This window comes from Limnobacter olei, from assembly GCF_029087225.1.
Classification (GTDB): Bacteria; Pseudomonadota; Gammaproteobacteria; order Burkholderiales; family Burkholderiaceae_B; genus Limnobacter; species Limnobacter olei.
In genome coordinates this window covers 1-55636 of sequence record NZ_JARFJD010000026.1, presented here as the reverse complement: position 1 = coordinate 55636, position 55636 = coordinate 1, and the positions used below count along the sequence as shown (strand labels likewise).

General features: G+C 52.4%; 59 protein-coding genes (1 of these 59 cut by a window edge). 28 read left to right on the top strand and 31 right to left on the bottom strand.

The genetic code is table 11. The features are described from left to right. The 6 genes from PY990_RS13995 to PY990_RS13970 all read right to left on the bottom strand — a co-directional run. Positions 1–406: the beginning of a UDP-glucose dehydrogenase family protein gene (locus PY990_RS13995; protein ID WP_275272128.1), read on the bottom strand. The gene continues 1013 nt to the left of window position 1, outside the view; 406 of the gene's 1419 nt are visible here — the first part of the coding sequence; the start codon lies at positions 404–406; the stop codon falls past the left edge of the window. 164 nt (positions 407–570) lie between these two features. After that, the gene (locus PY990_RS13990; RefSeq protein ID WP_275272127.1) at positions 571–795 is read right to left on the bottom strand and encodes a hypothetical protein; all 225 of its coding nucleotides are present in this window, start codon (positions 793–795) and stop codon (positions 571–573) included. 168 nt (positions 796–963) lie between these two features. Beyond that, the gene (locus PY990_RS13985; RefSeq protein WP_275272126.1) at positions 964–2712 is read right to left on the bottom strand and encodes a CHASE domain-containing protein; all 1749 of its coding nucleotides are present in this window, start codon (positions 2710–2712) and stop codon (positions 964–966) included. Between the two features lie 10 nt (positions 2713–2722). Further along, entirely contained in the window at positions 2723–5155 is a 2433-nt protein-coding gene (locus PY990_RS13980; protein WP_275272125.1) for an ATP-binding protein, read from the bottom strand. A 110-nt stretch (positions 5156–5265) separates the two neighbouring features. Next, the gene (locus PY990_RS13975) at positions 5266–6045 is read right to left on the bottom strand and encodes a hypothetical protein (protein WP_275272124.1); all 780 of its coding nucleotides are present in this window, start codon (positions 6043–6045) and stop codon (positions 5266–5268) included. 3 nt (positions 6046–6048) lie between these two features. Next, entirely contained in the window at positions 6049–6261 is a 213-nt protein-coding gene (locus PY990_RS13970; RefSeq protein ID WP_008253293.1) for a hypothetical protein, read from the bottom strand. A 146-nt stretch (positions 6262–6407) separates the two neighbouring features. On the opposite strand from PY990_RS13970, the gene PY990_RS13965 reads away from it, so the two are divergent. Together PY990_RS13965 and PY990_RS13960 are read left to right on the top strand one after the other, a co-directional pair. Beyond that, positions 6408–7340 (top strand): alpha/beta fold hydrolase, encoded by a 933-nt coding sequence (locus tag PY990_RS13965; protein WP_275272123.1) that lies wholly within the window; start codon positions 6408–6410, stop codon positions 7338–7340. Positions 7341–7539: 199 nt separating this feature from the next. Beyond that, entirely contained in the window at positions 7540–7914 is a 375-nt protein-coding gene (locus PY990_RS13960; protein ID WP_275272122.1) for a 5-carboxymethyl-2-hydroxymuconate Delta-isomerase, read from the top strand. Between the two features lie 13 nt (positions 7915–7927). On the opposite strand, the gene PY990_RS13955 is transcribed toward PY990_RS13960, so the two are convergent. Beyond that, the gene (locus tag PY990_RS13955; protein ID WP_275272121.1) at positions 7928–8698 is read right to left on the bottom strand and encodes an esterase/lipase family protein; all 771 of its coding nucleotides are present in this window, start codon (positions 8696–8698) and stop codon (positions 7928–7930) included. Positions 8699–8947: 249 nt separating this feature from the next. On the opposite strand from PY990_RS13955, the gene PY990_RS13950 reads away from it, so the two are divergent. After that, positions 8948–9568 carry a DUF2799 domain-containing protein gene (locus tag PY990_RS13950; protein ID WP_275272120.1) on the top strand — a complete coding sequence of 207 codons (621 nt, stop codon included), beginning with the start codon at positions 8948–8950 and terminating at the stop codon, positions 9566–9568. 18 nt (positions 9569–9586) lie between these two features. On the opposite strand, the gene PY990_RS13945 is transcribed toward PY990_RS13950, so the two are convergent. Then, entirely contained in the window at positions 9587–10861 is a 1275-nt protein-coding gene (locus PY990_RS13945) for an NAD(P)/FAD-dependent oxidoreductase (protein ID WP_275272119.1), read from the bottom strand. Positions 10862–10871: 10 nt separating this feature from the next. Further along, the gene (locus PY990_RS13940) at positions 10872–11219 is read right to left on the bottom strand and encodes a c-type cytochrome (RefSeq protein ID WP_275272118.1); all 348 of its coding nucleotides are present in this window, start codon (positions 11217–11219) and stop codon (positions 10872–10874) included. Between the two features lie 182 nt (positions 11220–11401). Between PY990_RS13940 and PY990_RS13935 the strand changes: the two genes are divergently transcribed. The 16 genes from PY990_RS13935 to PY990_RS13860 all read left to right on the top strand — a co-directional run bounded on the left by PY990_RS13935 (position 11402) and on the right by PY990_RS13860 (position 28466). Beyond that, complete coding sequence (locus PY990_RS13935; protein WP_275272117.1) at positions 11402–14452, top strand: parallel beta-helix domain-containing protein; 3051 nt, start codon at positions 11402–11404, stop codon at positions 14450–14452. A gap of 4 nt (positions 14453–14456) precedes the next feature. Beyond that, entirely contained in the window at positions 14457–15272 is an 816-nt protein-coding gene (locus PY990_RS13930; protein ID WP_275272116.1) for a mechanosensitive ion channel family protein, read from the top strand. A gap of 81 nt (positions 15273–15353) precedes the next feature. Next, positions 15354–15971 (top strand): DUF2796 domain-containing protein, encoded by a 618-nt coding sequence (locus PY990_RS13925; RefSeq protein ID WP_275272115.1) that lies wholly within the window; start codon positions 15354–15356, stop codon positions 15969–15971. Further along, positions 15968–16651 (top strand): ABC transporter ATP-binding protein, encoded by a 684-nt coding sequence (locus PY990_RS13920; RefSeq protein ID WP_275272114.1) that lies wholly within the window; start codon positions 15968–15970, stop codon positions 16649–16651. Before PY990_RS13925 ends, PY990_RS13920 begins: the two co-directional genes overlap by 4 nt. Then, entirely contained in the window at positions 16648–17946 is a 1299-nt protein-coding gene (locus tag PY990_RS13915; RefSeq protein WP_275272113.1) for an ABC transporter permease, read from the top strand. Before PY990_RS13920 ends, PY990_RS13915 begins: the two co-directional genes overlap by 4 nt. A gap of 33 nt (positions 17947–17979) precedes the next feature. Further along, positions 17980–18675, top strand: coding sequence for a DUF3299 domain-containing protein (locus tag PY990_RS13910; RefSeq protein WP_275272112.1), 696 nt, complete (start codon positions 17980–17982; stop codon positions 18673–18675). Between the two features lie 135 nt (positions 18676–18810). Then, positions 18811–19797, top strand: coding sequence for an alpha/beta fold hydrolase (locus tag PY990_RS13905; RefSeq protein ID WP_275272111.1), 987 nt, complete (start codon positions 18811–18813; stop codon positions 19795–19797). A 21-nt stretch (positions 19798–19818) separates the two neighbouring features. Then, positions 19819–20112 carry a hypothetical protein gene (locus PY990_RS13900; protein ID WP_171098198.1) on the top strand — a complete coding sequence of 98 codons (294 nt, stop codon included), beginning with the start codon at positions 19819–19821 and terminating at the stop codon, positions 20110–20112. Between the two features lie 224 nt (positions 20113–20336). After that, on the top strand, positions 20337–20525 hold the full coding sequence (locus PY990_RS13895) for a hypothetical protein (protein ID WP_275272110.1): 189 nt from the start codon (positions 20337–20339) through the stop codon (positions 20523–20525). After that, positions 20509–21705: a methyl-accepting chemotaxis protein gene (locus PY990_RS13890; RefSeq protein ID WP_275272109.1), complete on the top strand. Its 1197-nt coding sequence runs from the start codon at positions 20509–20511 to the stop codon at positions 21703–21705. Before PY990_RS13895 ends, PY990_RS13890 begins: the two co-directional genes overlap by 17 nt. 22 nt (positions 21706–21727) lie before the next feature. Next, positions 21728–22093, top strand: a complete 366-nt coding sequence (locus PY990_RS13885; protein WP_105028561.1) for a response regulator — start codon at positions 21728–21730, stop codon at positions 22091–22093. A 19-nt stretch (positions 22094–22112) separates the two neighbouring features. Beyond that, the gene (locus PY990_RS13880; protein WP_275272108.1) at positions 22113–22457 is read left to right on the top strand and encodes an STAS domain-containing protein; all 345 of its coding nucleotides are present in this window, start codon (positions 22113–22115) and stop codon (positions 22455–22457) included. Between the two features lie 3 nt (positions 22458–22460). Further along, the gene (locus PY990_RS13875) at positions 22461–24569 is read left to right on the top strand and encodes a chemotaxis protein CheA (protein ID WP_275272107.1); all 2109 of its coding nucleotides are present in this window, start codon (positions 22461–22463) and stop codon (positions 24567–24569) included. 20 nt (positions 24570–24589) lie between these two features. Next, positions 24590–26788, top strand: coding sequence for a methyl-accepting chemotaxis protein (locus PY990_RS13870; protein ID WP_275272106.1), 2199 nt, complete (start codon positions 24590–24592; stop codon positions 26786–26788). Positions 26789–26802: 14 nt separating this feature from the next. Beyond that, positions 26803–27327, top strand: a complete 525-nt coding sequence (locus tag PY990_RS13865; protein ID WP_275272105.1) for a chemotaxis protein CheW — start codon at positions 26803–26805, stop codon at positions 27325–27327. 107 nt (positions 27328–27434) lie between these two features. Next, positions 27435–28466 carry a GGDEF domain-containing protein gene (locus PY990_RS13860; protein WP_275272104.1) on the top strand — a complete coding sequence of 344 codons (1032 nt, stop codon included), beginning with the start codon at positions 27435–27437 and terminating at the stop codon, positions 28464–28466. A gap of 10 nt (positions 28467–28476) precedes the next feature. On the opposite strand, the gene PY990_RS13855 is transcribed toward PY990_RS13860, so the two are convergent. Continuing rightward, positions 28477–28704 carry a hypothetical protein gene (locus PY990_RS13855; protein WP_275272103.1) on the bottom strand — a complete coding sequence of 76 codons (228 nt, stop codon included), beginning with the start codon at positions 28702–28704 and terminating at the stop codon, positions 28477–28479. A 102-nt stretch (positions 28705–28806) separates the two neighbouring features. Then, complete coding sequence (locus tag PY990_RS13850; RefSeq protein ID WP_275272102.1) at positions 28807–29289, bottom strand: MarR family winged helix-turn-helix transcriptional regulator; 483 nt, start codon at positions 29287–29289, stop codon at positions 28807–28809. Positions 29290–29583: 294 nt separating this feature from the next. Here PY990_RS13850 and ectA point away from each other — a divergent pair, with 294 nt between their 5' ends. The 7 genes from ectA to PY990_RS13815 all read left to right on the top strand — a co-directional run bounded on the left by ectA (position 29584) and on the right by PY990_RS13815 (position 36800). Continuing rightward, positions 29584–30111 carry a diaminobutyrate acetyltransferase gene (ectA, locus tag PY990_RS13845; RefSeq protein WP_275272101.1) on the top strand — a complete coding sequence of 176 codons (528 nt, stop codon included), beginning with the start codon at positions 29584–29586 and terminating at the stop codon, positions 30109–30111. Continuing rightward, positions 30108–31442, top strand: a complete 1335-nt coding sequence (gene ectB, locus PY990_RS13840; RefSeq protein ID WP_275272100.1) for a diaminobutyrate--2-oxoglutarate transaminase — start codon at positions 30108–30110, stop codon at positions 31440–31442. The genes ectA and ectB overlap by 4 nt, the downstream gene beginning before the upstream one ends. After that, positions 31439–31828: an ectoine synthase gene (locus PY990_RS13835; protein ID WP_008252477.1), complete on the top strand. Its 390-nt coding sequence runs from the start codon at positions 31439–31441 to the stop codon at positions 31826–31828. Before ectB ends, PY990_RS13835 begins: the two co-directional genes overlap by 4 nt. A gap of 22 nt (positions 31829–31850) precedes the next feature. Next, positions 31851–32765 carry a phytanoyl-CoA dioxygenase family protein gene (locus PY990_RS13830; RefSeq protein ID WP_275272099.1) on the top strand — a complete coding sequence of 305 codons (915 nt, stop codon included), beginning with the start codon at positions 31851–31853 and terminating at the stop codon, positions 32763–32765. A 1-nt stretch (position 32766) separates the two neighbouring features. After that, complete coding sequence (locus tag PY990_RS13825) at positions 32767–34176, top strand: sodium/proline symporter (RefSeq protein WP_275272098.1); 1410 nt, start codon at positions 32767–32769, stop codon at positions 34174–34176. A gap of 135 nt (positions 34177–34311) precedes the next feature. After that, positions 34312–36363 (top strand): histidine kinase dimerization/phospho-acceptor domain-containing protein, encoded by a 2052-nt coding sequence (locus tag PY990_RS13820; protein ID WP_275272097.1) that lies wholly within the window; start codon positions 34312–34314, stop codon positions 36361–36363. Beyond that, on the top strand, positions 36348–36800 hold the full coding sequence (locus tag PY990_RS13815; RefSeq protein ID WP_275272096.1) for a response regulator: 453 nt from the start codon (positions 36348–36350) through the stop codon (positions 36798–36800). Before PY990_RS13820 ends, PY990_RS13815 begins: the two co-directional genes overlap by 16 nt. Here the strand turns inward: PY990_RS13815 and fliR are convergent, their stop codons facing one another. The 13 genes from fliR to fliF form a co-directional block, all read right to left on the bottom strand. Next, positions 36801–37565: a flagellar biosynthetic protein FliR gene (gene fliR / locus PY990_RS13810; protein ID WP_275272095.1), complete on the bottom strand. Its 765-nt coding sequence runs from the start codon at positions 37563–37565 to the stop codon at positions 36801–36803. 2 nt (positions 37566–37567) lie between these two features. After that, on the bottom strand, positions 37568–37837 hold the full coding sequence (gene fliQ, locus PY990_RS13805; protein WP_275272094.1) for a flagellar biosynthesis protein FliQ: 270 nt from the start codon (positions 37835–37837) through the stop codon (positions 37568–37570). A gap of 35 nt (positions 37838–37872) precedes the next feature. Then, the gene (gene fliP, locus PY990_RS13800; protein WP_275272093.1) at positions 37873–38643 is read right to left on the bottom strand and encodes a flagellar type III secretion system pore protein FliP; all 771 of its coding nucleotides are present in this window, start codon (positions 38641–38643) and stop codon (positions 37873–37875) included. Further along, on the bottom strand, positions 38640–38978 hold the full coding sequence (fliO, locus tag PY990_RS13795; RefSeq protein WP_171098226.1) for a flagellar biosynthetic protein FliO: 339 nt from the start codon (positions 38976–38978) through the stop codon (positions 38640–38642). Before fliO ends, fliP begins: the two co-directional genes overlap by 4 nt. 63 nt (positions 38979–39041) lie before the next feature. Further along, positions 39042–39491 (bottom strand): flagellar motor switch protein FliN, encoded by a 450-nt coding sequence (gene fliN / locus PY990_RS13790; RefSeq protein ID WP_008252492.1) that lies wholly within the window; start codon positions 39489–39491, stop codon positions 39042–39044. Between the two features lie 22 nt (positions 39492–39513). After that, positions 39514–40560 carry a flagellar motor switch protein FliM gene (gene fliM / locus PY990_RS13785; protein ID WP_275272092.1) on the bottom strand — a complete coding sequence of 349 codons (1047 nt, stop codon included), beginning with the start codon at positions 40558–40560 and terminating at the stop codon, positions 39514–39516. Between the two features lie 16 nt (positions 40561–40576). Further along, on the bottom strand, positions 40577–41095 hold the full coding sequence (locus PY990_RS13780; protein WP_275272091.1) for a flagellar basal body-associated FliL family protein: 519 nt from the start codon (positions 41093–41095) through the stop codon (positions 40577–40579). A 127-nt stretch (positions 41096–41222) separates the two neighbouring features. Then, positions 41223–42695 (bottom strand): flagellar hook-length control protein FliK, encoded by a 1473-nt coding sequence (locus tag PY990_RS13775; RefSeq protein ID WP_275272090.1) that lies wholly within the window; start codon positions 42693–42695, stop codon positions 41223–41225. After that, a complete protein-coding gene (gene fliJ, locus PY990_RS13770) occupies positions 42692–43141 on the bottom strand; it encodes a flagellar export protein FliJ (protein WP_168426925.1) in 450 nt (149 codons plus the stop codon). Before fliJ ends, PY990_RS13775 begins: the two co-directional genes overlap by 4 nt. A 15-nt stretch (positions 43142–43156) precedes the next feature. Next, complete coding sequence (gene fliI, locus PY990_RS13765; protein ID WP_275272089.1) at positions 43157–44563, bottom strand: flagellar protein export ATPase FliI; 1407 nt, start codon at positions 44561–44563, stop codon at positions 43157–43159. Continuing rightward, positions 44564–45301, bottom strand: coding sequence for a FliH/SctL family protein (locus PY990_RS13760; protein WP_275272088.1), 738 nt, complete (start codon positions 45299–45301; stop codon positions 44564–44566). It lies immediately after the preceding gene. Beyond that, positions 45288–46289: a flagellar motor switch protein FliG gene (gene fliG / locus PY990_RS13755; RefSeq protein WP_171098241.1), complete on the bottom strand. Its 1002-nt coding sequence runs from the start codon at positions 46287–46289 to the stop codon at positions 45288–45290. The genes PY990_RS13760 and fliG overlap by 14 nt, the downstream gene beginning before the upstream one ends. A 36-nt stretch (positions 46290–46325) precedes the next feature. Further along, entirely contained in the window at positions 46326–48053 is a 1728-nt protein-coding gene (gene fliF, locus PY990_RS13750; RefSeq protein ID WP_275272087.1) for a flagellar basal-body MS-ring/collar protein FliF, read from the bottom strand. Positions 48054–48277: 224 nt separating this feature from the next. Between fliF and PY990_RS13745 the strand changes: the two genes are divergently transcribed. Beyond that, positions 48278–48601, top strand: coding sequence for a flagellar hook-basal body complex protein FliE (locus PY990_RS13745; protein ID WP_008252509.1), 324 nt, complete (start codon positions 48278–48280; stop codon positions 48599–48601). Positions 48602–48683: 82 nt separating this feature from the next. After that, positions 48684–50222, top strand: a complete 1539-nt coding sequence (locus tag PY990_RS13740; protein ID WP_275272086.1) for a helicase HerA-like domain-containing protein — start codon at positions 48684–48686, stop codon at positions 50220–50222. A gap of 10 nt (positions 50223–50232) precedes the next feature. Here PY990_RS13740 and PY990_RS13735 read toward each other — a convergent pair whose 3' ends face one another. The 7 genes from PY990_RS13735 to PY990_RS13705 form a co-directional block, all read right to left on the bottom strand. Continuing rightward, complete coding sequence (locus tag PY990_RS13735; RefSeq protein ID WP_275272085.1) at positions 50233–50988, bottom strand: flagellar brake protein; 756 nt, start codon at positions 50986–50988, stop codon at positions 50233–50235. Further along, on the bottom strand, positions 50985–51272 hold the full coding sequence (locus PY990_RS13730) for an EscU/YscU/HrcU family type III secretion system export apparatus switch protein (protein WP_008252515.1): 288 nt from the start codon (positions 51270–51272) through the stop codon (positions 50985–50987). The genes PY990_RS13735 and PY990_RS13730 overlap by 4 nt, the downstream gene beginning before the upstream one ends. Then, complete coding sequence (gene fliK, locus PY990_RS13725) at positions 51262–52527, bottom strand: flagellar hook-length control protein FliK (RefSeq protein ID WP_275272084.1); 1266 nt, start codon at positions 52525–52527, stop codon at positions 51262–51264. Before fliK ends, PY990_RS13730 begins: the two co-directional genes overlap by 11 nt. 30 nt (positions 52528–52557) lie before the next feature. Beyond that, positions 52558–52905, bottom strand: coding sequence for a flagellar protein FliT (locus PY990_RS13720; RefSeq protein WP_168426926.1), 348 nt, complete (start codon positions 52903–52905; stop codon positions 52558–52560). Positions 52906–52931: 26 nt separating this feature from the next. Continuing rightward, positions 52932–53324 carry a flagellar export chaperone FliS gene (gene fliS, locus PY990_RS13715; RefSeq protein WP_275272083.1) on the bottom strand — a complete coding sequence of 131 codons (393 nt, stop codon included), beginning with the start codon at positions 53322–53324 and terminating at the stop codon, positions 52932–52934. A gap of 98 nt (positions 53325–53422) precedes the next feature. After that, complete coding sequence (fliD, locus tag PY990_RS13710; RefSeq protein WP_275272082.1) at positions 53423–55072, bottom strand: flagellar filament capping protein FliD; 1650 nt, start codon at positions 55070–55072, stop codon at positions 53423–53425. A gap of 22 nt (positions 55073–55094) precedes the next feature. Further along, the gene (locus PY990_RS13705) at positions 55095–55439 is read right to left on the bottom strand and encodes a flagellar protein FlaG (protein WP_275272081.1); all 345 of its coding nucleotides are present in this window, start codon (positions 55437–55439) and stop codon (positions 55095–55097) included. Positions 55440–55636 lie beyond the last annotated feature (197 nt).

Here is a 55636-nt window from a genome sequence, read left to right as displayed (position 1 = left end):
GGCGCACTTCATCGGCCACTCGCTCGCCAGTGCCCACAGGCACAGTCGATTTGTTGATGATGACTTTAAAGCCGTTCATGTGTGTGGCAATTTGCTGGGCCACTTTAACCACGTGGCGCAAATCAGCGCTGCCATCCTCGCGAGGCGGCGTGCCCACGCAAATAAAAATCAGTTCGGCGTGGTTTACCGCGTCTTCAATTCGGGTGGTGAAATCCAAGCGTTGCTCGCGAATGTTGCGTTCGAGCAATTCATCCAGACCAGGTTCGTAAATCGGGCTTTGCCCATTCTGAAGCTGAGTGATCTTGGCGGCGTCGATGTCGCAACACAGAATTTTGTTGCCCACTTCGGCCAAACAGGCGGCTGTAACCAAACCAACATATCCACTGCCAATGATAGAGACGCGCATGTGCTTTGCTTTGATGAGTGATCAATGCGAGCAGTGTGTTGCGGCAGTGTTGCCTGCGTTTGACAGATTTAAGACTGGATTGTGACAGCGAGAGAGGAAACTGCGGGGTAAGTAAGATTGTTGTGGCGAAGGCGGCAGGGCTTGCCGCCTTTCTAGCCACTGCATTATTGCAAAGTCAGTTTGTTGTCTTGACCGAAGCGGCGCATTTGCTGAACCACTACCAAGGCAAGCTGACCTACCACCAGGCAGCCTGCAGCCAACAAATTCGGGCCTTCAAGGTTTGTGCCATTGATGTACTGCACGCCAGCATTAACCATGAAGCCAGATGTCAATACAGACATGAACAAAATGCCAGGAGTGCGAATTACTGAGTCGATGAAGTTTTTCATTTTGATATCCCTTTTACTTTGGATGCGAAATCGGGGCTTTCGCTTTAACCCAGCAAACTGTGTTGTGTTTGCATGGTTAGTATTGTGTACAGTTGTACACTTAAAATCAATAAATAAAGTTAGAGTTATATTTCTATATTATTAAGTTATTGATTTAATTAGTATAAATTAATTTAACTGTGTGTACGATTTGTTGCTTTTTTCTAAACGTAATGCCCAAACCGATTCGCCAAGGTCTGGGTAGTTCAAAACAAATCCCCTGAAAAGCAGCGGTGTTTGTTCAATGTGCCCGGGAACCGGCCAGTTGAACAACACCTCAACTTTTCTATTCTTGTAAAGGGGGTGCAGTACTTCCTGTTCAAACTCAACCAACACGTTGGGTGCCAGCAAATCGGTAATTTTTTGTCCAGTCAGGGTTGATTTCACATTCATTCCCTGCAACAACAACAGGGCTGCCGGGTTGGCCAGTTTTATCCGGCGTGATTCATCCAGTGTAATGACGCCATCGGGCGCGTGCGTGATCAGCTCTTCCAGTGAGTGCATGTCTTTCCAGAGCATGCGCGCTTCAGTCTCATCGCGGAATGACTTGGTGAAACCAATCAACTGTCTATCCCTGCTGTAGATCGGCGACAAATTCATGCGCAGGTGGATCCGTTGCGCAGAATCATTCGTTCGCAGGGTTTGAATGTTTTTAAGTGTCTCCCCCTGCGCTGCGCGTTGGTGGAGTCGTTTTTCGGAGGATCGCAGTTCTTCCGGCACTGTCAGGTTTTGTTCTTGATCGTAGAGAACACTGGCCTGGTCCAGTCCGAATAACTCCTCTGCAGCCCGGTTCCACACCAAAATTCTTCCAAGAGTGTCCTCGGCAATCAGGGCTTCGGATGAGTTGTTTACCATGTGTTGATGTAAGGTCAGGGTGTTGTGAGTATCCATGGCCTTTTTCAGTTTGAATGCAGCAAAAACACTGAGTGAAATACCGAGCAAAATCCAGGCAAGGTAAATTGGATTGTGTCCGCTGCTTTTTGCCGGATTTACAGGCCAGTACTCCAGTCGCCAACTGCGGTTACCCAGTTGTACATCTCGCGTTGCTGCCGTGTGTGGAAACAGGGAGACATTTTTTGGTTCAACATTGTCGAAAAAAAGCATCGGCTTGTCGGCTTCTTCGAGTACAAAAATTCGCACTTGTAAATCGGGTTGCTGTGTCATCCAGGGTTTCAGGAAGCGGTCGATTGAAATTGGAAAAGACACCCAACCCAACAATTCCTTGTAGCGCACACCAAGATCACTTGATGGTATGGGTTTGTTGAACACTGGCATCAGCATCGTGAACCCCATACGCCCAACATCGGCGTTTTGAATCATGGTAATGGGCTTTGATACGGCCAGTCCGGCCCTTGAAAAGGCACTGAGGCAGTTTTCTCGACGAATGTTTTCGGAGCCCAAATCGAGACCCTGTGCCGAGTAGTTTTCCTTGGCTGGTTCAATGTACTGCATCACGAAACGGTCTTGCGAAGAGGGGCTGATAAAACGGATCTGAAAATCTTGCAGTCCTTTTGCCTGCATTTCCCGAAGAAATGCGGGCTCCTCTTTGAGGGGTACTTTCCGGGCAAATCCCAGACCAAGTGCGCCTGGAAAGTTTTGCTTTAGTTTCAGGCCAGTGACGTATTCGCTAAATCGCGATGGCGTCAATTCTTCCTGGCCAAAGGCGGTGATGAATGTGGCGGTGTTCAAAAGGCTCAGCTTGTATTCATTCACGGTTCGCTGAAGTTCGTCCGTTCGCCTGTCCAGCAAGTGTTCAAAAGCAATACGCTGGTTTTCAAGGGCGTTGTTTTGCAGCGTAATGCCGATTGCAGTGCTAAGGCCTGCGCCGAGCACACACACCACAACCGCGTAAACCCAGTTCCCGGAAAATTGTTTCATGTTTTGTATCTCAATGTGATCGGCCTGATTCTTTCAATCGGGCGCGAATGTCGTCGATCAACATGTCCGGATCAAATGGTTTGGTAATGAAATTGGTGAAACCAATGTTGAGGCATTCGTTTCTCATACTGCTGCTGACATGGCCTGAAACCGCGTAGACCAGCAGCCCTTGCAGTTCTTCATGCCGGCGGATCAGTCGTGTTGCTTCCAGACCGTCCATGACCGGCATTTGCAGATCCATCAGCACAGCATCAAAATGTGCGTTTCCGCTGGTGAGCAAGGCCAGGGCGTCAGCCCCGTTGTATACGCAGGTCACCGTAACATCCCGATTCTCCAGCAGTTTCTTGAAAACCTTGGCATTCAACGCATTGTCCTCGGCCAACAGCAGGCGAAGTGGCGTCGCACCTGTATGCTCAGGAAAAGACGTTTGTTCTTCCCTCTCATTTTCATAGACACGGCTCAAACGTTTTCGTGTCAACGGTTTCATCAACTGGCGAATATTGTGTTTCTGGGCGATCGCTGGCAAATCTTTGCCAAGCCACACGATGTGTTGGGTCAAATGTTGTTGTCTGTCCAGGAACTGGCTTAGCCAGTTCATTTTGTCTGCACCCAGCGGTTCGGGTATGTCCAGCAATACGCGGGCATTGTCGTGTATGGGCAAAACTTTTTCGGTGGTAATGTCGCGGTGGAGAAAACGGACTTGCCAGTCTGGTTCAAGTGTTATCGCAAGTTGCGGGTCCAAAGCCATGTCCCCTACGTGAAGCAACATCCGGCTGGCAGCAAGGGTCTCAGAATCTGTTTGGTCTTGCTTCAGCGCTCCATGTGTAAGTGGCAAGCGAAACTCAAATTGAGTACCAAGATTGGGTTTGCTGCGAACCTGTATGGTTCCTCCCATCACCTCGATAATTTGTCGGCAGATTGCAAGGCCTAGCCCGGCGCCGTTGTAGCGCTTTTGAAGTGATGAATCAACTTGGTAAAACGCATCAAATATCCGCTCCATGTCGCTTTGCGGAATGCCCACACCTGTGTCGGATACTTCAACAACAAGTTGGTCCCGTTCCCGGCTTTCTGTCACAACCTGGAATCGTACCGTCACACTGCCAAACATCGTGAACTTGAATGCATTGGAAATCAGGTTCTGCACCACCTGTTCAATTCGGCCTCTGTCACCCAGATAAGTGGTTCGGCTGGACGGTGGTTCAAGAAGAATCGGCTCTACACCTGGTTTCTGAAGCCATTGCTGTTGCAGCATGTTTGCCGTGTTGTCGATCAGGGTGGCCAGCTGAAAATTGCTGTCGTTGAGTCGAAAGTATCCCTGCCGAATTTTGGAGAGATCCAGAAGATCATTCACAATCACATTGACCGCTTCACTGGATTGTTTAATGGCCTTGCCCAAGTCTTGCACTTCGGTGGAGTACGTTGGCACATCCAGCATCATTGCAATGCTGTTGATCGAGGTCAGCGGAGTTCGTATTTCATGCGACACATTGGCAATCAGTCTGTCTTTTAATTCATTGGCCGATTTTGCCGATTCATAGGCAGCTTGCATGGCTTTGCGTGAGTTGTATTCATGCAAGGACATCCAGACCACAATGGCCATGGTGATCACAGCAAGCAGAACAAGAAACGGGTGAATGCCTACCGTGGGGCTCCACCCTTGTTTTGGCGCCACTTCAATGGACCATTCGCCATACGGAAAAAAAACAGTCGATGAGATAGGGTCGATTAATTGGGAATCGGGGTTGCCGTGGATGGGTACCCAGTTGGCATGCATCGGGCTTTTTTGTTGAATGCGTACAATCAGCCCCTGTTGTTCCAGTGGCTCAATTACCTTTTGTTTGACGTATTCAAAATCGATTAATACTGCTGCAAAACCCATCAAGTCGCGATTGCTGTCGGGGTTGCGTTGGCGGTAAACAGGGTATCGAAGAATCAGTGCATGACCACCTTGAACCAGTTCGCGCGGTCCTTCCAGGACGGTTTTGCCTGTTAATGCTGCCTCTTCAAGATACGGTGCGGTCAGCGGGACTTTGTAAAGATTCAGGCCAATTGCACTTTGGTTCAACGCAGGGTTCGTCAGGAATGTAAGAATTCCTTTCGGTGCGTATTGCAGACTGCGAATGGCTGGGTTTTCAACCGACAACAGCGAGGAAAACTGCTCGAAACTGGCTTGATTTAACTCTGGTGTTTGCCGCACAAACACTTCGATTGAATGCAGATTGGCGCTGGCCTTGCCCACAATCTTGTCGAGCTTGTTGGCGTGATGGTCCAGCGAGTAGCGCACCTCCGCCTTGACGCGTTGGGCCTCGCTTTGTTCCTGAATGGAATTAAACAGGAGCAGGCTGAGTACGCACGCGGAGAGAGCCACGCCAATCAACCATGGAAGCAAGCCCAAGGAGGATTGCTTGTTGCTGTTGTTGGCAGGTGTTTCGGGAAGAGGCATGGAAGAAAGGCTAACAGGTTTGACCCTAGAGTAGCCTTTTCACCTGACAGGTGATCAACTGATTACAGCAGTTTAATCACCTCGTTTACAATTGTTATAGGTTTTGGGTTTCACGCCGCGAAGTAGGCCGCCATTCGGTCTGCGTATCCCAGGCCTTCTGCTTTGGCCTTGGCAATCCCCCGATACGTTTTGTTCACCTTGTCAGTCAGTTTGGCCATGCGCACCTGCGCCTTGTCGTCCATCTCGGCGGTAATCAATCCCACCTCAACCATCAGGTTTTCGTCTGCAAATGCCGCAGCAATCAGTTCAACCAGCTTCTGGTCATTCAGCATGTTCGCCAGCTTGGCAATACGGTCTTTGCGTTGCGCATAAAACGAAATGTGCAGATTTGCGGCTGGGTCCTTGATCACTTCCATGATCTCGATGGCTTTTTTCTCGGGGATATAGTCTGTAAACCCGCCCAGTACGTGAAAGTCGCCATGTTCAACCAGTTTGGCGGTTACTTTCTTCAATTGCTCGACGGGCAGTTCCGCCAGCATGTCGACGGCACGTTCGGGAATTTGCTCGCGGGCCACTTCGGCCATAAAGTCGGCATCAAACAGTTTGCACAAGCTGACTGCTTTGCTCATGGGGGTGAAGTACGACATATTGGCCGTAATGGCCGGGCCAAATACCTTGGTGCACAGCGTTGCACTGATGGAGTCGGGTGCCAGTTTGCCCGCACCGGCAATGCGTTCAAACACGTGGCCGAATTTATTCAATAGGCTGTTTTGAAAATTGGTGCGAAGTTTCTGCAAAGCCAAAGCGTCGAGCTTGTCCAGATACGCCAGGTCGTCGGCAGACTTGTGCAGTGCTTGCGCCAGGCGGCGCAGTTCAGTGTTTCTGTCCATGGTTTACAGTCCCAGAATTTTTTTGACGGTGCCGCGCAACAAGCGGGGAATGTGTTCCAGCGCGTTGTCCATGCTTTGTTTTAAAAAAGCATCGTGGGCTTGGTGGGCGGCAGCCAGGTCCGCGGCCAGCTTCTTTTGGTTGGCGGCGCTGAGCTGTTCCAGTTCGGGCATGGGTTCCCCCAATGCATCAATCAATGCAGCATCCAGTTTGGGCATGCAGGTCTCCGGTTTTGTTAAGTTTTGATGAATGATAAGTTGAAATATTGAATTCGACAGTTTTTCTTTCCCGTTTAGAGGGCCGAGTCAAATTCAGCACTGGGGTAGATCGCATACACTTTGACAAACAACAAAGTGAGCCAGCAGTGAATATTTACCAGCCTTTGAAACAACATGAATCCAGTTTCGTCGACTTGCGCGGTTTGCGCACCCACCTGCATTGCTGGGGCCCTGAAGATGCGCCCTTGCTCGTTATGGTGCATGGCTGGATGGATGTAGGCGCCAGCTACCAATTTGTGGTGGATGCCCTGAAACAGGATTATCGGGTGGTGGCCCCCGACTGGCGAGGCTTTGGTTTGAGCGATTGGCCTGTGGCCGATGGTTCGCCCGGCATTCGCTCTTATTGGTTTCCAGATTACCTGGCAGACCTGGATGCCTTGCTGGATCACTTCTCGCCCACGCAGCCCGCGAACCTGGTAGGCCACAGCATGGGCGGCAACATCGCCATGATGTATGCAGGTGTTCGACCACAGCGCATTCGCAGTGTGGTGAATCTGGAAGGTTTTGGCATGCTCGATTCACCGCCTGAAAAAGCACCCAAGCGCTATTCCAATTGGCTCGATGAAATTAAAACACCCAAAGAACTGCGCGCTTACAGCAGCCTGGAGGCAGTGGCCAGGCGTTTGCAGAAAACCAACCACCGGCTGAGCGACGAGAAGGCCATGTATTTGGCGCAGTTCTGGAGCCGGGTGGGGAATGACGGTTACAGCTTGCTGGGCGATGCTGCGCACAAAATCATGAATCCGATTGGTTACAGGTTGGCAGAGGCGCAAGCCTGTTGGAGCAATATTGCAGCGCCGGTGTTGCATGTCGAAGCCAAACAGACCGAGGCAGGCATGTGGTTGAGCCGCGCCGGTGAGCCCGTTGATTTTGATGCGTTCCGTACCCGGTTCAACTGCGTGCCCAACTGGAGGCATGTGGTCGTTGACCATGCTGGACACATGGTTCACCACGACCAGCCGGAGGTGTTGGCCGGTTTGATTGAGGCACATATTGGGCAAAGTGCTACCGCAGATTAAAAAAAAGCCGACTTCCTGAGAAGTCGGCTTAACCTTTCTCGCTTGCGGAGAAGAGGAGACATGAGGTTGAACACTGTAACAGCGTTCAATGTGATCATTGTCGCGTTAAGGTTTTGGAACGACAAGCAGTTTTGTAGGTAATTTATACTAGACAAAACCATGAACTTTCACGGTTTTGTCACATACAAAGGCTTTCTACATGCCCCACATTACGATTGAATACAGTGACAACTTGCACAATCTGGACGAGTCCTGGGTGCTGCTTCAAGTGAATAAAGCCCTGATGGGGCTCGGTATTTTTATGGATGCCGACATCAAGACCCGAATTCACGGTTTGCGTTCTTATCGCATGGGCGTGGCTGCGGCTGAAAGCGGTGACCATGCTTTTGTTGCAGCCACGGTCGAGTTACTCAGTGGTCGAGAATTCACCGTGCAGGAACACTTGGGGCAAGTGTTGCTCAAGGTACTTGAAAGAACATGCCTTCAGGCAGAAGGCCCACAAACCCAAATCAGTGTGCATGTACGTGAAATACAGTCTGAGTTGTATTTCAAATCGGTCAGCAAGCGCAGCTGATCGCCCTGGCGAATCAGGCACCCAACAATTGATGCGGGTTTTGCCCCTGCATTTTTCGTTTCAACAGTTCAATCAGTCGCGGCTCATCCAGCAAAGCCATGTGGCCTGTGCGGTCAATCACATGGTTGGCCGCACCTTCCAGGTGGGCAAATCGATGGTGCAGTATCAATGCATCAGGAATGGCAATCACACTGCTCATTTTTTGCCGGTGAGCGTCGTCTTCCACATTCAATTCGTTCAAGAAGTCGCTGTTGGGCAGCATGTCAACAGCGCAGTCGCCCACGCCCAAGTGAGCCATGTGCGTGCCATTGTTGGGCGAAGCCAGTGTGAACAGGTGTTGCACCTGGGTGTGGCTGTGCCAACGGGTGCTCATGGCTTTGCGCACGATCAGCCCACCCATGGAATGCCCCAGCAGGTAGGTGTTGGCCCCTTCGCATTCGGCTTGTTCCAGAACCGTGTCCATGTAGTGCCCAAAATCTCGAGCCATCTCGTGTACCGAGGCCAGCACGTAGCGCGGCTGATACAAAGCCACGCGTACACCGCTCCAGAGCAGTTCTTCATACAGGGTGGCAAAACAGCCCGGTTTTTCCATATAACCCGGCACCATGAACACAATGGGCAACTGGCGGTTGTGAAAGTTGGGGCTGAATTCCGGCACGAATTGCGCCACGCGCTGGCGGAATAGAAAACTCAAACCAAACAAATAACCTTCACGGGCGGCAAGTTTGGCAACATCGGCCATGCCCAATTTGGGATGGCTGGATACAGGTGTTTGAGCGGCCATTTAATGTCCCCTTTTGAATTGCTTTAAGGTGTGCTGGCTCGTTTTGTTTAAATTACGCTTGTATGCGCATTCACTACAATTGAATTAACGGCAGAAAAGTATCGCTATTGAGCACTTGTTGCAGAAATGTTGAATGCAATAAACATACCGCCCTGTCCCTTGTACCAACTTAGTCCACTCAGACTACAGACGGCTGTTTGTAGGGCGTGGTATAGATTTGTCATGAATAAAAACAAGATGAGGTGAGCAATGAGTGGGAGGTTTTTGTCGGCGGTGCTGATACTTCTCGGCGTTAGCGGGTGTGCCACCCTGAGCAAGGAAGAATGCCTGGTGGCCAATTGGCGCGAGATTGGTTTTACTGATGCATCGCAAGGGTACACCCAGGCCCGGGTTGCCGAGCACCGCTCAGCCTGTGCAGAAGCCAAAGTGACCGTGAACCTTGAGGAGTACAACAAAGGCTTTGATCAGGGTTTGAAAAACTACTGCACTGTGAATACCGGTTTTGATCTGGGTTCCAAGGGGGCGGCTTACCCGGACCAGTGCAATGAGAGAACCTATCCAAAGGTACGTGCGGGCTTTAAAGAGGGGCAGCTTGTTTACAGCGTTCAGCGGGAGCGCAATGAGGTAGAGCGCCAGTTGCAAGACAAGCGCGAGCAATCCAAAGCCCTGACGGAGCAAATCACACAGAACCGAAGCAGGGCAGACAACAAAGCTTTGTCGTCAAGTGAACGCAGCAAGGCGGAAAAAACTGTTTCGGCGCTTCAGCGCACTGCGGCAGACTTGTTTCGGGAAACTGGAGAACTGGAACAAAAAGCCCGCAGTCTGGATTCAAAAATCAACCAGATGCGGGCCAGTTTTCAGCAGCGCTAGTTCATTGCGCTGTTACTTTTAAACCAGTGTGTCTGCCCAAATGTTCTGGGCCCAGTTCCAGGCGTAGGTGCCTTCCAGTTCGTTGGGGGCAGCGGACACACCGCCGGACCCTTCCACAGTGAGGAAGGTTTTTTTCTCGGCGTTGTACACATGCACGCTGGCCACGTGAATCACATTGGTCGTGGTCACGTAGCTGTAGCAAGTGTTGTTCGTCAAAGGTGTGGGGTTGGGTTCCCATCCGCTGAGCTGGGCAACAATGGCTGCCGCAACCACCTTGGCCTGGCTGTTGGCCATGTGGCCGCTTTTTGGCATCATTGGTGCGCCTTGTACCGAGTCGCCGATCACATGCACATTGGGCGCAACTGTGGACTCGAAGGTCATGTAGTTCACTTCGGCCCAACGGTTGTTCAGGTTTGCAATGCCAGAATCGACCGCCAGTTTGCCGGCACGTTGGTCCGGCAGAATGTTGAGCACGTCTCCTTTGATGGGCTCCTCAAACTCAAAACGAACAGTTTTCGTGGCGCCATCCACACCCGTTACTTTCATGTTGGGGCGATATTCCAGAATACCTTTGTATTCACTTTCCCACACGCCTTTGAACAGCTTGCCTTTCGATGTAACGTCGGCATTGGCATCCAGCAGCAATACTTTTGATTTTGGTTTGTACTGTTTGAAATAGTTGGCCACCATGCTGGCGCGCTCGTAGGGGCCTGGAGGGCAGCGATAAGGGGCAAGTGGTACGTTCAAAATGTAGGTGCCGCCATCGGGCATGGCTTCCAGCTGCTTGCGCAAACCCACAGTTTCAGGACCGGCTTTCCAGGCCTGTAAAATCTGGCCACTGGCATTGGCCGCAGCCAGCCCTTCAATTTTGTCCAGCTGCAAATCAATGCCGGGTGACAACACCAGTTTGTCGTAGGGCAGGGTCTTGCCGTTCTTCAGTTTTACTGTGCGTTTTTCAACGTCAATCGCGGTGACATAATCCTTCACCATTTTTACGCCGTGGTTGCGGGTAAGGCCTGTGTAGGGAGTGCTGATTTCGTTGATCTTTCGAATACCGCCCACCACCAAATTACTCATCGGGCAAGAAACGAAAGTTGAATTGGGTTCAACCAAGGTGACATCGAGCTGGTTGCCGGAAAGCATGCGAAGGTATTTGGCCGCCGTGGCGCCACCGTAACCGCCACCAATCACCACCACTTTGCCTTTGGCGCTTTTTGCTGTGGCTGACAGGGGCATGCCGCCCAACAAGGCCGTGGCCAGTGCGCTGGTTTGTAAAAATTGTCGTCTTTGCATGGTGCGCTCCTTAGTCTTTCTTGCCGAGGTAGTTGGCGATGATATCGATTTGCTCGTCTGTGTAACCCTTGGCAAGTTGATGCATCACGGTGGCGGGGCGCTGCCCGGTTTTAAACCAGATCATGTTGGTTTTGATGTATTCCACACTCAGGTTGGCCAGCCCGGTCACCGCGCTTCCTTCAACACCTTGGCCATTGGTGCCATGGCAGTTCGCACATGTCGCGGCCAGGCTGGCGGCTTGCAGTTTTTTCTCGGGTGTTAGTTCGCTGGCGATTGCGCCAGTGCCCAGCAGCAGGCTGCTGCCAGCCAGTGCCATGCTTATCAGCAGGCGTGCGGCGCCTTGTTTTAACTCAGTCATTGCTGTCCCTCCAATTCTTATATGAGTGAATGCTTTTGTAGGTAGTGAGGATCGAATATGAATCATCACGCATGCAGTGTCAATTAGCCGACACAAAGCGCAATCCACTTTGATTCTAGCGTGGTAACAGGTACAGGCAAGCAGTTTTTTCTCATATGCATATAACAAGATCGAGGTTGGACGTGGCTCACTCCAAACGTGCACTGCAAGCAGTACTCCTTTCCCTGTCCACTTTGGTGCTTGGCGCTTGTTTGTCGTCAGGCGGGGACGACCCCACAAATACCGCTGGCGGTGGTTCGGTGATCAATCCTGCCGAGTCTACTGGTCGGGTTTTCCTGATTCAGCCTGGCCCCAACGCCACGGAAGAAATGGTCAAGGCCATGGTGCAGCTCAAGCCCAAGGATATTCTTCGGTTTGACTGCGGCTTTTTTGATTTGAAAACCGGCATTCAGATTACAACCACTGAGGATGTGATTATTGAAGGCTGCGGCATGGATGAAACCTTTCTGTCGTTTCGTGACAGCACTTCGCAAGAAGGCTTCTTGGCCTCGAATGTGCGCGGCATTACCGTGCGCAACCTGACGATTGGCGACTCCCCTGGGGACGCGTTCAAAATGAAGGGTGTGAACCACGGTACGTTGAAGAAAGTACGTGCTATTTGGAGTAGCGGACGCAAACTGCCTGAGGAGCGCCCAATTACCGCGGCCAATTTCCGCGATGAAATCAAAGTGGCCTGTACTGACCCTGCACGCCACAACCCAGCCAACCCCAACCCATTGGAAACTGACAACACCTCTCCCGACTACACGGTGAGCACGGCTTCAGGGCGTTATGGTATTTACCCCGTTGAAAGCCGCAATATTCTGGTCGAGGAAACGGAAAGTATTGGCGCATCTGATGCCGGTATTTATGTGGGCCAAACCAATATTGCGAAAATTCGCAAAAGCCGCGCTGCATTCAATGTGTTCGGATTCGAGATTGAGAACGTTCAGGACGGCGAATATTCCGAAAACCTGGCTGAGTGTAATTCCGGTGGTTTCCTGGTGTACGACCTGGACAACCTGACCCAATATGGTTCGCGCTCAAGGGTGTTCAAGAATATCTCACGCAACAACAACACTTACAACTTTGCGGTGCCAGGTTCGATTGTTGCTAATGTGCCGCGCGGTTCAGGCCTGATTACCCTGGCTTACGACAAGATCGATATTTATGACAATGTGTTCGAGAACAATGGCACTGCGGGCATTATTTTAACCAGCTACGATTTGCTGGGTGAGAACGGTGACCGCCGCATGGATGTGTATTCCGAAGCAGTGAATATTTTCGACAACACATTCAAGAACAACGGCAATGATTTGCCGCAGCCCGATTTTGCGACCATTTTGGCGACACAGGGCGGACAGGTGACCAGTGCATTTCCTGCAGTTGTGGGTTTGAAAAATGCGCTGGGTGGAGGTGGTTACCGTGGTGCCCACATTGTGTGGGACGGTTACACCGACACGCTGAACAGCAGTTGCGACCTGCCCAAAGATCGCAATGGCAACAATGTGGCTGTGGATGCCGATGGCAAACCAATTCAGGGCAACCAAAATCCCAACCCAAGTTGCCGCTACAACAAATACAAGTTCGAGTCCAATGGGCAACGCAAGGTACCGGCATGGTGGTTCAGCTGCATTAACCCTGACAATAATTTTGGATCAGACAGCCTGGCCTTTGCCAACTTTCATGGAACCCGTGGTCTGGATGCAGTAATCAACCTGAACACCAATGACCCCACAGCCAATTTGTCGCTGGAGTACATCCAGTCGATTGCCACGGGCGTTCCCTTGTTGCCCAGCGAGTTTGATATCAACAAACACGATTGCATGGCCCGTTTTGGCGCCGACCTGCCGCGCCTGCCCGACTTTGAGTTCGAACCTTTCGTACCCAGTGGGCAGTTTGCACCCGAACCTGCTGCCGAGGCGGTGAAAGCACTCTGTGAAGTGCCGTTGAAAGCCGGTGTAGTCAACCAGGCTGCTTCACGCGTAAATTGTCCAGACTTGGCCCAGTACAACCTGTTTGCCGATGATCAAAACCCGGCCAGCAAACCGAACGGGCAGGGCATGCCTTATGTGTTGAACAGCAAACTGTTCAGTGATTATTCAATCAAACACAGGGTCATGTTTATTCCTGATGGTAAACAGGCGCGTTTCCTGGAGGACGAGGAAAGTCGGGTGAATTCCACCATTGAATTCCCGGTGGGCACCATCATTGCAAAAACTTTCTCGTTCGTGGATCAACCACGTGCAAAAGAAACGCCGTATGAAACACGTTTGCTGATCAAACGCCAACGCACCGATGGCCAGAACTACTGGGAAGCGCTGGAGTACATTTGGCAAGATGCGGGCAATGGCAAACGAAAGGCTGTGCTGACCCAGTTTGGGGGTAGCGCCGCGGCAAGCTGGGATTATGTGGACGTCGACTCGGGCAGGCGACAAACCGGCAGCACCAATGCCTACATGTTCCCCAATGCAAGCCAGTGTGCCATTTGCCACAGCAACAACGATGTAGACCCGGGCTCGGCACCCATTGGTCCGAAACCACGCAATTTGAACCGCGCCTATGTGAACGAGTCGCCCATGTTCACCGGGCAGGCCCAGCACCCTGTAAATGGCAAAAACCAGTTGAAGTTCATGTGTGAAACCGGCTTGATGAACGGCTGCCCCAGCAGTTTTAATCTGGATCAGCGGCAGGTGGCCACCAATGTGAACCACATTCCAAAGTTCAATAACCCTGGTGATTCAGGTATGCCCGCCAATTCAAAAGGCGACATTGAAGCCCGTGCCCGAGCCTATCTTGAGGTGAACTGCGCGCACTGCCACAACGTGAACGGGCAGGCCTCGAACACCGGCTTTTATGTGGATGTATTCCGGGCCGTGGACAGCACCTATGGCATTTGTAAAAAGCCAACTGCCAGCGGTTCGGAAGGGCGGGGTACACGCACTTACGATATTCACCCTGCCATGTCGAGTGATTCGATTGTGCCTTACCGCATGGGGCCAGAGGCTGTCGAGCTGGCCGCAAAAATGCCACCTTTGGCGCGCAGTGTGGTACACACCGAGGGCGTGGCTTTGATTAACCAGTGGATTGATCAGGTGATTGATTCAAGCTACGAGAACGCCGATGCCTGCCAAGAGGGCAACACCTCGGGCGGTGGTTTGCCCTTGATTGGAGGCCTTCCCCTGTTACCATAGCGGGATGGAATTATTCAAAGACCCTACCGCTTTGTTCTTGTTCAAACTGGCCATCACCTTCGGGTTGATGGCCAGCGGTTTCTTCGTCAACCGGGCGCTGTCCTGGTCGCTTCGCAAACTTCACCCCTACCACCCTGAAAAGGCACGTTCGCAACTGGTTTTTCTAAAAAACCTGGTGCGCATGGCTGTATTTTTCCTGTTGATTTCGGTGTGGGCTTCGCAAATTACAGGTGCGTTTCTCAGCGTGGTGGCCATTGCTGGCGCCTTGATTATTACTGGCAAGGAAGTGGTGCTCAGCTTACTCGGCTATGTGAACATTTCGCTGTCCAAGCCATTTAGAATTGGCGACTACATCGAAATCGGAACCCAGAACGGCCGGGTGATCGACATTGATTTGCTCAGTACCAAGCTGTTTGAAATTGGCATGTCTGGCAAATACACCGGGCGACGGCTTGCAGTACCCAATGCCATGGTGCTCACCCAAACCATCAAGCATTTGTCCATGCTGGGCAAGTTCAGTTTGTACACCATTGAAATTATTTTGCCTTTCAAGGCAGACACTGCCAGGGCCGAGCAAGTGGCTTTGCAGGTGGCCAATGCCGTTTCAGCCAGTTGGGTCGAAGAGGCCGATCAGTATTTCGATCGCATCGAGGTCTCGGATTTTGTCGATTTACCCGGTGCAAAACCCGAGGTGTTTTGGCAGGCCTACAATGAACTTGCACACAAAATGATTGTTCGCCTGGCTTGCCCGCTTGAAAAGCGTGGCGACGCGGAGCAGGCAATTTACAAGGGCTTTTGGCGGGAGTTTGGTCCCGTTTAGCTGCTTGTTTTGATTCGGGAACCTCTTGTAATGGTGGTAGGTCTATTGGGCGAGACAATGAAATACAACGAAGGGACATTCATGACAAAGTTCGCAGTTCAAACCCTATGCCTTCGGCTTGGCATGATCGCCATCGCGGCACTGTTCGGCACCGCTGCCATGGCGCACGGCAACGACGGACATTCGCATGATCAGGCCAAGGCCAATAGCAGGCACAATGACGCGGCGCATGTGCATGGCCTTGGCGAGATGGAAATTGTGCAAGATGGCAACGGCCTGTTTATCAGCTTGTATTCACCGCTTGAAAATGTGTTGGGCTTTGAGCGTGCACCCAAAACCGATGCTGAAAAGGTGAAGGCGCGCCGGGTCGTTTCCTTGCTGAAAGCCAATGGCCTGTTTGCCTTTTCACCTGAGGCGCAGTGCAAGCGCACGGGCTACAAGTTGTACTCGGAGATTCTGAATCCACACTCCCATGGCCCTGGCGATGATCATCAGAATCACGATGACGCCAATGGGCATTCCGACTTTCGCGCATCCTATGAATTCGAATGTGAGCAACCCGCCAAACTGAAGGTGATCGATGTGCGTGTGTTTCGCCAGTTTTCCGGTTTCGAAAAAATTGAAGTGCAGGCCTTGTTTCCAAAAGGCCAGATTGGTGCAAGCCTTACTCCCAAGCAGAGTACATTGGTGGTGCAATGACCTTGGCAGTTCTTCGCTGCAACAACCTTGTATTCAAATACGCCAGCAGCGGGTTTGAATTAAAAATCCCTGAGTTTTCCATGCAAGCCGGGGACACAGTTTTTCTGGAAGGCGACAGTGGCAGTGGTAAAAGCACCTTGCTGAATTTGATGGCTGGCGTGTTGTTGCCTCAAAGCGGCCATGTCAGCTTGATGGGCCAAAATTTAAGCACTTTGCCGGCCAGCCAATGCGATTCACTTCGGGTAGATCACATTGGTTTTCTGTTTCAGCAGTTCAACTTATTGAGTTATTTGAGTGTGTTGGACAACGTTACTTTGCCGTGCAAGTTCTCAAAGCGCCGCAAACAAAATGCCTTAATGCAAGCGGGCACCGTGCAGCAATCGGCTGAACGTTTGCTGAACGCGCTTGGAATGGGCAAATACCTGAATCAATCCGTGTCCACCTTGTCAGTTGGGCAACAGCAGCGCGTGGCAGCTGCCAGGGCCTTGATCGGTCAGCCCGATTTGATTATTGCCGACGAACCCACTTCCGCGCTGGATGCCGGCCACCAAGCCCAGTTTGTTCAATTGTTGCTTGCACAGGCCGCTGAACAAAACACTGCTGTGTTGTTGGTCAGTCACGATCCAGGTTTGGCGCAGCACTGCGCAAAACGCCAGCATATGGGGCAGTGGCAAGCATGATCCAAACGCTTTTTCTATTGGCCAGCCGAAGTGCATGGAGCCGCAAGGGCAGCCTTTTGTTGCTGTTGCTCAGTGTGATCACGTCCACTTGTCTGTTATTGGGCATCGATTTGGCCCGCCAAAGCGCCAAAGCCAGTTTTTCAAATGCAGTGGCAGGCACGGATTTGATTGTCGGGGCGCAAACAAGCCCGGTTTCGCTTTTGTTGTACAGCGTGTTTCGAATTGGCCAAGCCACGCGCAATGTGCCTTACGCCGAGTTCGAACGTCTGGAGCAAGACCCCCGTGTGAAGTCGGCTTTGCCGATTGCACTGGGCGATTCTTACCAAGGTTTTGCTGTGGTGGGCACCAAGGCCGTTTATTTCGATCAGTTTTTGTACGGTGCACGGCAAAGCCTGCAATTTGCACAGGGCCGGGCCTTTGAAAACTACAGCGTGGGCAAGCCTGCAGGTGTTTTGTTTGAAGCTGTGCTGGGCGCAGAAGTAGCCAAGCGCTTAAAGCACAAGGTAGGTGACAGGATTGCATTAAGCCATGGCATGCAAATTCAGCAGACTGAGCCGAGCCATGCGGACAAACCTTTTACAGTGGTGGGTGTGTTGCAACCCACGGGCACCCCGGTGGATCAGAGCGTGCACATTAGCCTGGCAGGCATGGAGGCCATTCATGTGGATTGGGCGGCAGGCGTTCCTGTGCCCGGTGCGGAAATTCCTGCTGAATACGTGACTAAGTTTAATTTGCAGCCCAAGTCGGTTACCGCTGTGCTGCTTGGCTTGAACAACCGGGCAGGTGTTTTTCGCATGCAGCGTGAACTTGAAAGCAGGCCCAATGCGGCGCTCAGCGCTATTTTGCCCGGCGTGGCTTTAAGTACCTTGTGGCAAACCGTGGGTGTGGTTGAACGGGTGTTGTTGTTTGTGGCTGCATTGGTGGCGGTGGTGAGTGCTTTGGGCCTGACCAGTGTAATGTTGGTAACCTTGGGGCAACGCAGGCGAGAAATGGCTGTGTTGCGTTCAACGGGTGCCGGGCCCCGCACGGTTTTTGGTTTGTTGTTTCTTGAAAGTGCTCTGGTGATGTGGGTGGGTGTTGCTCTGGGCGCATTGGTACTTGCGCTGGGCGGTGCTGCACTTGCCCCCTGGGTTCAGGCACAATTTGGGTTACAACTGGTGGGGTTGAAGGAACTTGGCGCGGGTTTGCTTGCAGTGCTCGCCTTTGCTGCATTTGGCAGTCTGTTGGGCTTGGTGCCCGCTTTTCAGGCTTATCGAAACCAGTTGCAAGACGGATTAAACCCCAAAACAAATTGATTCGAAATCAAGTCATTCGCAGGTGTGTTTTTCATGAAGATTGGCAAAGTAATTGTGATGGTTGTAGCGGTGGTGGTACTAACCGCACTGGGCTATGGCCTTGCCTCCTGGTTTCTGGGCAAACCTGCTAAAAACGCAGAGGGCGCTACCCAACTGGAGCAAACGCTGGCCCAACTTTCCAGCGATACAGCTGCGACCGATGGGGAGTACGCTGTGGGCGACCGGCTCACTGACAATGTCGACAAAAGCAGCAAGAAGGCCGCTGTATTTGACCCTGCGTTTCCCGAATTGCAGTGGGACAATTTGATGCCTGCCGATTGGGACCCAATGGCAGCATTTCGCGGTATGAATATCGCTGAGCTGCAGGACAACGATCCGAAAGCCCAGGAGGCCCTTGAGAAAATGCGCAAGGCCTGGAACGATGCCCCGGTAAACACCGCCTACACGGGCAAAAAAGTGCGCATTCCCGGGTTTGCCATTCCGATTGAGCAAAGCGAGAAGGGTGTGGATGAGCTTTTGCTGGTGCCGTATTTCGGCGCCTGCATTCACACCCCGCCACCGCCTGCCAACCAGATCATTCATGTCAAATTGAGTGAACCCCAACCAGCAGTGGGCGCCATGCAGGCCTATTGGGTGTGGGGTGAGCTTACTGCGAGCAAGTTCAGCAGTGAATTGGGCGATGCAGCCTATTTGCTGACCGCCACCGGCATACAGCCTTACGAAGACTGAATAAGCGCCTGAATTAGTAAAAACCCCTCTATTTTTATCGTTGACAGCAGGGCATCATGCCCATACCTTTACATCACTCGATGTTACAGTCGATAAAACAAACAAACGTTTGATTTACACCGGAGGTTTTGATTCATGGGCAATGTAAGCACTGGCACGGAGTTCGCCGGAATGCACCACCTTGAGCTTGCATTTCTGGACGATGTGGCACCCAAGTACTTGAGCCTGGCTCGCCCGCCACATGGCCTGAAAATTCGCCAATGGAAAAACCGCAGCGCGGTGCCCCTGATCAACAAACTGCATGCAGGTCTTTCCGGTCTTAAGCGCCAGCAGGCCACAGTGCTCGATCACAAACTGGTGTGGCTGGAGGGCGGTAACCCAGAGGGTTCACCCGTGGTTTTGCTGCACGGTTTTGCTTCCAACAAGGAAAACTGGTTGTCGCTGGTGCCTTTCCTCTTGAAGCAGCACCGGTTGTTTGTGCTGGATTTGCCGGGCTGGGGTGAAAGCCAGTTCAATGCAAACGTGCCCTATGGGCTGGACGACCAAGTGGCTCGTGTTGCTGCCTGGATTGAAAACCATGTGCCGGGCAAAGCCCATGTGGTGGGCAACTCCGTGGGTGGCCTGGTGTCTGCTTTGCTGGCAGGCCGGCATGCGAATTTAATTCGAACCTTGTGTTTGATGAACCCGGCGGGCGGCAAGGGCACTGACCACACCCGCTTTGAGGCGGGTTTGAAAGAGGGCCGCAACCCGATGATTGTTGAGAGCCTGGCCGGCGCGCATACGCTGATGAGCCTGGCCATACACAACCGGGCCATTGCCCTTGCTTTGGCCCCTGTCATGGCGCAAGACCTGATCAACCGCCGACATGTGAACCGGCACCTTTTTCATCAAATGTTTGTCAATGCGCCCAACCCCAATGGCCCAGGCATGTCGGCCACACAGGCACCTACCCTGATCATGTGGGGCAAAGAAGACCGACTTGTACATTACACCGGCGCTTACACCTATCAAGCCATTATTCCCCATGCGGATGTGTTACTTTTTGACGGCGTGGGCCACTTGCCCATGGTTGAAATTCCGATCCGCACGGCCAAGGCCCTGCAGGAGTTTTGGATGGCCTGATCTTGAGAGGGGATTTGAAGCATGAACATTCGTAAAGCTTGCATCATGCTGGGTTTGCTCGGTTTGTTGACAGCATGCGGTAACAACCTGGATGGTGTTTACAAAGACGACCTGGGTTTGCAAAAGTATGAGTTTCAAGGCAACGGCACAGTGTATGTGTCTACCATGGGTGTAACCCGCGAAGCTGCCTATGAAGTTGAAGACAAAAAGGTAAAAATCACCAGCGATGGTGAAACCACCATTTATGACCTCAACGAAGACGGCACCATTAAAGGGCCACTTGGCATGACTTTAAGGCCCGCCGAAGCCCAATAAAATTTTCTTCAAATTGCCTCAAAACCCGCTCCTGCAGCGGGTTTTTTACATTTATTCACACAGTTCACCTTTTGTTGCATTCCCCCAGGTGCATTAACCCAATATTGGCCCCCTTTTCCATTTCTTTTCTCCCTATTGCTCACATGGGTATCAGCGCAAACTTCCATCAAGCGTGAAATATTCAAGTTCACTGCGTTTAACAAAGTGGTCCATCGGAGGACTTTATGCGCAGCACCCCAATCGAATTCCTGCATGTTCTCCACCACTGGGTAGCCAGTGCTTACCTCACCGTTCATGGCGCTTTTTGCAATGGCTGGTATGAAGCGTTCGAGCATTCCCCAGCCCCCATTGAGCCCGCAGTATGCCCAGTCAAACAACTGATAGGAATGTCTGTTCATGAAAAAAAACAATAAAAACGCATCACAAACCCAGGCCCTGTTACCTGTGGTTTTAATTGCAGCATCGGTCGGAATTCTGGTGTCGGGTGCGTTCGTTCAGGGCAGTGTGTGGCCGCTGGCCTTCGGTAGTGCAGCATTGCTGCTGTGTGCATTGGCCATTCATGAAATGAGCAAGAAGCGGCAGCTTGTTCTGCAGGCAGAAATAGAGGCTTTGTCCTCTACCGTGAATGAGTTGAGTAAAACAGATACGGAAAAGGTTGAACTGATCCAGTTGGCTGATACTTGGGTGCCCACCCTGAACAGCCAGCTGAGCACTGCCAACTCTCAGATGGAAATGGGCATTGTGAACCTGGCAGAGGCCTTCTCTGAAATTCACAGCAAATTGAACGACACCGTCAACGTGGCCGCTGGTGCTGCGCATGTGTTGGGCAATACCTCCGGTGGCGGAAACGGCCTGGCCGATCATGTGGCGCAAAGCCTTAATGGCATGCTGAGCAGCATTCGAAATTCATTCGATGAGAAGGCCACCATCATGCAAGAGGTAAAAGGTTTTATTTCCTCGACAGAAGAGTTGGCCAAGATGGCGGCTTCTGTAGAAAACCTTGCCGCGCGCACCAACCTGCTGGCGCTGAATGCAGCCATTGAGGCCGCCCGTGCAGGCGAAGACGGTCGGGGTTTTTCGATTGTGGCAGACGAGGTGCGCAAGCTCTCGATGTTGTCGGCCGAAACAGGTGTGAAGATTCGCGAACGGGTGCAGTTGATTGCATCGGCAGCAAAAAAAGCGGGTGATGGTGCTGCACGCATGGAAAGCAGTGATGAAAAGGTACTTAGCCAAGCCAGCGAAACCTTGAGTGGTGTAGTTGAGCAATTCGAGCAAGTCACCGTACCCCTGCACCAAGCCAGCGAGCAAATCATCGCCAACACCAATCAGGTTTCCTCCAGTTTGAACAATGCGGTGGTGCATTTTCAGTTTCAAGACCGTGTGTCTCAGATTCTGGGGCATGTGCAAGACAGCCTGAGCCAAATGAAAGGCCAGTTGAACACAGGCCTTGAGACCTTGAACGTGGCTGCACTGATGCATGAACTGGAGCGCAAATACACCATGGCTGAAGAGCGCGTGAACCACAGCGGCAAAGGCAGCACCAACGCCGCCACCAAGCCTGATGCCAGCAGCGACGAACTGACTTTTTTCTAAACACCCAAGAACGAGAACCTGTATGAGCAAAACCGTATTGATTGTGGATGACTCCACCTCCTTGCGCCAAGTGGTGTCGATGACCCTGAAAAGTCAGGGTTTTGATGTGGTGGAAGGTTGTGATGGGAAGGACGCATTGACCAAGCTGGATGGCCGAAAAATCAGCTTGATTGTGAGTGATCTGAACATGCCCAACATGGATGGACTCACCTTCGTACGCGAGGTGAAAAAAATGGCAGCTTACAAGTTCGTACCCATCATCATGCTGACCACAGAATCGGACGACAAATTAAAAAGTGAAGGGCAGGCGGCAGGCCTGAAAGCCTGGATGGTAAAGCCTTTCAAGCCAGAACAAATGATTGCAGCAGTGAACAAATTGGTGGCTTGAGGCCACAGGGAGGATGCACATGCACAGCGAACTGATTATGCAAGAAGACCTTGGGAACGAGATGGAAAACAGCATTGCAACCTGCAAGCACACGCAGGTGGCTTTGGACACCTTGACCATTGCAGATTGTGCTGGCCTGGTTGAGGTGATTCGCCAGTCTTTGAATCAGGGCATTTCAGTGGTGCTTGATTTGAGCAATTGCCAGGAAGTGGACACGGCAGGCATGCAAATGTTGGTGACCATTCAAAACGACCCTGCGGTGAACCTGCGAGTGCACTGGACCAAACCCTCAGAGGTCGTGGCTATGAAGGCCGAACGACTGGGCGTGCAGTCCTGGATCAACGCTGGTTTTTTGGAGAACTAAGGCATGGCCTTTGAATTGGATCTGGATGCTTCGCGCGGTATATTTTTTACCGAAGCACGGCAACTGCTGGCTGAAGTAGAAAGCTATGTACTGCAGCTAGAGCAAAACCCAAACGACACCGAAGTACTGAACGCCGCTTTTCGCGCAGCGCACACCATCAAAGGCAGTGCAGGGGTGTTTGGTTTGTTGGTGATTACGCATTTTGTACACGACCTTGAAACCGTGCTGGACCGCGTGCGCAATTCCGAAATCGGGTTTGATGCGAACATGAGCACCCTGGTGCTGGAATGCCGTGACCACATTTCAGAATTGGTCGACTGTATTGAGGCTGGTGGCGATGCTGAGCATGTCAGCCCCGACATGGCTGCGGCACAGGCGGGCTTGACAGCCCGTTTAAAAGCCTACTTGTTGCAAGAGGACTCACCCGCAGCTACCCGGCAAGCAAAGCAGCTTGAATTGAACAACACCCGGCAAGTCTGGCATGTGTCGGTTCGCCTTGGGCGCAGCACCTTGTGCGACGGCTTTGACCCGGCCCCCATTTTTTCATACATGGAAACCTATGGTGAGTTGCAAGCCGTGGTGCCCGTGCTGGACGCACTGCCCAGCTTCGCAGATCTGGATGCTGAATCGTGTTACTTGGGCTTTGAGTTGCGCTTTGTCACCGACAAAGGCCAGGCCGGTATTGAAGATGCTTTCGAGTTTCTGACAGAGGAAAGCAAGGTACGAATTCTGGCCCACGACTGCACACCTGAACAGTGGGACGCGCTGGCCAATGCGCTGCCTGAAGGCGCAGAGCGTGCTGCGGAACTGTTGCAGGAAGCAGGTTTTCCCAGGCCACAAGAAGAAGTGTCGCCAGAGGTGATTGACCCTGCAGGCAGCGCAGTTGCAGCGGCCTCGGTAAAGTCCAAGGCAACGGGCAAGTCCACTCCCACCAGTTCATTTATTCGTGTGCCTTCCGACAAGCTGGATGCACTGATCAACCTGGTGGGAGAGCTGGTGATTGCGAATGCTGGCACAGTGGAGCAAGCCAAGCACTTGAACCACACCGCCATGCTGGAATCGACCAGTGCAGTGGCTGGTTTGATTGAAGAAATTCGCGACGGTGCGCTGGGCTTGCGCATGGTGCAAATTGGCGAGACCTTCCAGCGTTTTCAACGCGTGGTGCGCGACACTGCGATGGGCTTGGGCAAGCAAATTCAGCTTGAAATCTCAGGTGAAGACACCGAGCTGGACAAGTCAGTGGTTGAAAAAATTGGTGATCCCTTGATGCACCTGGTGCGCAATGCACTGGACCATGGTCTTGAAACACCAGAAGAACGTGTAGCTGCTGGCAAGCCAGCAACGGGCAGGCTTCAACTGAATGCTTACCACGACAGTGGTCACATTGTGATTGAAGTCAATGACGATGGCCGAGGCCTGGCGCGCGAGAAAATTTTGAATAAGGCCATTGAGAAGGGCATTGTGACGGCCGATCAAACCTTGAGCGACGCAGAAGTCAACATGCTTATTTTTGCCCCTGGTTTTTCCACGGCCGACAAGGTCACCGACATTTCCGGTCGCGGAGTGGGTATGGATGTGGTGAAGCGAAACATCGAGGCGCTGCGAGGCTCGGTTCAAGTTCGTTCAAGAACTGGGCAAGGTTGCACCTTCGAGATTCGCCTGCCGCTGACATTGGCCATTATTGACGGCTTCATGATCGGCGTGGGCGGATCGGTGTATGTGATCCCGCTGTCCTATGTGCGCGAGTGCCTAGAACTACCTGTCGACGCCTTGGGTACTGATGACCGCATGGACATTCACTACGACCTTCGCGGGGAGTTTTTACCCGCTGTTCGTTTGCGCAAAGTATTTCATCCCGATGCCAAGCGCCCCAAGCGCGAAAACATCATTGTGGTCAGCTTTGGCGGCATGAAGGCCGGCATTGTGGCCGATCAACTCCACGGCGAATCACAAACAGTGATTAAACCGTTGGGCAATTTGTTTGAACAGAACAGGGCAATCAGCGGGGCCACCATCATGGGCAACGGGGATGTGGCCTTGATCATTGATGTACCAAAATTGATTACAGAAGTCAGCAGTATTTCAGCAAGCCTTGAGCAGGCCAACGCGTAATTTTACAAAGGAAGACAAACATGGGTGCATTTGATTTTTTAAAGAGCGGTCAGTTGGCGACAGTTGCTGATAGCCTCGAGGTAGAAATTTCCGGCTTGAAAACCAATCTTGAGAAGCCCTTGCAGGCTTTGCCAACCAAAGACTTGAGTGGTGATGTGTTGTCTGTCGTCACCAAAATCAACGAAATGATTGCGAGTGTGAATGAGCGAGCCCGCAAGGTAGAAGAAACAGCGGTGCGCAGTGTTCACCAGTTGTGGAAAAAGGAAATGCTCAAGGGAGCAGCCGATGAATTGCCCTCAGCCATTCGTGATGCCATGAAAAAGCTGGAAGCAGAGACCATGTTCGCGCAACGACAGGTGCAAGCGTTGGAAAGCGTAGCCACCAACGTGATGATTGCCGATGCTGACTACAACATTGTGTACGTGAATAACTCACTGTCGAAAATGTTGGTGGAAGCGGAAACCGACATTAAGAAAGACTTGCCGCAATTCGACGCTCGTAAAATTCTGGGTGCGAATATTGACAGTTTCCACAAGGTACCAAGCCACCAGCGTGGCATGTTGGCGCGCCTTCGTGATTCCTACAGCACTAACCTCACAATTGGTGAACGTCATTTCAACCTGTTGGTAACTCCGGTGTTTGATGCTTCAGGCACACGCGTGGGTACAGTGGTGGAGTGGAAAGACCGCACCGCAGAGGTGGCGATGGCCAAGCGCGAGGAAGAGCGTGCGGAACTTGAGCGCAAGACTGCATTGGAAAACCTGGCTATTCGAATTGCCCTGGATTCAGTGACCACCAACGTGATGATCGCCAATAATCAGGGCCATATCACCTACTTGAACAATTCCCTGAACACCATGATGACGCGCAACGAGGACATGATTCGCAAGAGTCTGCCTAACTTCAATGTGCGCAAGTTGATTGGTGCAAACATCGATATTTTCCACAAAAATCCCGCCCATCAGCGTGGAATGTTGGCGGCATTGAATTCACCCTTAAAAACTGGGATCCGGGTTGGTGAACTAAGTTTCCGTTTGATTGCATCGCCTGTGATCAATGAAGAAGGAGAGCGTTTGGGCACTGTTGTCGAGTGGAGTGATCGCACAGCCGAAGTGGCGATTGAAAATGAGATTTCGGGTATTGTGGGCCGTGCATCCGATGGTGATTTCAGCGATCGTATTCGTGAAGACGACAAGGAAGGTTTCCTGAAAACCCTGGCCCAAAACGTGAACGGCCTGTTGACTACAACTTCAGTGGGCCTGGAAGATGTGGGCCGTGTGTTGAAGCTGCTGGCCAGTGGCAACATGACCCAGAAGATTACAGCCGATTACAAAGGTTTGTTTGGCGAGGTGAAAGACGATGTCAACACCACGATCGATCGCTTGAGCGATGTGATTCAGGAAGTGCGTGGCAACGCGGATTCACTGACCAACGCAGCACGCGAGATTTCCAAAACCTCGCAGAGCCTGTCACAAGGTGCCAGCAGCCAGGCTGCCGGTGTTGAAGAAGTGTCGGCCAGTATTGAGGAAATGGCGGGCTCAATCAAGCAAAACAGCGAGAACAGCCGCGTGACAGACCAAATTGCAACCAAGGCCGCCGAAGAAGCAAAAGAAGGTGGTCGCGCTGTAACCGAAACTGTGAATGCCATGAAAGCGATTGCTGACAAAATCGGCATTGTGGATGACATTGCCTACCAAACCAACCTGCTGGCCCTGAACGCAGCAATTGAAGCAGCTCGAGCTGGTGAACACGGCAAAGGTTTTGCGGTGGTGGCCGCCGAAGTGCGCAAACTGGCTGAACGCAGTCAGGTGGCTGCACAGGAAATTGGTGACCTGGCCACCAGCAGTGTGAAGCAGGCCGAACGTGCCGGTAGCCTGCTACAGGAAATGGTGCCAGCGATTAACCGCACATCCGACCTTGTGCAGGAAATTACTGCCGCGTCGAATGAGCAAACAAACGGTGTGGCGCAAATTAACCAGGCCATGATGAGCTTGAACCAGCAAACCCAGCAGAACGCAGCGGCCTCTGAAGAGCTGGCTGCCACGGCCGAGGAAATGAGTGGCCAGGCCAGCATGTTGAACACCGCCATGAGTTTCTTTGATACCGGCACAGGGCGATCTACTACACGTGGTTCTAGCCATGCTGAACGCAAGCCTGCACCTGGCAAAGCCGGCAGCCAGGGTGGCGCAAACGGTTTCGACAGTTTCGACGACTTTTAATAGGGGTACTCACCATGAGCAATGTCAATGAGCAATTGGCCAAGGCCATGGAGAGTGACAGCGCCAGCCACCAGTACCTGACCTTTCAGGTGCATGGACAAAAGCTGGCGGTGGAAATTCTCCGGATTAAAGAGATCATCGAGTTTGGACGAATTACCGTGGTGCCCATGATGCAGCAATGCATCAGCGGCGTGATCAACCTGCGCGGCTCTGTGGTGCCCGTGGTGGATTTGAGTGCCAGGTTTGGGCAAGGCAAAACCACCATCAACCGCCGCACCTGCATTGTGATTCTTGAATCGCAAATGGCCGACGAAACACAAGTAGTCGGCTTTATGGTGGACGCAGTGAATGCCGTGGTTGATATTGGGGCAGAGTTTATTGCGCCGCCGCCGCAGTTTGGTGCGGGCGTAAAAACTGACTTCTTGCGCGGAATTGGCAAGGTAGACGACGAGTTTGTGCTGGTGTTGAATGTTGAGCGCCTGCTGGATTTCGACATTCCCACCGACCTGGAAGAAGCTGCCGCCGCCGTAGTGGCCTGAGCAACTTCTTGGAACTGGAAGGCATTGATGCGTCACTGAGATCATGAGCTGACACACCCGCTGGGGGGATATTCCCCTTGTGGGGCACCATGAGATATCTCAACCGCATGCTAAAACTAAAATACGTCCTCGATATTTCAGACAGCGCCTCTCGTGCCCGGCAGAGAATGGCTTTTGCCGGGCTTTCTTTTCTCATGGTGTTCTTTTTTGCCCCTGGTGGTGCCATTGTTGGCAACGGCGCGCGCATGGCTTTCATGATTGTCTTGGGCATTTATTTTCACTTGGCCTTGGTGCAATCCTGGTTGATTTCCAACCGTGAGCGCCATTGGGAAAAAATTGAGCTGCCCAGTTATTGCCTGGATCTGCCCATGATCGGTTGGGGACTGGCTGTCGCTGCAGAATTTCTGGCGCCTGTGTCCCCCTTGATTGCTGTGGTGGCTTTGGTTCGGGGTATTCGGTATGGCCCCTGCATGTTGGCTTGCCACATCGGATTGGGTATTGCGATTGTGTTGGGCCTGACTTGGTTGGTGCCTTACTGGCAGGCCCACCTTGAGTTGGTGTATGCCAATCTGTTTTTGTTGCTGGTGCTGCCCATTCAGTTTTATGGAGTCAGTGTAAAAATTCAGGCCAGCTCGAAATCGCTCCGACAGGAAAACCTGACTGACCCTTTAACCCGCAGTTTGAATCGCAAGGCACTTGAGGCTGCCGTGTGGCGCATGCTCAACGCCAAAGAACCCTTTGTGTTGTCTTTTCTGGATCTCGACAATTTCAAGATGGTCAACGACACCCTCGGCCATGCCACGGGCGACAAGCTGCTCAAGCGCGTCAGCACCAAGCTGTCGGTTCGGTTGCGAGCGGAGGATAAAGTGTATCGCTTGTCCGGTGATGAATTCGTGGTGTTGAGTTTGGGCAACAGTCGCCCGGATATGGCTGAGAATCTTGGGCAGCGCATTCGGGCGGCCATTGCTGAGGCCATTGACTACACCTGTCCCGATTTGCCCGTGTCTGCAAGCGTGGGTGTACTACAGGTTACGGCATTCGAGGAGCTTAGTCTTGAAATCCTGTTGGCCCGTGCAGACCAGCTGATGTACCAAGCCAAAAAAACCGGGAAAAATCAAGTGTTGGTTCAAACGCTGTAAATCGGTCGAATCAGCCTTTTGTGGGGCAATAGGTACTGCTCGATCTTTGCGGGTTGGCTGGGGTTTGAAGTTCTGGGGCTTGGTGTACATAGGTACATTCGGCGATTTCGCCGTAGTTGGAATCGCGCGTGGCCAAGGCTTTGCTGATTTGTATTGAAACAAAAGTCACCATGAACGCTGCAATGGCAAACCACAACACTTTTCTGTTGCGTCTAAAAAATACGCCTAAATCAAACATGTGAACCAGTCAAACCCAGAGAATGTGAATTGTTGTAAATTTGATACGATTATTAAAAATATTAAACAATAAGTCAATTCTTATTTGACAGCTTTGTTCGGTTTATTGTGCGGGTTTGTCAATGTCGCCTACATCAAGAATCGGCGAGGCATCCATGGTTTCTGCACCCAGCAAGGTAGTTACCCGGCCCAACACAGAAGCGATCAAATGTTGCTCCCAGCTTTGAAGGTGAGCAAATCGTTCTGCGAAGCGGGTTTGCAGGCTGGATGGTGCATCATTCACCTCATGCTTGCCTTTGTCGGTCAGCACCACTTCAAGCCTGCGCTTGTCAACCGAGCTGCGAATTTTCTCGATCAAGCCGCGGCTTTCCAGTTTTTGAAGAATCACTGTAGATGTCACGGGGGAAAGGCTGAGCGACTTGGCCAGCTCGCCAGGTGATATGCCGGGATTGTCGGCCACCGATTGCAAAGTCAACAATTCAGAGGTGGCCATGTCAGCTTTTTTGGCCAATTCTCGGGCACTGGATTCTGTGGCACGAATAATTCGGCGGAGCGAAATGAGTGATTCTTGTAAGGTGCTGTCCATGCGCGCTAACCCGGTGATTTAATTCATTTTGATGAATTGTAGTGATTAACCGGTCTGGTGAGTTGGAATTTCCTACGCTTAGAGTAATCACACCAAATTTAACATTTCAGGGGTGCTGTGGCTCGGATAGATTAAGGTTTGCATTAATTCATAAAGTAAACTATTATTGATTTGTTCTTTCATAAAAACTCTTCATTGCCTTGTTTTTCAATGGTGAGCTTTTACGAAAGGATGAGAAGTAGTTTATTTATTAATAATAAATGGGTCTGCCAATAACAGAGCCATCTCATCCAAATGTCCAAACATGATGTCGTTTTGCGACATCCCGTGCTTGAAGACGGTACAGCCGTGTTCCACCTTGTGGATGATTGCAAACCCCTCGATCTGAATTCCCATTATTTGTATTTGCTGCAATGCAGCCACTTTGCGCCCACTTGCGTAGTCGCCACCCTGAATGGCGAGGTCGTGGCTTGGGTTTCCGGCTACATTCCGCCCCAACAGCCCGACACGTTTTTTGTATGGCAAGTTGCAGTGGGTGAAAAGGCCCGTGGCCTTGGCTTGGGCAAGAGACTCATTAACTGGGTGGTCGCCCAACAAAACGGGATCAAAAAAATTCACACATCCATTACGCCTGAGAACTCGGCGTCCTGGGGTCTTTTCAAATCACTGGCCCGCGACTGGGGCAGCGATTTGTCTTCTCGAGACTGGTTCGACGAACAGTCTCATTTTGGCGGTCGACACAACACTGAAGTACTGGTGGAAATCGCCTTGCCAACATCGCCACTGGCGACATTCCTACAAACTCAAGGAGTACAGCAATGAGTGACTCAAGCAAGTCAATCGACTTTCAAACCCTGAGCAAAATTCGCACGTTTCAGAAAAATGAATCGGAAGCACGCAGTTATTGCCGCAGTTTCCCTACATTGTTTGTGCGTGCAAAAGGCAGCTACATGACCGACATGCATGGTCAGGATTATCTCGATTTCCTGTCTGGGGCAGGCTCGTTGAATTACGGGCACAACGATCCAGAGATGAAATCGGCATTGCTTGATTACATTTCGGATGACGGTATCGGCCACAGCCTGGACATGCACAGCGCTGCCAAGGCCAAGTTCATTGATGCATTCAACCGCCATATTTTGAAGCCGCGTGGCATGCAATACCGCATTCAGTTTACCGGCCCTACAGGCACAAATTCGGTTGAGGCAGCAATCAAGCTGGCCCGCAAAATTACCGGGCGCAAGCAAATTATTGCGTTCACCAACGGTTTTCATGGTGTAACCCAAGGGGCATTGGCTTGCACGGCGAACACCCACCACCGCAGCCCATCGGCTTCTACGCTGTGTGGCGTTGACCGTTACCCTTACGACGGCTACATGGGCGAAGGTGTGGACACCACCGAGTACCTTGAGAAAATGTTGACCGACAAGTCGAGTGGTCAAGATGCGCCTGCCGCCGTGATCGTAGAAGGCGTGCAGGGTGAGGGCGGTTTGAACCCGGCCTCCATGAAGTGGTTGAAGAACCTGGCCAAGGTAACTCGCAAGGCTGGCGCCATGCTGATTCTGGATGAGATTCAGGCTGGTGTTGGCCGTGCAGGTTCGTTCTTCAGCTTTGAGGAAGCTGGCATTGAGCCTGACCTGATTTGCCTGTCCAAATCCCTGTCTGGTATGGGCCTGCCAATGGCGGTCACCCTGATTCGCCCGGACCTTGATTTCTGGAAACCCGGCGAGCACAACGGCACGTTCCGGGGCAACAACCATGCCTTCATTACTGCAGCAGCGGCCCTCGAAAAGTATTGGGACAACCCGTCGTTTGAGCGAGGTATTGCACAGCGTGCCGAGGTGGTGAACCAAAGCCTGAATCGTATTTTGAAAGCCAACGACAACGTCACAGTGCGGGTGAAAGGCCGCGGCATGATGCAGGGCATTGAAATGCAAAGTGGTGCCCTGGCCGACGAAGTGGTGGCGGAGTGTTTCAAGCACCACATGATCATCGAAACCTGTGGCAACGATGGCCAGGTGGTGAAAGTATTTGCTGCCCTGAATATTGAAATGGAAGACCTTAAGAAGGGCTTGACCATTTTGGAAAAGGCAGTGGCCACCATCAGTGCCAAGGTTGAAAAAGAGGCCAACAGCAAAAAGGTGAAAGCATGATTGTTCGAAAACTTAGCGAAGTACAAGGCACGGAGAAGCACATTCATTCGAAAGGTTGGGACAGTGTTCGCATGCTGTTGCGCGACGACAAAATGGGCTTTTCCTTTCACATCACCACCATTCACGCCAAGGCTGAATTGCACATGCATTACAAGAACCACTTGGAGAGTGTGTATTGCGTGAGTGGCAAGGGCGAAATTGAAAGCAAGATTGACGGCAAGGTGTACCCGATTGAGGCGGGCACCATGTACGCCTTGAACTTGCACGATCCGCATATTCTGCGTGCGTTCGATGAGCCGATGATCATGGCCTGCGTGTTCAACCCACCCGTGACAGGTGCGGAAGTGCACGACGAAACTGGCGCATACCCTGCGCTGGCCGAATGAAACAGACAGGAGGCAAAACACAATGATTGTTTCAGCCGTAAGAGACCCATACCCCACACGTGACAAATCCGAAGGTGCCTTGATTCGACGCGCCGAGCCAGTGGTACACAGTGCCTGGAGTGATGATTCGCCTTTGAGCAAAGAGCAAGTCGAGCAGTTTGAGCGAGATGGATATCTGGTGCTGACCGATGTGTTCTCGGCTTATGAGCTCGACGAGTTGCGGGCAAATGCAGAGCGCACCAGCAAAAACTGTGTCCACACTCACCCTGGCCAGTTGATCAAGGAAGCGGACAGTGAGCAGTTGCGCACTTTGTTTGGCGTGCATGGCATGGACGGTTTACTGAAAGACACAGCAAGTAACCCACGCATGCTGGAAGTGGTGCAGTTTTTGTTAAACGACTCGGTTTACATTCACCAGTCGCGTTTGAACTTCAAAAGCCCACAGTATGGCAGTGGCTTCGAGTGGCACAGCGATTTTGAAACCTGGCACGCGGAGGATGGCATGCCGGGCATGCGCGCCATTAGCGCAACCGTGCTGCTGACCGATGAAATCTCTGCCGATGGCTCCTTGAAGTTCATGCCACGCAGCCACAAAACCTTTGTGGCCTGCCCTGGGGAAACTCCCGACACAAGCGGTTACCGCGAAGCATTCAAAAAACAGGCTGTGGGCAAGCCGCCCGCACTGTTTCTCGATTTGCTTGAAGAAAGTGGTGGCGTACAGGAAGTAGTTGCACCGGCAGGCTCAGTGTTGCTGTTCGATTGCAACGTGATGCATGGCGCAGGTAAAAATACCAGTGACCACCTGCGTGCCAACCTGTTCTATGTGTACAACGCAGTCAGCAATGCGCTGAATTCCCCGTATGCGGCAGATACGCCTCGACCAGAATTTCTGGCGGCGCGAACCATTGAGCCATTGAGCTTGCAGGTGCCTGCTTAATTTGGGCGCTACGTTTTTTATTTGCCTTGCGGTGGTGTTGCTGATCGGCCTTAGTTCTGCGCGGCAGGCCAAGGCAAGCGCAGCCGACTATTTTGTCGCCAGCCGCAGCGTGCCGCCTTGGTTGGTCGGTCTGTCGGCGGTGGCCACCAACAATTCAGGCTATATGTTCATCGGCCTGATTGGTTACACCTACACTGCAGGCGTTCAGTCTGTTTGGTTGATGCTGGGTTGGATTGTGGGCGACCTGATTGCCTCAAAAACTGCGCATGAACGCATGCGGGATGAGGCGGATCGCATTCACGCCAATGGCATCATCAGTTTGTTGGCACGATGGGGTGGAACCAACAACCGCAGCTGGCAAGTGCTGGCTGCATTGTTCAGTATTGTTTTTTTGGCGACTTATGCCGCAGCGCAAATTGCAGCGGGCGGCAAGGCGCTGGAAGGCATGCTCGACATTCCCATGGCAATCGGTATGAGCATGGTTGCAGTGGTTGTAATTGCCTACAGCATTGCGGGTGGCATACGTGCTTCTATTTGGACGGATGTCGCGCAATCGCTGTTGATGATTGTTTCGATTGTCGTGCTGTTGGTTGCCGCGGTTACCCATTTGGGCGGTATGCAGGCTGTGTTTCAGCAGGCGGCTGCCATCGATGGTTTTATGAACCCGACACCCACCGGGCTTGATATTCCCGGTTATGCCGGGGCAGTTGCCTTTGTGGTGGGGTGGATGTTTGCCGGTGCAGCGGCGCTTGGGCAGCCGCATATTGTCAGCCGGTATTTGGCCTTGCAAAATACCCGGCAAATGAACCAGGTACGCTGGTGGTATTACAGCTACTACCTGCTGTTTTATTGCTTTGCAACTGCGGTGGGTTTGCTTAGCCGCTTGTATTTTGGCGAAACCAGTGGTTTTGATCCCGAAATGGCCTTGCCCAATATGGCGCGCGATTTGTTGCCACCCTGGTTGGCCGGGCTGATGCTGGCAGGCATTTTTGCAGCCACCATGTCTACGGCAGATTCGCTGGTGCTGTCGTGTTCGTCTGCAATCACTCAAGACTTGCCCAGAAAACCCTCGGAGAATCGTTGGTTTTTGAAAGCGGCCACCGCGATGACCACTGTTTTTGCCCTCGGTATTGGCCTGTGGAGCGAGCAAAGTGTATTTTCTTTGGTGGTTTGGGCTTGGGGGACCTTGGGCGCTGTGTTTGTACCCATTCTGATTTGGCAGGTCCTGGGCGCGAAGTTGAACTCGCTGGCCATGCTGAGTATGTCAAGTACCGGCGTGATGACCACAGTGGCCTGGAAGTTTTATGGCTTTCCGAATACCGTCTATGAGGGCGCGGTGGGCATTTTTAGCGCCTTTGTTTTGGGCGCAATTTTCACAATAAGTAGTATCCGCAGCAGGTTTAACCCCTAGCTACCCCGATTGGGGGGATAGGTGTATCACCCCAAGTTGTTAAATTGTGTGAACGCCCTGCAAAATCTTGTCGGTCGTTACTATTAAATAAATCAGCAACAAGCTGCATAAATCGAATCAGGGGCGGTGCATTTCATGAATTGGTTGGTGGAGGATTTTGCATTCGCAGCAGCCGCAATCTCAGAGGCCCATCTTTCCGGATTGGCCTTTGGCTTTTTCGCCTCACTGCTGGCCATGACCGTGGGCGTGGAAGTTCGAATCAAAAACCCACCCCTGATTGCCAATAGCCACTACCTGATTCGACGAGGGGTACTTATTACCCTTTATGTGATTTCTATGTTCTTTGCTTCGGCGTTTGTGGGTTTAACCTTGCCTTCCGCCAAAGACGCCCTGTTCAGCATTTCGGGAACTGTACTCACCTTTGCGGTGTGTATTGCAGTGTTTCTGTATGTGGATTATCTGGTGCAGTCAGCCAAGGGTGCAGCCAAGCTGTTCATGTTGCTCTTTACCTCGCTGGGCATTTTGATTCAGTTTCTGATTCACATGGCATTTATTTTTATTCCGAACAACCATCAAGTGTTGCAGGTGCGCTGGTCGGGTTTGGTGGCCATGTATGTGGTGCTGTTTGTGTGCATGGGCTTGCTAAGCCGTTTTGCCCATGAAACCTCGGTGGGCAAATCCAAGCCATTGCGAAGCCGGATGATTTATATTTTCGGCATCGTAGGTTTGAACCAGATGATTGCGCTGAGCCTGATTGGCTTTGTGCATGTAGGTGCCGGCTCTGATCACAGTGCATGGTATGGGCTTTGGACAGGCTGGGCAGGCTTTGAGATATTCATCAGTTTTTTTGCCTTGCTGATGATTTCGGTGTTGATGTGTTACGTCTATGTTTTGCTCGACAAGTCGGTCCAGGTATTGCGCGCAGACAACCAGAAATTGCAGGTGATGAAGCAGGATGCGTTGGCCCAAGTGGCCAATGCCTCTGAGAAACTTGAGCTGGAACGAACCCGGATTGAGCAGTTGGAGAAATCAATCGAGACTGTTCAGCAAGACCATGAAATGTCGGTTGACAGTTTGGTGGCCGCGGTGGCGACGCTTGAAGATGGTGTTTTTGAGTGGGATATTGAACAGGAAACTGTGGTGTTCAGTTCAACCTGGCGGCGTTTGTTTGGTTTTGATGGGCTGGCACAAGCACCAATCTCGGCCACTGCCTGGCGAGCGGGTATTTTAAGCGAGGACATCAGAGGCCTGGATTCGGCTCTACAGGCCTGCCTCACCGCCAACTTGCCCAGTGCGGTGGTGCAGGTGCGTTATTCAACCACCTATGGTTCTTTGCTGAAGCTTGAAATTCACTTGGTAGCAGTAAAGAATGCCTATGGTTTGCCCAGCAAAGCCGTGGGCATTATTCATGATAGAACTGAGGAAATGGACCTGGAGCTTTCCATTCGGGAGGAGTTGAACGAGGAGTCTTTGCTGTCCTCCCGGAAATCCCAGTTTGTGTCGTATCTCTCGCATGAAATTCGAACACCAATGACGGTGATTGGGTCGGCTAAGGCCTTGTTGGAAAGTTCCTTGCAAAAGGAGCCAGTGAATATGGAATCGGCTTTGCATTACATCGATCAAATTGGCGGAGCGTTGCGTTCGTTGCGTGCTTTGGTGGATGAAACGCTGATGTTCATGGGCGCCAATTTCACTCGCAAACATTTGAATGTTGCGCAGCTGGATGTGCGAAAGGTGTTCTGCCAGTTTTCCTCGTTTGAGCAGCGCCGCAGACATGGTCAACACTGGCTTGAATATGAATTGCACCCCAGTCTGGATCAATTTGAGTTCTATTCCGACGAGTATGTGTTCACGCAAGCCATGCGGCAAATGCTGTCTTTTGCAGAAAGCAAAGAGTCGCATGCAGGCAAGTTGACCATTAAAATGCCTGCTGAAAATACCTTGAATTTGTGTATTGAGTTGCTGGAGTGGCCCGCCTGGATGGTCAAGGGGGGCCAGCTTGAGCCAGCGCATGACGAAGAAACTGTGGTGCCCTTCAAAGGGGAGTGTCTGCCATTCACCTTGCTGTTAACCAAGCGGGTGATTCGCCTGATCAATGGGCGCATCATGATCAAAAATCGGCGCAATCGACATTGGTTGTGTGTTGATTTGCCGTCGCTTAAGGAGGAAGCATGCCGCGCGTCATGATTGTAGAAGATGACTTGACGATACTCAGCAACCTCTCGCAGTTGCTGCAATTGACTGGGCTGGATGTGATGGAGGCCCATGATGGACAAGAGGCACTGCGCTTGCTGCTGGAGTGCCTTGTTCACGATGCCAGTTTGCCCAAAATGATTGTGAGCGATTTGATGATGCCCAACATGGATGGCTTTGATTTGTTGCGTGCCGTGCGTGGCGATGCACACTTTAAAAAGCTGCCCTTTGTGTTGTTGAGTGCTCGCAGCGATGCCAGTGATTTACAACAGGCGTTTGCCTTGGGCGCCAATGATTACTTGATTAAACCGTTTGAAGTGGAGCAGTTAATGGAAGTGATCCGTTACCATTTGTCGCATTCAGAAGGCCGCAAAGGTGATCCCTTGGCGGGCAAAGACTGTACGGCAGACACCGATTTTTTTCTGGAATGATCAGCCTGTATTCAGCACGGAAATACTCAAAAGACGGCCAATTGCGCCGTCAATTCCAGCGATGAAATAGGGCAGGCTGACCCAAAGAATCCACAGCCCCACTCCAATTGTGATCGAAAAGCCGATTGACATTACGTTCAGTTGCGGCGCTGCACGCGCCAGAATACCCAGCACAATATTGCTGATCAACACAGCTGCCATGACTGGCAATGAAATTTGCAAGGCAAGCATGAACATGATGCTGCCGGCCAAGGCAATGCTTTGGCTGTTGACTACAGAAAGATTTGCGCTGATCGGGATCAACTCAAAGCTTTGAACCACTGCGGCGATCACTAGCAGGTGACCGTCGATGACCAGAAAGGTCAACATGGCCAGTACACCCAAAAAACTGCCGATGAGTGGTGTTTGCATGCCGCGTGCAGGGTCGATGAACTGTGCAAAGGCCAAACCCATCTGCAGACCGAGCAGGTCACCAGCCATTTCGAATGCTGCAAATACCAGTCGCATGGAGAAGCCCATGGCCACACCAATGAGTATTTGTTGAATCAGAACCGGAATGGCTTGCGCCGAACTGAGCACTGGGGGGGCTGGTAACAGGGGCATCATGAGAATGGCAATGAGTGCGGCAAGCCCCACACGTATGCGGCGTTGCACGGTGCGGTTGTCGAACACGGGCGCTGTGGCCAGCATGGCCAGAATTCGGATAAAGGGCCACAAGAACGAGGCGATCCAGATTTCAAGTTGTTCGCCGTTGATGGGGACCATGCTTAGCCGATCACGGTCGGAATACTCATGATCAAACGCTGGGTGTAGTCCACCAGCGTGGCCAGCATCCAGGGGCCAAGCAGTAGCAAGGTGGCAAAAATACCCAGAATTTTCGGAATGAACGACAAGGTCATTTCATTGATCTGCGTGGCGGCCTGCAAAATACTGACCAGCAAACCCACCACCAGCGCTACCACCAACAGCGGGCCCGATACCATCAGCATCACTTCCAGTGCTGCCTGGCCCAAGTTCAATACAGTTTGGCTGTTCATGTTTGTACGCTCAGTTCACTTGAGTTTAGTTTAGTTCAGGTCTCGAAGCTGGCCACCAGCGAGCCAACCAGCAATGTCCATCCATCGACCAGTACAAACAACATGATCTTGAATGGCAAGGAGATCAGCATGGGCGACAGCATCATCATACCCATGGACATTAGCACGCTGGCTACAATCAGGTCGATGACCAGAAACGGCAGGAATATCATGAAGCCGATCTGAAAGGCGGTTTTCAGTTCACTGGTGACAAATGCAGGGATCAAAACGCGCAAGGGCACGTCCTCGGGATTCTCGACATTTTCCACTTTGCCAAGGCGCATGAAGAGTGCCAGATCGGGTTCACGGGTTTGTTTCAGCATGAAGTCTTTCATGGGCACGCTGGCCCTATCGGTCATTTCCTGAAACTCGATTTCATTGTTGGAAAACGGCAGGTAGGCGTTTTCATATACGCGATCAAACACTGGTGCCATGATGAAAAAGGTCAGGAACATGCTCAAGCCAATAATGACCTGGTTGGGTGGTGAGTTTTGCGTGCCCAGCGCCATGCGCAACAGCGACATCACAATCACGATGCGGGTGAAGCCCGTCATCATCAACAGCAATGCTGGCAAAAAACTGAGAAATGTAAAAAACAGCAGTGTTTGAATGGGCACGCTGTAGTTGGTGGTGCCGTTGGCACCTGGTGTAGCCGTAACACCGGGCAGCACTTGCTGGGCTTGCGCTTCGGGCAAAGCCAGAAGAAGCAGCATGAGCAACAGGCTTAATGCGGTCAGCTTGCTGGAAGGGGAACGCAGGGGGTTCATGATGATTTCACCTTGCCTGCTTTCACGCGCTCCAGCATTTTTGCAAAGTTCACGGCGGGGTTTTGTACTTCGTCCAGCGCAATGCTGCCCGCAGGCATGCTGTGCAGGGTGTTGATGCTGTTGCTTGTCATGCCGAGTACCAGCCAGGTGTCACCGATTTCAACCAGTACTATTTTTTCACGTGGCCCCAAGGCCGAGGTGGCCAGTACCTTGTAAAAGCCGCCGCGGCGTTGCTGGTTGCCAATGCCCATGCGTTTGAGTAACCACACCAGAGCGAGCAGCAGCCCCACCACAAACAGCAAGCCCAGTGTGGTTTGCAGCAGATGACCTGTCATGAATGTCCCACCGCATTTTTGTTTTTTTGTTTTGGTTGCATGCCTTTGTACTGCGAAAGGGTATCAACGGTTGAGTTTTCTCAAACGCTCGGATGGCGTGATGATGTCAGTTAACCGGATACCAAATTTGTCGTTGACTACCACCACTTCGCCTTGCGCAATGAGATAGCCGTTCACCAGCACATCCATGGGTTCGCCAGCCAGGCCGTCCAGTTCAATGACAGAGCCTTGCGCCAGTTGCAGAATGTGCTTAATCGGTATCTTCGTCCGACCCAGCTCAACAGTCAACTGAACCGGGATGTCGAGAATCATGTCGATGTCGTTCTGCGTGCCTGAAGCCACACTTCCGGCAAACGGCTGGAACAAACCAGAGGCAGGTTTTGCGTCGCTGGCCTGTGCAAACAGGTTGTCGGTGTCGCTGGTACTTGTGGCGGTGGTGCTGGCTTGCTCGGCCAGTGCGGCTGCCCAGTCATCGGCTGCGTCGGTTACGGTATCTACTTGCTGTTCAGACATGGTGTTTTCCTTATCTTGATCGCTATTCGTGTGTTTTTTCGGCCTGCTTGGCTTCCTTGCTCAGCAAGGCCTCCAGATTCAGCGCGTCGGCGTGGGAGTCGTTGCTCACAGCCAGAACTTCTTCAACTTTCAGTGCATATTGGCCACCGCTGGTGCCGTAGCTGCAATTGAACACGGGCACATTGTCCACTCGTGCTTCAATCACTTTGTCAATTTCAATCGGGATGACATCACCGATTCTCAATTCCATGATGTCGGCCACGGTCAGCTGTGTGCTGGCCAGGCTGGCTACCAAATCCACTTCAGCCATTTGTACCTGCTTTTTCAGCATGGTGACCCAACGTTTGTCGGGTTCGGCCTGGTCACCCTGCATGCTGGAATACAGCAAATCGCGAATGGGTTCCATGGTGGAGTAGGGAATGCAAATATGAAGTGAACCACCACCGGCACCCAGTTCAATCGAGAACGAGGTGGTCACTACAATCTCGGAAGGCGTGGCGATGTTGGCAAACTGGGTGTGCATCTCCGAGCGCAGGTATTCAGGTTTCAAGGGAAACACCGGTGCCCAGGCTTTCACAAATTCTTCCCGAACCACCTCTAGCATGCGGGCAATAATCCTCTGTTCGGTTTGAGTGAAATCACGCCCTTCAACTCGGGTGTGGAAGCGACCGTCTCCGCCAAACAGGTTGTCGATTACCGCAAATACAAGACTGGGATCAAAAATGAACAGTGCATTGCCGCGCAGCGGCTTCATCGCCATGATGTTCAGGTTGGTGGGCACCACCAGATTGCGAATGAATTCGTTGTACTTCAATACTTTCACTGGCCCCACGGAAATTTCCGGGCTTCTGCGCATGAAGTTGAACAAGCCGATTCGAATTAACCGTGCAAAGCGCTCGTTAATGATTTCAAGCGTGGGCATGCGGCCACGAACAATACGTTCCTGAGTGGCCAGGTTGTAAGGGCGAACGCCTTCATGGGTTTCAGAAGCGTCTTTCGTTTCTTCTTCGCCGTTTACACCCCTGAGCAGGGCATCGACTTCGTCTTGTGAAAGAAATTCTCCGGGCATGGTGCAGCGCGTCCTGTTACTGAATCACAAAGCTGGAAAAATGCACGTCGCGAATGCCGCGTGTGGGGTCTTTCGGATCGCCTTTGATGGTGACGCGAGCCAGGTCCACCAACTCATCCATCAGCTGTTGCTTGCCTTCAATCGAAGTGAGATTGCCCACGTTTTTGCCAGACAATACCAACAGGATCCGGCTGCGAATCACGGGTGTGTAGTTCTTGATTTCTTCGGCTTGTGCGGGGCCGCTCACTTCATAGGTGATGCCAATTTGCAGGTAACGGGTGGTATCAGGCTCGGCCAGGTTGACCACAAACTGGTCCATGACCACGAATGTGGGTGGGCCGACTGGCTCTTCTACCGTTTCCTCTGCAGCGCCTTTATCACTTGGGTTCCCCAGCATCAGAAAAGCGGCTGCGCCGCCTGCGGCCAGAATGGTCAATACGATTGCAAGAATCAGGATCAGCTTTTTCTTGGATCCTTTTTCGGGCACTGCAGCTTCTGGGGCTGCTGCAGCGGGTGCCGGGGCGACTCTGGCCATGCTTGACTCCGTAAGTTCAATTGCTGTTGTGTGTCACTTTCAAACTCTATTGTGTCTGAAAGGTTTCTGAGCAAACCCCCGAAAAGCCGTGTTGTTTGGACCCAATTCCTTCGTCAGGCTTGCTTGATCAGGCAAACAGGTCGAGCTTGCCTTCCGGTTTTCTGGCTGTTGCAGTATTGGTGGGTGCGCCTGATTCCGCTTGGGAATTGTCACCACCACCCGCATGTTGTCCATGGCCTTGGCCCTGGTTCCGGTTTTGATCAAACTGCGCTTGATTGTTGTTGGACTGGCCTTGGGGACTAGGGGTGTTGCTGTGCTGTATTTGTACCTGGTTCAGTTGCAGGCCATTTTGGGCTAACACCTCTTTCAAGCCGCCCAGGGCTTGGGTCAACAGGTTGGCCGAGGCCTCGTCCTGGGTACGAATGACCAGTTGAACCTGTTGGCCTTTTTGTACCAGACGCATGTTCATGGGACCAAAACTTTCAGGGTTCACGCGAATGTCGACAGTGGACAAATTCTTGCCGATCGCCCATTGCACGGTTTGTCCCAGTTCTTTGGCAAAGCCGGGTTGATTGACCGGTGTTTTGATCAGGGTTTGTTGCGCACTGCCTGCGGTACCGGTCAGGCCATTGGTGCCTGCTGCAATGCCTGTGGCCGTGCCGGCGGATTGCAGGTTACCGGTGGCCAGAATTTTCTGGCCAACTTTCAAACCTTCTTCTCCAAAACCTTCACCCATGGCTTGCGCCTGCTGAGCTATTTGCTGCGTTATTTGTGGGGCCACTTGCTGATTCAGTTGCACCTGTACTGCGTTGCCCACATTGCCAGGACCATTGCCTTGGGCAGTATCAGCACGTATTTGAACCGTGCTGTTGGCAATTGTGGCGTCCGCTTTCAACTGGGCGGTGGTTTTGAGGTCAGGCCGTGCTTTGTCGGCACCAGCCAGTTCATTGCCTGTAGTTTGTTCTGGTTTTGTTGGATTGATCACCTGCGCCACGGGCTCGCCATTGGCGGCACTGTTCAGTGCCAGCTCGGCTGTTTGGGCTGTTTTATCAAGCGCTACTTCGCTGTTTGCCGGGTTTGTAACGGTGCCAGGCAATGCCACTTTTGCGGCCTGTTCTGTGTTCTTGTCTGCATTGTGTTCCGGCGTGTGCTGGGCATCACTCGAACTGGCCGGCTTGTTTACGCCGCTGGTTGATGCATCGGCTGAATCAGTGGGTGCCGTGTTGTCAGGGGCAACGGCCTGTTTTGGAGCTTCGGTATCTTTAATCACTTCGTTTGCAGCAGCTGGTGTGGCTGGCTGCACTGGTGCAGTTTGCATCCAGTTGCGCTGCGCCCATACAGCGGCTTGGGCTGCCTGTGCGGCCTCGGCGTTGGCTGTGCTTTCATTGTTCTTTTTGGGCTTGTTCTGTTGGTACAAACTTTCCCGCAATTGGCTTTCAATGCTGTTGAGTTGGGCTGTAGGTGCTGATTGGCCCAATGCTGAACTGAACAGTTCAGTGAAATTCAATTGCGACTCTTGCTGACCTTGCTTGGGCTTGTTGCCCGCCACAGGGGTTTGCACTTTGTTCACTTGGTTCATGGCTTGGGTACTCGTGTTCATGAGGGCTCCCCAGCGGTGTGAACCCGGTAAATGCGTGCGGCAAATTCATCGTTCATTTTTTGGTCGCGCTTGTTTTCAAGTTTGGCCTGTTTGAGTTTTTCACGTTCCACCAAGGCTTCAAATTTGCGCTGCTCGGCCAGTGCCTCTTGCCATTGCGTGCGCTGGTGGGCCAGCGTGGTGTTCAGAAATTCAATTTCGCGGCTTTGTTGTTCGATCGCTTGGGCAATTTTGCCGACAAAGGCCAACTGGTTGCGCAGTTGTTGCCCTGTCATGCCGGTGCTTGCCTTGTTGTGCATGCCGCCCTCGCATTCGTCGCGGTAGGTTTGCAGCATGTTCAATTTGTCCTGGCCTTGAACCAGTTTTTGCTGGGTGCTGGCCATGCCTCTGGCCAGGTTGTCGGCCTTTTCGCTGGCCTGTTCAATCAGGATTTGCAGCACATTGCTCATGGGCGTCCAGGCGGTTTAGTGTTTGTCGTTTTTAAATTCGTTCGGAAATAGCGATTGAAGGCCTGCCAGCGCTTCATCGAAACTTGCACTCTCTAACATTGACTGTTGCAACAGGTTTTCAATCTTTGGATAAAGGGCCAAAGAATGGTCCAATTGTGGATCTGCCCCCGGAGAGTAAGCGCCCACGGTGATCAGATCACGATTGCGTTGAACGCGAGAGAAGGCGGCCTTCAAGCCACGGGCTGCATTCAGGTGGCCTGTAGGCACAATATTGTGCATGGCCCGTGAAATGGACTGTTCAATGTCAATGGCAGGGTAGTGACCGCTTTCAGCCAATTGTCGAGAAAGCACAATGTGGCCATCCAGAATGGCGCGAGCCGAATCAGCGATGGGGTCTTGCTGGTCATCGCCTTCAGTAAGCACTGTATAAAACGCAGTAATTGAACCGCCCCCTTTTCGGCCATTGCCAGCCCGTTCAACGAGCGTGGGAAGTTTGGCAAACACGCTGGGTGGATAGCCTTTGGTGGCAGGTGGTTCGCCAATGGCCAAGGCGATTTCACGTTGTGCCATGGCATAGCGGGTCAGCGAATCCATAATCATGAGCACGTTGTGCCCCTGGTCACGAAAATGCTCGGCCACCACCTGGGTGTAGGCTGCGCCTTGCATGCGAAGCAGGGGGCTGACGTCGGCGGGTGCAGCAATCACCACGCTCCGTTTCAGGCCTTCTTCACCCAGAATCTGCTCGATGAATTCTTTCACTTCGCGGCCACGTTCGCCGATCAGGCCCACCACCACTCGGTCGGCTTTGGTGTAGCGTGCCATCATGCCCAGCAACACGGACTTTCCCACACCAGAACCAGCCATCAATCCGATACGCTGACCACGGCCTACGGTAAGCAACGCATTGATTGCGCGCACGCCCACATCCATTGGTTCGGTGATGGGTTCGCGTTCAAGGGGGTTGATAGGGCGTGCCGCCAAGGGGCTGCGTTTTTCGAATTTCAGTTCGCCCAGGGTGTCCAGTGGGCGACCATTGCTGTCCACCACTCGGCCCAACAGGCTGTCGCCCACAGGCAGGTGTTTGGTTTTGTCCTCGGGCCTGCGCCAGGGGTGGGCTTTCACACCCAGCTTGGGTGCAATGGGTGGGGGCTCTTGTGCAATCACTTTTGCGCCGGGTGTCATGCCGTGCACATCGGTGGCGGGCATCAAAAACAGCTTGTCGCCATTAAAGCCCACCACTTCAGCTTCCAAAGGTGGAGCGCCTTTTTGCACCACAGTGCACACACTGCCCACCGGCAGTTTCAAGCCCACAGCCTCCATCACCAAGCCGGCCACGCGGGTCAGTTTGCCCGTGGCTACCTGGGGCTGGCTGTGTTCAACCAGAAATTTGCATTCGTCAATCCAATCCAGCAGGTCAGCCATTTACTCGGTATCCTCTGGGCTTAATGGGTTATTGCGGCCCAGGGCCTCAATGGCCCGTAGCCAGCGGGTTTGAAGTGTTGCGTCCACTTCGCCTTCCGGGTGCTGTAGCAAAAAACCACCTTGTAATTGTTTCGGGTCTTCGATCATGCGCAGATTCCCCAGCATTTGCTGATCGCCAAACTGGGCTTCAAGCACGCGAATGGTGTTGGGGTGTGCACGCAGGGTGACCGCTTTGCTGTGCAACTGCATGCTTTCCAAAACCTGGTTCAACAATTCGGCGGCCTGTTCAGGATGAAGGGCCAAGGTGTCGCCAATCACTTTTTTGCTGACCAGTACCGCCAGGTCAAGCAGTTTTTCTGACAATTCGCTTTTGAAGCGTTCGAACTCCGCTTCCATGGTGCTGGCAGCCTGAACCAACACTACACGTTCATTGTGCGCGGCACTCCAGCCCGCTTCATAGCCCAGTTGCTGACCACGTTCTTCGGCCTGTTTCAGGGTGTCTTTTTCAAGTTCTTCCAGTTGTTTCTCGCGCCGGGCAAGTGCCTGCTCCCATTCTTTCAAACGCAGTTCCTCTGCGGTGGGGGCGGGTGGCGGGGCGCTGCTTTCCCTTTGATGCCGGTTGATTTCCGCCATCATTCGATCGACCGGGTTTTCATAGCGCGAGCCAATCAGCTCAACCGACCAGTTCGGCAATTCCGCGGCATCCAGTCCGCGAATAATACGGTTAGACGAACGCATCTTCACCGCCTCCACCCAGAACGACTTCGCCGGCATCGGCCAGTTTTCTGGCCACTTTCAGTACATCTTTCTGTGCTGCTTCCACTTCAGAGAGGCGAACCGGGCCACGGCTTTCGAGATCGTCGCGCAAGGCCTCTGCTGCTCGGCTGGACATGTTCTTGAACACTTTTTCCCGAATCGCTTCGTCTGCACCTTTCAGCGCGATTACCAGCAGATCGGTTTGTACATCGCGCAAGATGCTCTGCATGCCGCGATCGTCGATGTCGAGCAGGTTGTCAAACGTGAACATTTCATCCTGAATACGCTGGCTGAGTTCGTTGTCGTATTCGCGAATGGTATCCAGCACGTTTTTCTCTGAAGTGGTGCCCACGAAGTTCAAGATTTCCGCAGCAGCACGTACACCACCCAAGGTTGTTTTCTTCAGCTTGTCACCACCGGCCAGCACTTTGGACAGCACATCATTCAATTCCAGCAGGGCATTGGGTTGAATCCCGTCGATGGTTGCTATTCGCAGCACCACGTCGCTGCGAAGACGTTCTACAAACAGGTTTAAAATGGCTGCTGCAAAGTCGCGTTCCAGGTGAACCAGAATGGTGGCAATAATTTGCGGGTGTTCATTTTTAATCAATTCAGCTACAGTGCCCGGGTCCATCCACTTCAGGCCTTCAATGCCAGAGGTGTCGCTGCCCTGCAAAATACGGTCCAGCAAAAAACCAGCCTTGTCTTCACCCAGTGCACGTGTCAGCACACTTCGAATGTAGGCATCTGAATCAAGGCCCAAAGCACTTTGGCTTTGCGCAATTTGAACCACTTCGCCTGCAATTTCTTCAATGCGGTCGATGGGCACGTCTTTGGTTTTCGACATTTGTTGACCCAGCTTTTGGACCTCTTTGGGGCCGAGGTACTTGAATACTTCTGCAGCCTCTTCCTCGCCCAAGCTAAGCATCAGGATTGCGCCTTTTTGAATGCCAAGTTCGCTTTCTGCCATGGTGTTGATTCCTCGTGGTGCTTTGTCAGGTGGGCCTTAGCCGTTCTGTGTTTCGCCGTTGACCCAGTTTTTTACGATACTGGCGACAATCTGTGGGTGTTCTTTGGCCAATTGGCGCAGCTTCTCCATTTTTTCCTGGCGATTCATGCCGGGCAGGGTGCCTTCGCGTTGAAGTTGCTCAAGCAACTCTGCGTCGTTGTCACCACCCACCTGGTTAGCAAGAAGTGGCATGCGTTGTCCGGGCAACAGTTCGGGCCCTTCATCGAACAAATCAACTTCAGCTGGTTTCATCATGGGGCGCAGTACACCGAATACCAAAATGGCGGCGATTAGTGCAATGCCAATTGGCATGCCCAGTGATTTCGCCAGGTCCATGGTTTCCTGCTGTGCCCACATGGGGATGGCTTCTTCTTCCACCTTGGTGAAAGCCTGGTTCACCACATTGACTGCGTCACCGCGTTGTTCGTCAAAGCCAATGGCCTGCTTCACCAGGCTGTCCAGTTGGGTAATTTCTTCGGGTGTCAGTGGCACTTGGCGTGTTTCGCCTTTGGGGTCGGTGATTGTTTTGTAATTCACCACCACGGCGGCGGACAGGCGTTCAATTTTCCCGACTTGCGATTTGGTGTATTGCACCGATTTGTCCACTTCGTAATTCACGGTGGAGTCTTTGCGGGTGCTGCTGTTGGTTTGTGTCGGTGTATTGTTGCCACCGTTTGCGCCGTTGGCCAAGGCCTGTTGCGGGTTTTGGCCAATGTTGGCCGCTGCTTCTCCGGGCGGCGTGTTGGCCATGACGCCTGGTACGCCTTGCGGGTTGGCATTGCTGCTGCCGTCGTTGGACTCGCTAATTTGTTGGCTGCGAATGGTGGCTTGTGTGGTGTCGCCGTTGGGCTTGTAAATTTCATCGGTGCGCTCGGAAGTCGAGTAGTCCATATTTGCAGTCACGGTGGCGCGCACATTTTCGCTTCCGAACACCGGGCTGAGAATGTCGACGATGCGGCTGGTCAGGCTTTGTTCAATCTGGTTGGTGTAGGCCAGCTGCGTGGGGTTCAGGCCGCTTTCCAGTTGTGTTTTGCCTGTGAGCAGGCGACCAGATTGGTCAACAATGCTGACGTCTTCCGGGTTCATGCCAGGCAGGCTGGAGGCCACCAAATGCACGATGCCGTTGATTTGAGGCTCAGACAGTGTGCGGCTACCAAACAGGTTCAGCACAATGGATGCGCTGGGCGTTTGCTTTTCACGAATGAAAATAGATGGCTTGGGAATGGCCAAATGCACGCGGGCGCTTTGCACCGCTGAAATGGATTGAATGGAGCGAACCAGCTCACCTTCCAGTGCACGCTGATAGTTCACTTGTTCCTGAAATTGGGTAATGCCCAGCTTCTGGTTGTCCATGGCTTCAAAGCCGCTCACACTGCCTTTGGGCAGGCCTTGGCTGGCAAGGGCCAGCCGTGTGTCGTACACCTTCTCCGAGGGCACTAGAATCGCGGTGCCAGCGGTATTGAATTCATAAGGCACTTTCATCTGGGTCAGTGCTTCAACAATGGCTCCACCGTCCTGGTCGTTCAGGCCGCTGAACAGCACCCGGTAACTGGTCTGGTTGGCCCACATCAGCAGAGAGGCGACCACCGCGATCAGCAATGGCACGCCGATCAGGATACCCATTTTGTTTTTCTGGGGCAGTTTTGCGAAACGTTGCTGCATATTGGTGATCGGGTTGTTGCCAACCGGGCCGATCACTTCGGGGCTGCTAAGAACTTCTGCCATGGAATACCTGCATGTGGGTTGAATATTGTTCTACCCATGCATTGTGCGTGCTGGAGTTCGCAAGCAATTCAGTAAAAAGGGGGCCTTAACGGCACCTATTTCAAAAACTTAAGGGTGGTGTTTAAAAAATAAGGGGGGTTTTACCCCTTGTTTGTGGCAATGGCTTGCCCCGCTTGCCTGTACAAAGAGAGGGTATAAACAAAAATTCCGCGTTGGAGTGTTTCATGATCGACAAAATGGGGGCCGTGAGTGGCCTGTTAAGCAGTGCGGTAACGGATGCCATCAAAAGCCCGTCGCTGACCAGCAAGCCACAGGCACTTGACCAGGCCTCGTTTGCCGATGCGATTGCCAAGGCTTTGGAAAGCGCGAGCCTGTCGGCTGACAAGGCTGCTGACCTGGGCAAGCGTTTGCAGATGGATGACCCCACTGCCTCGGTTGAAGAAACCGTGATCGCCATGAATACTTCATCGCTGCAATTCACAGCGGTGGTTCAGGCCCGAAACAAAATTCTTCAGGCCTACAACGACATCATGAACATGCCTGTGTAATGTTTTGAAGTCGTTCTGAATTCCAGACAGGCTGTGGCACAATCCAGTTCATTGACCCCATTGAAGAACTGGAGCCCAGCCCATGATTGCACCTTTCCCGATTGCCCGAGACAACCGCGCCGAAACCGCAACAGACCTCGTCATGTTGCCTCAATTGGCGAACCGGCATGGTTTGATCACAGGTGCAACCGGCACGGGAAAAACAGTTACTTTGCAGGTGCTGGCTGAAGCGTTTTCACGAATTGGCACGCCCGTGTTCATGGCCGATGTGAAAGGTGACTTGACTGGCATTTCCCAGCCCGGCAAAACTTCCCCCAAATTTGAAGAACGCCTGAAAATGACCGGCATACCTGTGCCGGAATTTGCAGGCAGCCCGGTGACTTTGTGGGATGTGTTTGGTGAGCAGGGGCACCCTGTGCGCGCCACCATTTCCGACATGGGCCCTTTGTTGCTGGGCCGTTTGCTGGGTTTGAACGACACGCAAGAAGGCGTGTTGAACCTGGTGTTTAAAATTGCGGACGACAACGGCATGCTGTTGCTGGATTTGAAAGACCTGCGCGCCATGTTGCAGTACGTGGGTGAAAACGCCAAGCAGTTCACCACCGAGTACGGCAATATTTCCTCGGCCTCTGTGGGCGCGATACAGCGTGGTTTGTTGGCCCTGGAGGGGCAGGGGGCCGACAAGTTTTTCGGTGAGCCCATGTTGAACATGGATGACCTGATGCAAACCGATTCCAATGGGCGCGGCATCATCAACATTCTGGCAGCCAATCAGTTGATGAATTCGCCGAAGTTGTATGCCACCTTCCTGTTGTGGTTGTTGTCTGAGCTGTTCGAGAATCTTCCTGAAGTAGGCGATGTCGAGAAACCCAAAATGGTGTTTTTCTTCGATGAAGCGCACTTGCTGTTTACTGATGCACCGAAACCCCTGATCGAAAAAGTGGAATTGGTGGTTCGCCTGATTCGTTCCAAAGGTGTGGGTGTTTATTTCGTGACCCAGAATCCGCTGGATGTCCCCGATTCTGTACTTGGGCAATTGGGCAACCGCGTTCAGCATGCCTTGCGGGCCTTCACCCCGCGCGACCAGAAAGCGGTGAAAGTGGCGGCGGAAACCATGCGCCCGAATGCTGGTTTGGACATTGAAGCCGCCATTACCGAGTTGGGCGTGGGTGAAGCCTTGGTCAGTTTTCTGGATCCCAAAGGCACGCCAAGCCCCACGTGCCGCGCGTGGGTGTATCCACCTGCTAGCAAGTTTGGCCCGGCCAGCCCTGAGCAATGCAAGGAATTGATTGCGAATTCGTTGGTGGCGGGTGTTTACGAAAAAACTGTAGACCGTGAATCGGCTTTCGAAATGTTGAAGGCGCGCACCGAGCAGGCAATGGCAGCGCAGGATGCCGCGGAAACACCTGCTGCACAGGGCACTCAAACTGCCGAGGAAAAAAGCACTTTGAGTGGCTTGGGTGACATGTTGTTTGGCACCAGCGGAGCAGGTGGGCGCAAACGCCAAAGTGTTGCAGAAACCATGGCAAAAAGCGCGGCACGCAGCATCGGCTCACAAGTGGGTCGCGAGCTGATGCGCGGCATTTTGGGCTCTCTTTTGGGTGGAAGCAAGCGCCGCTGACCAACAGAACTTAGTCGATCGAATGCAGGTTGGCGCGTTGTCGGCGTTCTGTGGCTAGCAGAAACCGCTGCAGCCTGCGTTCGGCGCCCCGTTCCAGTGTTTTCATCTCGCAACCAAGCTGAACCATTTCAGGGTGGTCTGCCATCGGCTTGATGTTTCGCACCACCAACTCGACCAACATACTGCCTTCTCCGTCGGGCAATGTGAGGCGAACGTCTGGAATGACTTCTCCAGCCTGATGAAGGCTGGGCGATGTTTGCAACGACAAGCCGCAACCTGCAAGGCTGATGTCGATCAGGCTGATTGGGCCATTCACCGCTGGAATTTCGAGTTTGACCTGTGAGTTCAATTCTTCATCGGCCATGACCCGGAAGTAATTGCGCCGTTGCAGACGAACAATCGTTTTGGGAATGGCAATGCGCAAGGCGTCGGCCCCTTGATACTGGCTTTGCAAAATACCCACGCCAGCAAACTGCACTTTAACGCCATCGGGAAAGCTCACCATGACGTAGGCCGTTGAGGCATTGCAATTGCTGCTCAAGGCTTTTTCATAGGGTGTGCCCAGCCACATCAGGCCAGTGGTCCAGTCAATGTTCAGTATTTCGGTGACAAACTGGGTGTGATCAGATTGCAGATAAACATAAAGCTCATGCTCGTCTTCATCGATGGTGGTGAGGAGTTTGCGTAGAGTGGGTACTGCACTCAAACTGAATTCCTCGAGCAGCTTTTGATCGCGTTCAGGCGCGATACTGGTGTTGTGACTCATGACTTTCCCTCTGTACTGAATTCTTTGTTTTCTATTTGATACACCCAAGCCAACAATTCCGCAATTGCCTGGTACAGCCCAGGTGGAATTTGTTGGTCCAGATCGACATTCATCAGCAACGAGACCAGCTCGCGGCTTTCATGAACAAATACGCCAGATTCTTTGGCTTTCTGGATAATTTGTTCTGCAATCAAACCCTGACCTTTGGCCACAACCTTCGGTGCGCCAGAGTGTTCAAGGTAAGCCAGTGCCACGGCTTGTTGGGGGCTCAGTTTATTCGCCAATTTCAAACCCCGTGGGTACCATAAACTGGCCGTGAACCAGCTTCAATCCTTTGTCATCCATGGCTTGCCGAAAGGTTTGCCAATGGGGGTCGATGGCCTGTTTGCTGCGTGCTGGCCCGGTAATTTGTACATCACACTGTGAACCTAACATGCGCACTCGGACATTCAGTTCACCCAAATGAGCCATGTCCAGTTTCAGGCGTGCAACCCAGGGGCGGGCAGCTTCTTCACTGTTCTGCTCTTCGTGGTCGCTGGCTTCTTGCGTGTCGGGTTCAATGTCAATTTGAACCGGGTGCCCCAACAGGCCACTGAGCGCCAATGAAATCCGATTGTTGTCCAGCGCGGCCAGTTGTGCGGTAACCAGTTTGACTGATTGGTCAACTGCCGCCGGGTTCAGACCTTTTTCCGAAATCACTTGGTCTTGCCCAAACCGGGCTTGGGGTTCTTTCGCAATTTGATCGGTGCTGCGTTGTCCGTTGGCCCACTGTTGCAGGTGCGATTCATAAAACAAACCGCTGTTTTCAACAGCTGCGCTCACCTGCCGCGCCAACACACCTGCAAGGCCGTTGTTCAGGTTGTTCAATGTGTTAACGCCTTGTGTTTGTTGCGCTTGGGTTTGAGGTGTGGTTTGCGCCACGGCGCGCGCACTGGGCGTTGTATTGTCGGGGTCAGCCAGCAACACGCCGGGCGCGTTGGTTTGTGTTTGAAACTGAGTGCTCAATTGTTTGAGGCTGGTCATCACCGAAGTGGAAACTTGTGTGGGTGCCCCTTGTCCCAAGCGCTCAAGAAGCCCAATCAGCCGTGCGGTGCCTGAAAGCCGGTCTACAAAACTGGGCGAATCCTGCGCCTCGCCATCGTCAATACTGACAGGAAGCGTGGTGAGCAAGTTGCGGGCATCGGCGATTTTTTTACCGCCGCTGGCACCACCTGCGGACAAGTCATCCCCTTTGCCGGACAGGGCAAAGGCGACTGTGACCATTTCACCTGCCGTGAGCTGTCGCCCAGGGGGCAATTTAACCTGAATATTCTGGCCCGCAAACTCAAGTTCTGCCTCGTTGCCAGGCCCGCCTTTCACTACTCGCACCAAGGCTGTTTGCCCGGCAAGCTGTTGGGCCTGTGGCAGCGGGAGTTGGCGGGTCAGTATGGCAACAACGGGCGCAATTTCGCCTTTGCCGGAGGAAACCCTGTCGCCCGGATTGGATTGAAGTACGGAGTTGACGTTGGGTGGAGCTGATTTAACCGGGGTTAATGTCATGTCTCACACCCGTTGCTTTAGCGCAATGGCTTAGTTGGACCCATAAGAGTTGCTGAGTTTCTGCGAGTTGTTGGCTGCGCGAAGAAATTCTTCCAACTGCTTAAGGCGGGGTTCAGTGATGTCGCGAATGGCAGCGTCATCAGCCAAAATCTTTTTCAGATAGCCAATGTGCTGGCTGCGTTCCTTTTCATTCAATTCGGTTTGTTGCGCTTCCTTGATGGCCTGAAGCTCGTGGATCAACTTTGAGCACTGTTCTTCAGCAGCGCACAACTCATCCCAATTGCCAGCCTTGGCCGAATCAAGCATCACTTGGCTTTGGTTCGCTATGGCGGCGTACAGCTTCATGATTGCACCGTTGTTGTCTGTCGCGAAGATCATGGTCGAGAGCGGTCCTAAGTATGTTGTTATGGTTTGGTGACGGTCTGGCCTATTTCCAGCCAGGCACTGCGCAGGTCATCGAGTAAATCGATACAGGTGTCCATACGTTCCGGGCTGTTTTGGGCGTTGGCCAAAATCAGTTCTTTGCCAATGTAGTCGTACAGTGAAAGCAGTTGCTGGGCCAGGGCTCCGCCAGCGTTTACGTCGAGCGATGCGGTCAATCCGTCTTTGATGATACGCAGCGCCTTGTCCACCGATTTGGTTTTCATCTCGATGTTTTGCATTTCCAGGTAAATTTTGGCCTTGCGAATGGCTTCAATGGCCCCTTCGTAAAGCATCACAATCAAGCCGTGGGGTGAGGCACTGTTGATGCCAGTTTCCAGTCCTACTTGTGCATATGCTTTTGCGCCGTACATCATGGTGCGTTCACTTGGTGATTTGTCTTAAACAAATAGTAGGGCTTGCGCCCCCTGTTTGATCCGGCTAAAAACAGGGGTTTTAGGGTACAGTTCCGCGCTTAACGCTGTTGGGCCAGCGCAGCCAGTTGCTGGCTCAGATAAGAACTGGTCTGTTGCATGCTGGCCAGCATCGTGTCCAAGGCTGTAAATTGGGCCCGGTAACGCTTTTCAACTTGTTCCAGGCGCAGGTTGATCCGGTCCTCTTGGTCGTCCAGACGAGACTTTCTGCTGTTCAGACCCTCAGTTCGAGAGGCCAGAGCACCGCCTTCCGCAGACAAAGTATCAATCCAGTCGCTGAGCCGCTCACCAAGACCTTTGCTGAATGTGATGGTACCCAAATTGCCACTTGCACCCTGAGCCACAGAGAACTGCAAACCTTCACTGGCATCCCCCGTGGCACCTCTCAGCAAATTGTCAACGCCTGTGCCGGCAACGCCGTTGATTGTGCCTGCAACGGTGTTGCTGCCGTCGTAAGCTGTGCTGATGTTGATCGCATAGGTGCCTTCCAGCGTTTTCGTGTTGGCCCCAACGTATTTGATCCGTGCATCTGTGGTGGTCGCTGTGTTGGTAAATACTTTTTCAAGAATGGAAGGATCGGCAGCAACAGCGGTGTCCAGTTTTGTTTTGTCCAGCGACAGCACACCGTCTTTGTCAAAATTCAAGCCAATGTCGCTCAAGCCGATCCCATACTGTGCCACTTGTTCGCGCAGAATATTCCGCATGCTGCGTTCAAGAGCTGAGGGGGTGGTTTCTTTCGACAGGGTGGCGTCTTTCTGCTGTTGGTCTTTCAAGTTGCCGCGAATCTTGTTGTAGGCAGCAACGAAGCCGTCCAACGTCGTCTTCAGGGCCGTGTCATCCAGCCCAACTTCCAGATTCACTGCCGTGGTGGTCACCGCTTTCAGGTTCAGGGTGAGGCCCTGAACTGCATCGGTCACCGTGTTGCTGGCCTTGCTGACAGCAAGGTTATTGATGGTGAAGTTGGCATTTTGGGCCACTTGAAGCGAGCTGGCGTTTTTACCAGCCCCCACCGCTGCAGTGGGGTCAAAAGCCAGTCTGGACAGCCCAGCAGTGTCGGTGTTGTTGCCATCGGCGTCGGCCACTTCCAGTTTGAAACCATTCACGGCACCCGTGTCTTTGCTGGTCAATACCAAACGGGAGCCGTTGCCGTCGTTGATGATGGATGCGTTAACACCCGCGTTGGAATCATTGATGGCTTGCCGAATTCCCTCTAGCGTCTGCTGTCCGGTACCAATATTGATGGTTACCGGGGTTTTGTCTGCATTGTTGGTGAATGTGTTGGTGCCAGAATCGTAGCTGCCCAGCGTGATTGTCAGGCTGCCTGTGCCCACGTTGGTGTCGGCCGTGGCCACGCTCGGTGCAGCAACACTTTGGGCTTTGGCCAGTTGACTCACTTGTATGCTGTAGGTGCCTTTTGCTGCTGTGGGGCTGGCTGTCGCCCCCACCTGTTTGTCGTCGCTGGAGGTGACTTTCAGCGGATTCAGGTTACTCAAATTACTGAGTTTGTCAGCCGCAGATTTCAGGTCTGCAAATGAATTCTTGATGATGCCGTAAATTGAAATCTTGGTATTGATCGCCGTGCGTTCCTGACTCACTTTGGTCAAGGGGATTCGCTCGGCGGCCATCAAAGAGCTGATGATGCCCTCAATGTCCAATCCCGAACCAATACCTGCCGATGAAATTCCTACCATGATTTATTCCCCTTGTTGCGTTCTAGACTTCACGTGACATGAGAACGCCTTGCATTTTCTCGATGGCTTTTGCGATCTTCAGCATTTCAACCGATGGAATCTGTTTCAGTACTTCCTGTGTTTCCCGGTCCACGATTTGAACAATCGGTTTGCCGTTGTCGCTGTCGACCAAAAACTTCAAATTGGATTGATTGCTGGTTAAGGCAGCGTTTGCTTTCTGAACCACCTCAAGCACTTCGCTCACGCTTAACTCTGCCTGTTGGCCCATCAAGGGTTTGGCCCCAGCACCAGGCGCAGGTTTTGTATTGCCGGCATCCTGCGGTTTTTGCAGGGCAGTTGCATAATCAGCCATGTTTGAAATGTTCATTTTCGCCACCTTTGCGAATTTTACGAGGCCAAAACAAGGCCCCATGTCTTGATTAACGGCAGCTTTAGGGGTTTTCTTTAGCGTTAAAAAGCCCGGTGAGCTTCATTCACCGGGCTTTTGGTTTGATTCGAACCTGCTTTTGGCAAATTCTTGTCAGAGATCAGACTAAGTCTGAGTTAACGCAGCAAGCTCAACAC

What these genes read in the sequence shown, in the direction of transcription:
- fliI (WP_275272089.1), bottom strand. Translation starts at nt 44,563, where the DNA reads ATGGCTGACCTGCTGGATTGGATTGACGAATGCAAATTTCTGGTTGAA.
- fliD (WP_275272082.1), bottom strand. Translation starts at nt 55,072, where the DNA reads ATGGTAGGAATTTCATCGGCAGGTATTGGTTCGGGATTGGACATTGAG.
- PY990_RS13745 (WP_008252509.1), top strand. Translation starts at nt 48,278, where the DNA reads ATGATCGACAAAATGGGGGCCGTGAGTGGCCTGTTAAGCAGTGCGGTA.
- PY990_RS13875 (WP_275272107.1), top strand. Translation starts at nt 22,461, where the DNA reads ATGGCCTTTGAATTGGATCTGGATGCTTCGCGCGGTATATTTTTTACC.
- fliM (WP_275272092.1), bottom strand. Translation starts at nt 40,560, where the DNA reads ATGCCCGGAGAATTTCTTTCACAAGACGAAGTCGATGCCCTGCTCAGG.
- ectB (WP_275272100.1), top strand. Translation starts at nt 30,108, where the DNA reads ATGAGTGACTCAAGCAAGTCAATCGACTTTCAAACCCTGAGCAAAATT.
- PY990_RS13740 (WP_275272086.1), top strand. Translation starts at nt 48,684, where the DNA reads ATGATTGCACCTTTCCCGATTGCCCGAGACAACCGCGCCGAAACCGCA.
- PY990_RS13820 (WP_275272097.1), top strand. Translation starts at nt 34,312, where the DNA reads ATGAATTGGTTGGTGGAGGATTTTGCATTCGCAGCAGCCGCAATCTCA.
- fliP (WP_275272093.1), bottom strand. Translation starts at nt 38,643, where the DNA reads ATGAACCCCCTGCGTTCCCCTTCCAGCAAGCTGACCGCATTAAGCCTG.
- PY990_RS13960 (WP_275272122.1), top strand. Translation starts at nt 7,540, where the DNA reads ATGCCCCACATTACGATTGAATACAGTGACAACTTGCACAATCTGGAC.
- PY990_RS13920 (WP_275272114.1), top strand. Translation starts at nt 15,968, where the DNA reads ATGACCTTGGCAGTTCTTCGCTGCAACAACCTTGTATTCAAATACGCC.
- PY990_RS13955 (WP_275272121.1), bottom strand. Translation starts at nt 8,698, where the DNA reads ATGGCCGCTCAAACACCTGTATCCAGCCATCCCAAATTGGGCATGGCC.
- PY990_RS13865 (WP_275272105.1), top strand. Translation starts at nt 26,803, where the DNA reads ATGAGCAATGTCAATGAGCAATTGGCCAAGGCCATGGAGAGTGACAGC.
- PY990_RS13705 (WP_275272081.1), bottom strand. Translation starts at nt 55,439, where the DNA reads ATGAACATTTCAAACATGGCTGATTATGCAACTGCCCTGCAAAAACCG.
- PY990_RS13925 (WP_275272115.1), top strand. Translation starts at nt 15,354, where the DNA reads ATGACAAAGTTCGCAGTTCAAACCCTATGCCTTCGGCTTGGCATGATC.
- PY990_RS13860 (WP_275272104.1), top strand. Translation starts at nt 27,435, where the DNA reads ATGCTAAAACTAAAATACGTCCTCGATATTTCAGACAGCGCCTCTCGT.
- PY990_RS13775 (WP_275272090.1), bottom strand. Translation starts at nt 42,695, where the DNA reads ATGAACACGAGTACCCAAGCCATGAACCAAGTGAACAAAGTGCAAACC.
- PY990_RS13970 (WP_008253293.1), bottom strand. Translation starts at nt 6,261, where the DNA reads ATGCCCAAACTGGATGCTGCATTGATTGATGCATTGGGGGAACCCATG.
- fliR (WP_275272095.1), bottom strand. Translation starts at nt 37,565, where the DNA reads ATGGTCCCCATCAACGGCGAACAACTTGAAATCTGGATCGCCTCGTTC.
- PY990_RS13950 (WP_275272120.1), top strand. Translation starts at nt 8,948, where the DNA reads ATGAGTGGGAGGTTTTTGTCGGCGGTGCTGATACTTCTCGGCGTTAGC.
- fliG (WP_171098241.1), bottom strand. Translation starts at nt 46,289, where the DNA reads ATGGCAGAAAGCGAACTTGGCATTCAAAAAGGCGCAATCCTGATGCTT.
- PY990_RS13830 (WP_275272099.1), top strand. Translation starts at nt 31,851, where the DNA reads ATGATTGTTTCAGCCGTAAGAGACCCATACCCCACACGTGACAAATCC.
- PY990_RS13760 (WP_275272088.1), bottom strand. Translation starts at nt 45,301, where the DNA reads ATGCGTTCGTCTAACCGTATTATTCGCGGACTGGATGCCGCGGAATTG.
- PY990_RS13815 (WP_275272096.1), top strand. Translation starts at nt 36,348, where the DNA reads ATGCCGCGCGTCATGATTGTAGAAGATGACTTGACGATACTCAGCAAC.
- PY990_RS13720 (WP_168426926.1), bottom strand. Translation starts at nt 52,905, where the DNA reads ATGATCTTCGCGACAGACAACAACGGTGCAATCATGAAGCTGTACGCC.
- fliF (WP_275272087.1), bottom strand. Translation starts at nt 48,053, where the DNA reads ATGGCAGAAGTTCTTAGCAGCCCCGAAGTGATCGGCCCGGTTGGCAAC.
- PY990_RS13735 (WP_275272085.1), bottom strand. Translation starts at nt 50,988, where the DNA reads ATGAGTCACAACACCAGTATCGCGCCTGAACGCGATCAAAAGCTGCTC.
- PY990_RS13975 (WP_275272124.1), bottom strand. Translation starts at nt 6,045, where the DNA reads ATGGACAGAAACACTGAACTGCGCCGCCTGGCGCAAGCACTGCACAAG.
- PY990_RS13885 (WP_105028561.1), top strand. Translation starts at nt 21,728, where the DNA reads ATGAGCAAAACCGTATTGATTGTGGATGACTCCACCTCCTTGCGCCAA.
- PY990_RS13900 (WP_171098198.1), top strand. Translation starts at nt 19,819, where the DNA reads ATGAACATTCGTAAAGCTTGCATCATGCTGGGTTTGCTCGGTTTGTTG.
- fliO (WP_171098226.1), bottom strand. Translation starts at nt 38,978, where the DNA reads ATGACAGGTCATCTGCTGCAAACCACACTGGGCTTGCTGTTTGTGGTG.
- PY990_RS13890 (WP_275272109.1), top strand. Translation starts at nt 20,509, where the DNA reads ATGAAAAAAAACAATAAAAACGCATCACAAACCCAGGCCCTGTTACCT.
- PY990_RS13895 (WP_275272110.1), top strand. Translation starts at nt 20,337, where the DNA reads ATGCGCAGCACCCCAATCGAATTCCTGCATGTTCTCCACCACTGGGTA.
- fliN (WP_008252492.1), bottom strand. Translation starts at nt 39,491, where the DNA reads ATGTCTGAACAGCAAGTAGATACCGTAACCGACGCAGCCGATGACTGG.
- PY990_RS13915 (WP_275272113.1), top strand. Translation starts at nt 16,648, where the DNA reads ATGATCCAAACGCTTTTTCTATTGGCCAGCCGAAGTGCATGGAGCCGC.
- PY990_RS13945 (WP_275272119.1), bottom strand. Translation starts at nt 10,861, where the DNA reads ATGCAAAGACGACAATTTTTACAAACCAGCGCACTGGCCACGGCCTTG.
- fliJ (WP_168426925.1), bottom strand. Translation starts at nt 43,141, where the DNA reads ATGAGCAATGTGCTGCAAATCCTGATTGAACAGGCCAGCGAAAAGGCC.
- PY990_RS13940 (WP_275272118.1), bottom strand. Translation starts at nt 11,219, where the DNA reads ATGACTGAGTTAAAACAAGGCGCCGCACGCCTGCTGATAAGCATGGCA.
- PY990_RS13880 (WP_275272108.1), top strand. Translation starts at nt 22,113, where the DNA reads ATGCACAGCGAACTGATTATGCAAGAAGACCTTGGGAACGAGATGGAA.
- PY990_RS13780 (WP_275272091.1), bottom strand. Translation starts at nt 41,095, where the DNA reads ATGGCCAGAGTCGCCCCGGCACCCGCTGCAGCAGCCCCAGAAGCTGCA.
- PY990_RS13930 (WP_275272116.1), top strand. Translation starts at nt 14,457, where the DNA reads ATGGAATTATTCAAAGACCCTACCGCTTTGTTCTTGTTCAAACTGGCC.
- PY990_RS13910 (WP_275272112.1), top strand. Translation starts at nt 17,980, where the DNA reads ATGAAGATTGGCAAAGTAATTGTGATGGTTGTAGCGGTGGTGGTACTA.
- PY990_RS13835 (WP_008252477.1), top strand. Translation starts at nt 31,439, where the DNA reads ATGATTGTTCGAAAACTTAGCGAAGTACAAGGCACGGAGAAGCACATT.
- PY990_RS13985 (WP_275272126.1), bottom strand. Translation starts at nt 2,712, where the DNA reads ATGAAACAATTTTCCGGGAACTGGGTTTACGCGGTTGTGGTGTGTGTG.
- PY990_RS13870 (WP_275272106.1), top strand. Translation starts at nt 24,590, where the DNA reads ATGGGTGCATTTGATTTTTTAAAGAGCGGTCAGTTGGCGACAGTTGCT.
- ectA (WP_275272101.1), top strand. Translation starts at nt 29,584, where the DNA reads ATGTCCAAACATGATGTCGTTTTGCGACATCCCGTGCTTGAAGACGGT.
- PY990_RS13990 (WP_275272127.1), bottom strand. Translation starts at nt 795, where the DNA reads ATGAAAAACTTCATCGACTCAGTAATTCGCACTCCTGGCATTTTGTTC.
- PY990_RS13905 (WP_275272111.1), top strand. Translation starts at nt 18,811, where the DNA reads ATGGGCAATGTAAGCACTGGCACGGAGTTCGCCGGAATGCACCACCTT.
- fliQ (WP_275272094.1), bottom strand. Translation starts at nt 37,837, where the DNA reads ATGAACAGCCAAACTGTATTGAACTTGGGCCAGGCAGCACTGGAAGTG.
- PY990_RS13850 (WP_275272102.1), bottom strand. Translation starts at nt 29,289, where the DNA reads ATGGACAGCACCTTACAAGAATCACTCATTTCGCTCCGCCGAATTATT.
- fliS (WP_275272083.1), bottom strand. Translation starts at nt 53,324, where the DNA reads ATGATGTACGGCGCAAAAGCATATGCACAAGTAGGACTGGAAACTGGC.
- fliK (WP_275272084.1), bottom strand. Translation starts at nt 52,527, where the DNA reads ATGACATTAACCCCGGTTAAATCAGCTCCACCCAACGTCAACTCCGTA.
- PY990_RS13855 (WP_275272103.1), bottom strand. Translation starts at nt 28,704, where the DNA reads ATGTTTGATTTAGGCGTATTTTTTAGACGCAACAGAAAAGTGTTGTGG.
- PY990_RS13980 (WP_275272125.1), bottom strand. Translation starts at nt 5,155, where the DNA reads ATGCCTCTTCCCGAAACACCTGCCAACAACAGCAACAAGCAATCCTCC.